Annotated in this window: 51 protein-coding genes, 1 tRNA gene and 1 pseudogene; 29 read left to right on the forward strand and 24 right to left on the reverse strand. The window is 50.6% G+C overall.

Annotation, left to right across the window (positions count from 1 at the left end):
- Positions 1 to 287 (reverse strand): annotated as a pseudogene (locus FTE26_RS16750) (IS1-like element transposase); the annotation flags it as partial.
- Between the two features lie 49 nt (positions 288 to 336).
- On the opposite strand from FTE26_RS16750, the gene FTE26_RS20335 reads away from it, so the two are divergent.
- A complete protein-coding gene (locus FTE26_RS20335) occupies positions 337 to 411 on the forward strand; it encodes a hypothetical protein (protein ID WP_085674848.1) in 75 nt (24 codons plus the stop codon).
- Between the two features lie 372 nt (positions 412 to 783).
- On the opposite strand, the gene dusC is transcribed toward FTE26_RS20335, so the two are convergent.
- Entirely contained in the window at positions 784 to 1,731 is a 948-nt protein-coding gene (dusC, locus tag FTE26_RS16755; protein WP_001264869.1) for a tRNA dihydrouridine(16) synthase DusC, read from the reverse strand.
- A 238-nt stretch (positions 1,732 to 1,969) separates the two neighbouring features.
- Here dusC and FTE26_RS16760 point away from each other — a divergent pair, with 238 nt between their 5' ends.
- From FTE26_RS16760 to preA, 7 genes are all read left to right on the forward strand, one after another.
- Positions 1,970 to 2,368, forward strand: a complete 399-nt coding sequence (locus tag FTE26_RS16760; RefSeq protein ID WP_001295452.1) for a CidA/LrgA family protein — start codon at positions 1,970 to 1,972, stop codon at positions 2,366 to 2,368.
- Positions 2,365 to 3,060 (forward strand): CidB/LrgB family autolysis modulator, encoded by a 696-nt coding sequence (locus tag FTE26_RS16765; RefSeq protein WP_000968208.1) that lies wholly within the window; start codon positions 2,365 to 2,367, stop codon positions 3,058 to 3,060. Before FTE26_RS16760 ends, FTE26_RS16765 begins: the two co-directional genes overlap by 4 nt.
- 129 nt (positions 3,061 to 3,189) lie before the next feature.
- A complete protein-coding gene (gene cdd / locus FTE26_RS16770) occupies positions 3,190 to 4,074 on the forward strand; it encodes a cytidine deaminase (protein WP_000553559.1) in 885 nt (294 codons plus the stop codon).
- A 149-nt stretch (positions 4,075 to 4,223) separates the two neighbouring features.
- Entirely contained in the window at positions 4,224 to 4,943 is a 720-nt protein-coding gene (sanA, locus tag FTE26_RS16775; RefSeq protein WP_000920064.1) for an outer membrane permeability protein SanA, read from the forward strand.
- 2 nt (positions 4,944 to 4,945) lie between these two features.
- Positions 4,946 to 5,185: a DUF2542 family protein gene (locus tag FTE26_RS16780; RefSeq protein WP_000383096.1), complete on the forward strand. Its 240-nt coding sequence runs from the start codon at positions 4,946 to 4,948 to the stop codon at positions 5,183 to 5,185.
- 318 nt (positions 5,186 to 5,503) lie between these two features.
- Positions 5,504 to 6,742, forward strand: coding sequence for an NAD-dependent dihydropyrimidine dehydrogenase subunit PreT (gene preT, locus FTE26_RS16785; protein ID WP_001136372.1), 1,239 nt, complete (start codon positions 5,504 to 5,506; stop codon positions 6,740 to 6,742).
- The gene (gene preA, locus FTE26_RS16790; protein ID WP_000956041.1) at positions 6,736 to 7,971 is read left to right on the forward strand and encodes an NAD-dependent dihydropyrimidine dehydrogenase subunit PreA; all 1,236 of its coding nucleotides are present in this window, start codon (positions 6,736 to 6,738) and stop codon (positions 7,969 to 7,971) included. Before preT ends, preA begins: the two co-directional genes overlap by 7 nt.
- A gap of 70 nt (positions 7,972 to 8,041) precedes the next feature.
- Here the strand turns inward: preA and mglC are convergent, their stop codons facing one another.
- From mglC to folE, 6 genes are all read right to left on the reverse strand, one after another.
- Positions 8,042 to 9,052, reverse strand: coding sequence for a galactose/methyl galactoside ABC transporter permease MglC (mglC, locus tag FTE26_RS16795; protein WP_001275118.1), 1,011 nt, complete (start codon positions 9,050 to 9,052; stop codon positions 8,042 to 8,044).
- A gap of 15 nt (positions 9,053 to 9,067) precedes the next feature.
- Entirely contained in the window at positions 9,068 to 10,588 is a 1,521-nt protein-coding gene (gene mglA, locus FTE26_RS16800) for a galactose/methyl galactoside ABC transporter ATP-binding protein MglA (protein ID WP_000255042.1), read from the reverse strand.
- 60 nt (positions 10,589 to 10,648) lie between these two features.
- Positions 10,649 to 11,647: a galactose/glucose ABC transporter substrate-binding protein MglB gene (gene mglB, locus FTE26_RS16805; protein ID WP_001036965.1), complete on the reverse strand. Its 999-nt coding sequence runs from the start codon at positions 11,645 to 11,647 to the stop codon at positions 10,649 to 10,651.
- Between the two features lie 279 nt (positions 11,648 to 11,926).
- A complete protein-coding gene (gene galS, locus FTE26_RS16810) occupies positions 11,927 to 12,967 on the reverse strand; it encodes an HTH-type transcriptional regulator GalS (protein WP_000628645.1) in 1,041 nt (346 codons plus the stop codon).
- A gap of 141 nt (positions 12,968 to 13,108) precedes the next feature.
- Entirely contained in the window at positions 13,109 to 14,266 is a 1,158-nt protein-coding gene (gene yeiB / locus FTE26_RS16815) for a DUF418 domain-containing protein YeiB (protein WP_000440879.1), read from the reverse strand.
- A 16-nt stretch (positions 14,267 to 14,282) separates the two neighbouring features.
- Positions 14,283 to 14,951, reverse strand: coding sequence for a GTP cyclohydrolase I FolE (gene folE, locus FTE26_RS16820; RefSeq protein WP_001139613.1), 669 nt, complete (start codon positions 14,949 to 14,951; stop codon positions 14,283 to 14,285).
- Positions 14,952 to 15,208: 257 nt separating this feature from the next.
- Here folE and yeiG point away from each other — a divergent pair, with 257 nt between their 5' ends.
- Entirely contained in the window at positions 15,209 to 16,045 is an 837-nt protein-coding gene (yeiG, locus tag FTE26_RS16825; protein WP_000425428.1) for an S-formylglutathione hydrolase, read from the forward strand.
- A 31-nt stretch (positions 16,046 to 16,076) separates the two neighbouring features.
- Here the strand turns inward: yeiG and cirA are convergent, their stop codons facing one another.
- The 3 genes from cirA to yieE all read right to left on the reverse strand — a co-directional run bounded on the left by cirA (position 16,077) and on the right by yieE (position 20,916).
- Positions 16,077 to 18,068: a catecholate siderophore receptor CirA gene (gene cirA, locus FTE26_RS16830; protein ID WP_000489233.1), complete on the reverse strand. Its 1,992-nt coding sequence runs from the start codon at positions 18,066 to 18,068 to the stop codon at positions 16,077 to 16,079.
- A gap of 292 nt (positions 18,069 to 18,360) precedes the next feature.
- Positions 18,361 to 19,830, reverse strand: a complete 1,470-nt coding sequence (gene lysP, locus FTE26_RS16835; RefSeq protein WP_000253273.1) for a lysine-specific permease — start codon at positions 19,828 to 19,830, stop codon at positions 18,361 to 18,363.
- Between the two features lie 204 nt (positions 19,831 to 20,034).
- Complete coding sequence (yieE, locus tag FTE26_RS16840; RefSeq protein ID WP_000548294.1) at positions 20,035 to 20,916, reverse strand: DNA-binding transcriptional regulator YeiE; 882 nt, start codon at positions 20,914 to 20,916, stop codon at positions 20,035 to 20,037.
- A 98-nt stretch (positions 20,917 to 21,014) separates the two neighbouring features.
- Between yieE and FTE26_RS16845 the strand changes: the two genes are divergently transcribed.
- The 3 genes from FTE26_RS16845 to FTE26_RS16855 all read left to right on the forward strand — a co-directional run bounded on the left by FTE26_RS16845 (position 21,015) and on the right by FTE26_RS16855 (position 24,087).
- Positions 21,015 to 22,064, forward strand: coding sequence for a YeiH family protein (locus FTE26_RS16845; protein ID WP_000182053.1), 1,050 nt, complete (start codon positions 21,015 to 21,017; stop codon positions 22,062 to 22,064).
- Between the two features lie 73 nt (positions 22,065 to 22,137).
- Positions 22,138 to 22,995, forward strand: a complete 858-nt coding sequence (gene nfo, locus FTE26_RS16850) for a deoxyribonuclease IV (RefSeq protein WP_000873890.1) — start codon at positions 22,138 to 22,140, stop codon at positions 22,993 to 22,995.
- Between the two features lie 3 nt (positions 22,996 to 22,998).
- Positions 22,999 to 24,087 (forward strand): sugar kinase, encoded by a 1,089-nt coding sequence (locus tag FTE26_RS16855; RefSeq protein ID WP_000999819.1) that lies wholly within the window; start codon positions 22,999 to 23,001, stop codon positions 24,085 to 24,087.
- Positions 24,088 to 24,142: 55 nt separating this feature from the next.
- Here FTE26_RS16855 and FTE26_RS16860 read toward each other — a convergent pair whose 3' ends face one another.
- Complete coding sequence (locus FTE26_RS16860; RefSeq protein WP_000382941.1) at positions 24,143 to 25,393, reverse strand: NupC/NupG family nucleoside CNT transporter; 1,251 nt, start codon at positions 25,391 to 25,393, stop codon at positions 24,143 to 24,145.
- A gap of 99 nt (positions 25,394 to 25,492) precedes the next feature.
- A complete protein-coding gene (gene rihB / locus FTE26_RS16865; protein WP_000415429.1) occupies positions 25,493 to 26,434 on the reverse strand; it encodes a ribosylpyrimidine nucleosidase in 942 nt (313 codons plus the stop codon).
- Between the two features lie 129 nt (positions 26,435 to 26,563).
- Here rihB and FTE26_RS16870 point away from each other — a divergent pair, with 129 nt between their 5' ends.
- Entirely contained in the window at positions 26,564 to 27,262 is a 699-nt protein-coding gene (locus tag FTE26_RS16870) for a transcriptional regulator YeiL (protein WP_000658580.1), read from the forward strand.
- 70 nt (positions 27,263 to 27,332) lie between these two features.
- Here FTE26_RS16870 and FTE26_RS16875 read toward each other — a convergent pair whose 3' ends face one another.
- The 6 genes from FTE26_RS16875 to fruB all read right to left on the reverse strand — a co-directional run bounded on the left by FTE26_RS16875 (position 27,333) and on the right by fruB (position 34,777).
- On the reverse strand, positions 27,333 to 28,583 hold the full coding sequence (locus FTE26_RS16875) for a NupC/NupG family nucleoside CNT transporter (protein WP_000353897.1): 1,251 nt from the start codon (positions 28,581 to 28,583) through the stop codon (positions 27,333 to 27,335).
- A 93-nt stretch (positions 28,584 to 28,676) separates the two neighbouring features.
- The gene (gene psuG, locus FTE26_RS16880; RefSeq protein WP_001293148.1) at positions 28,677 to 29,615 is read right to left on the reverse strand and encodes a pseudouridine-5'-phosphate glycosidase; all 939 of its coding nucleotides are present in this window, start codon (positions 29,613 to 29,615) and stop codon (positions 28,677 to 28,679) included.
- Positions 29,603 to 30,544, reverse strand: coding sequence for a pseudouridine kinase (locus FTE26_RS16885; protein ID WP_001368055.1), 942 nt, complete (start codon positions 30,542 to 30,544; stop codon positions 29,603 to 29,605). The genes psuG and FTE26_RS16885 overlap by 13 nt, the downstream gene beginning before the upstream one ends.
- 456 nt (positions 30,545 to 31,000) lie before the next feature.
- Entirely contained in the window at positions 31,001 to 32,692 is a 1,692-nt protein-coding gene (gene fruA, locus FTE26_RS16890; protein ID WP_000854479.1) for a PTS fructose transporter subunit IIBC, read from the reverse strand.
- A gap of 16 nt (positions 32,693 to 32,708) precedes the next feature.
- Entirely contained in the window at positions 32,709 to 33,647 is a 939-nt protein-coding gene (gene fruK / locus FTE26_RS16895; RefSeq protein ID WP_000091263.1) for a 1-phosphofructokinase, read from the reverse strand.
- Positions 33,647 to 34,777 (reverse strand): fused PTS fructose transporter subunit IIA/HPr protein, encoded by a 1,131-nt coding sequence (fruB, locus tag FTE26_RS16900; protein ID WP_000487246.1) that lies wholly within the window; start codon positions 34,775 to 34,777, stop codon positions 33,647 to 33,649. The genes fruK and fruB overlap by 1 nt, the downstream gene beginning before the upstream one ends.
- A 367-nt stretch (positions 34,778 to 35,144) precedes the next feature.
- On the opposite strand from fruB, the gene setB reads away from it, so the two are divergent.
- Positions 35,145 to 36,326 carry a sugar efflux transporter SetB gene (gene setB / locus FTE26_RS16905; RefSeq protein ID WP_000551977.1) on the forward strand — a complete coding sequence of 394 codons (1,182 nt, stop codon included), beginning with the start codon at positions 35,145 to 35,147 and terminating at the stop codon, positions 36,324 to 36,326.
- On the opposite strand, the gene FTE26_RS16910 is transcribed toward setB, so the two are convergent.
- Positions 36,323 to 36,577, reverse strand: coding sequence for a YkgJ family cysteine cluster protein (locus FTE26_RS16910; RefSeq protein ID WP_001349348.1), 255 nt, complete (start codon positions 36,575 to 36,577; stop codon positions 36,323 to 36,325). The genes setB and FTE26_RS16910 overlap by 4 nt on opposite strands.
- A 154-nt stretch (positions 36,578 to 36,731) precedes the next feature.
- Between FTE26_RS16910 and yeiP the strand changes: the two genes are divergently transcribed.
- The 10 genes from yeiP to yejF all read left to right on the forward strand — a co-directional run bounded on the left by yeiP (position 36,732) and on the right by yejF (position 49,171).
- Positions 36,732 to 37,304: an elongation factor P-like protein YeiP gene (gene yeiP / locus FTE26_RS16915; protein WP_001136827.1), complete on the forward strand. Its 573-nt coding sequence runs from the start codon at positions 36,732 to 36,734 to the stop codon at positions 37,302 to 37,304.
- 222 nt (positions 37,305 to 37,526) lie between these two features.
- A complete protein-coding gene (locus FTE26_RS16920; protein WP_000848222.1) occupies positions 37,527 to 38,993 on the forward strand; it encodes a mannitol dehydrogenase family protein in 1,467 nt (488 codons plus the stop codon).
- 117 nt (positions 38,994 to 39,110) lie between these two features.
- Entirely contained in the window at positions 39,111 to 40,097 is a 987-nt protein-coding gene (gene yeiR / locus FTE26_RS16925) for a zinc-binding GTPase YeiR (RefSeq protein ID WP_000198829.1), read from the forward strand.
- A 38-nt stretch (positions 40,098 to 40,135) separates the two neighbouring features.
- A complete protein-coding gene (gene lpxT, locus FTE26_RS16930) occupies positions 40,136 to 40,849 on the forward strand; it encodes a Kdo(2)-lipid A phosphotransferase (RefSeq protein ID WP_001296828.1) in 714 nt (237 codons plus the stop codon).
- Between the two features lie 411 nt (positions 40,850 to 41,260).
- Positions 41,261 to 41,827, forward strand: coding sequence for a bifunctional murein DD-endopeptidase/murein LD-carboxypeptidase (gene mepS / locus FTE26_RS16935; RefSeq protein ID WP_000241011.1), 567 nt, complete (start codon positions 41,261 to 41,263; stop codon positions 41,825 to 41,827).
- Between the two features lie 180 nt (positions 41,828 to 42,007).
- Positions 42,008 to 43,564 (forward strand): cyclic di-GMP phosphodiesterase, encoded by a 1,557-nt coding sequence (locus FTE26_RS16940; RefSeq protein WP_000470573.1) that lies wholly within the window; start codon positions 42,008 to 42,010, stop codon positions 43,562 to 43,564.
- A gap of 81 nt (positions 43,565 to 43,645) precedes the next feature.
- Positions 43,646 to 45,460, forward strand: coding sequence for an extracellular solute-binding protein (locus FTE26_RS16945; RefSeq protein WP_001296836.1), 1,815 nt, complete (start codon positions 43,646 to 43,648; stop codon positions 45,458 to 45,460).
- Complete coding sequence (locus FTE26_RS16950) at positions 45,461 to 46,555, forward strand: microcin C ABC transporter permease YejB (RefSeq protein WP_000501584.1); 1,095 nt, start codon at positions 45,461 to 45,463, stop codon at positions 46,553 to 46,555.
- The gene (locus FTE26_RS16955) at positions 46,555 to 47,580 is read left to right on the forward strand and encodes an ABC transporter permease (RefSeq protein WP_000088916.1); all 1,026 of its coding nucleotides are present in this window, start codon (positions 46,555 to 46,557) and stop codon (positions 47,578 to 47,580) included. Before FTE26_RS16950 ends, FTE26_RS16955 begins: the two co-directional genes overlap by 1 nt.
- A 1-nt stretch (position 47,581) precedes the next feature.
- Positions 47,582 to 49,171 carry a microcin C ABC transporter ATP-binding protein YejF gene (gene yejF, locus FTE26_RS16960; protein WP_000194940.1) on the forward strand — a complete coding sequence of 530 codons (1,590 nt, stop codon included), beginning with the start codon at positions 47,582 to 47,584 and terminating at the stop codon, positions 49,169 to 49,171.
- A 3-nt stretch (positions 49,172 to 49,174) separates the two neighbouring features.
- On the opposite strand, the gene FTE26_RS16965 is transcribed toward yejF, so the two are convergent.
- The 3 genes from FTE26_RS16965 to rsuA form a co-directional block, all read right to left on the reverse strand.
- Complete coding sequence (locus tag FTE26_RS16965) at positions 49,175 to 49,519, reverse strand: YejG family protein (RefSeq protein ID WP_000202798.1); 345 nt, start codon at positions 49,517 to 49,519, stop codon at positions 49,175 to 49,177.
- Positions 49,520 to 49,851: 332 nt separating this feature from the next.
- The gene (gene bcr / locus FTE26_RS16970) at positions 49,852 to 51,042 is read right to left on the reverse strand and encodes a multidrug efflux MFS transporter Bcr (RefSeq protein ID WP_000213392.1); all 1,191 of its coding nucleotides are present in this window, start codon (positions 51,040 to 51,042) and stop codon (positions 49,852 to 49,854) included.
- A 27-nt stretch (positions 51,043 to 51,069) separates the two neighbouring features.
- Entirely contained in the window at positions 51,070 to 51,765 is a 696-nt protein-coding gene (rsuA, locus tag FTE26_RS16975) for a 16S rRNA pseudouridine(516) synthase RsuA (protein WP_085674644.1), read from the reverse strand.
- A 148-nt stretch (positions 51,766 to 51,913) separates the two neighbouring features.
- On the opposite strand from rsuA, the gene FTE26_RS16980 reads away from it, so the two are divergent.
- Positions 51,914 to 53,674, forward strand: coding sequence for a DEAD/DEAH box helicase (locus FTE26_RS16980; RefSeq protein ID WP_001296832.1), 1,761 nt, complete (start codon positions 51,914 to 51,916; stop codon positions 53,672 to 53,674).
- Between the two features lie 124 nt (positions 53,675 to 53,798).
- A complete protein-coding gene (gene rplY, locus FTE26_RS16985) occupies positions 53,799 to 54,083 on the forward strand; it encodes a 50S ribosomal protein L25 (protein ID WP_000494183.1) in 285 nt (94 codons plus the stop codon).
- Between the two features lie 138 nt (positions 54,084 to 54,221).
- Here rplY and yejK read toward each other — a convergent pair whose 3' ends face one another.
- Positions 54,222 to 55,229, reverse strand: a complete 1,008-nt coding sequence (yejK, locus tag FTE26_RS16990) for a nucleoid-associated protein YejK (protein WP_000050789.1) — start codon at positions 55,227 to 55,229, stop codon at positions 54,222 to 54,224.
- Positions 55,230 to 55,410: 181 nt separating this feature from the next.
- Between yejK and FTE26_RS16995 the strand changes: the two genes are divergently transcribed.
- The 3 genes from FTE26_RS16995 to FTE26_RS17005 all read left to right on the forward strand — a co-directional run bounded on the left by FTE26_RS16995 (position 55,411) and on the right by FTE26_RS17005 (position 57,569).
- On the forward strand, positions 55,411 to 55,638 hold the full coding sequence (locus FTE26_RS16995) for a YejL family protein (RefSeq protein ID WP_001135667.1): 228 nt from the start codon (positions 55,411 to 55,413) through the stop codon (positions 55,636 to 55,638).
- Between the two features lie 19 nt (positions 55,639 to 55,657).
- On the forward strand, positions 55,658 to 57,418 hold the full coding sequence (yejM, locus tag FTE26_RS17000; protein WP_000256200.1) for an LPS biosynthesis-modulating metalloenzyme YejM: 1,761 nt from the start codon (positions 55,658 to 55,660) through the stop codon (positions 57,416 to 57,418).
- A gap of 74 nt (positions 57,419 to 57,492) precedes the next feature.
- A tRNA-Pro gene (locus FTE26_RS17005) sits at positions 57,493 to 57,569 on the forward strand.
- Positions 57,570 to 57,671 lie beyond the last annotated feature (102 nt).

The following is a 57,671-nucleotide window of genomic DNA, read 5'->3' on the forward strand; positions in this document are numbered from 1 at the left end:
TATGCGCGAGGTTACCGACTGCGGCCTGAGTTTTTTAAGTGACGTAAAATCGTGTTGAGGCCAACGCCCATAATGCGGGCAGTTACCCGGCATCCAACGCCATTCATGGCCATATCAATGATTTTCTGGTGCGTACCGGGTTGAGAAGCGGTGTAAGTGAACTGCAGTTGCCATGTTTTACGGCAGTGAGAGCAGAGATAGCGCTGATGTCCGGCGGTGCTTTTGCCGTTACGCACCACCCCGTCAGTAGCTGAACAGGAGGGACAGCTGATAGAAACAGAAGCCACTGGAGCACCTCAAAAACACCATCATACACTAAATCAGTAAGTTGGCAGCATCACCTGGGCTGTATTGTTTATTTTCCTGATTGGGCTACTGGTGGTGACTGGCGTATTTAAGATGATATTTTAAAATTAATTAATGTCATCAGGTCCGAAAATAACGAGAATATTTCAGTCTCTCATCCTGTTGCGCTCCTGTCATGTGCATTGCTTCATATAATCACTGGCGCAAGGAGCGCGCAGGGGGCGGCCAATCGCCGCCGCCCCCTGCACCCCCGGGCTCTGGCGAACAAAATCGCCGCTGCGCGGTGCCCTCGGCTTATCCCTTACGGCTACCGGGTCGGGCGCGAGGTAACATCCCTGTAAAACGCGCCCTCAGCCCACATCCATGTGGGCTGCCCCGGCCTTCAGGGAACGCCTCGGCAATTTTGACGCCACCAAACAACCGTGCGGCCTATTGATAAAGAGCTAACACATTGTCAAAAAACATCACTATGGTTTTTTAGAGTTTCTCGATATCAATTGCCTGAATAGCCCTTGCAATATCAGGGGAATTATTCAACACCCGAACATGCTGAAATAATCCCGTTGCTTCATCGTATTCTTTACGCAAATAACTCAACCACTGTTTAATCCGCGCAACGTGATATAACCCGGTATCGCCCTGCTTTTCCAGACGGGTATATTTTTGCAGCAAAGCAACCACCTCCGGCCACGGCATTCGCGGTTCGTTATATTTTACTACCCGGCTCAGGTTGGGAATATTGAGCGCCCCGCGACCAATCATCACTGCGTCGCAGCCGCTGATCGCAATGCATTGTTGCGCGCTCTGCCAGTCCCAGATTTCGCCGTTGGCAATCACCGGAATATTCAGCCGCTGGCGAATCTCGCCAATCGCCTGCCAGTCAATATGCTCCGCGCGGTAACCCTGCTCTTTTGTCCGTCCATGCACCACCAGCTCCGTAGCACCAGCCTGTTGAACCGCATCGGCGATTTCAAATTTCTTCTCACCGCTGTCCCAGCCCAGACGCACTTTCACGCTGACGGGCAAATGCGCCGGTACAGCTTCACGCATCGCTTTTGCACCCTGGTAGATGAGTTCAGGATCTTTGAGTAACGTCGCCCCACCACCGCTACCGTTGACCGTTTTCGACGGGCAGCCGCAATTGAGATCCACGCCCCAGGAACCTAATTCCACCGCACGGGCGGCGTTCTCTGCCAGCCATTGTGGGAACTGACCCAACAACTGCACGCGCACCAGCGTACCGGATGGTGTCCGGCTGGCGTTTTGTAGCTCAGGGCAAATGCGATGAAAAACTTTTACCGGCAGCAGTTGATCCACCACGCGGACAAACTCGGTGATGCACAGATCGTAGTCGTTAACTTCGGTCAGCAATTCACGCACCAGAGAGTCAAGCACTCCCTCCATCGGTGCCAGTAACACACGCATATCATCACCCGCAAAATAATGAGGCGCTATGTTAGCGCCTATGGTCAGCGGATTAAAGGTCTACAAAGAGGGATTGCTGCAAACTGCAATCCCTCTCTATGCTTGATGTATGCCTGAGTTCGTTGCGCATTGCGTAATGCCGGGGAGCGAAAAAATAAGCGCTGATTTCTTAATGTGATCGGTAGCACGTTTTACGAATTAATTGTATGATGAATCCATCTCATCTGGGGTGTTGATTATGAGTAAGACACTGAACATTATCTGGCAATATTTACGCGCTTTCGTCCTGATTTATGCCTGCCTGTATGCAGGCATTTTCATTGCTTCCCTGCTACCGGTAACCATTCCGGGCAGCATCATCGGGATGCTGATCCTGTTTGTCCTGCTGGCCTTGCAAATTCTTCCGGCGAAATGGGTCAATCCGGGGTGCTACGTACTGATTCGCTATATGGCGCTATTGTTTGTGCCGATTGGCGTAGGCGTCATGCAATATTTTGATTTGCTCCGCGCGCAGTTTGGCCCGGTAGTGGTTTCCTGTGCTGTCAGTACGCTGGTGGTTTTTCTGGTGGTGAGCTGGAGTTCACAACTGGTACACGGTGAACGTAAAGTCGTAGGTCAGAAAGGATCAGAAGAATGATGGCGAATATCTGGTGGTCATTACCGCTGACGTTGATTGTCTTTTTTGCCGCCCGCAAACTGGCGGCACGGTATAAGTTTCCCCTGCTTAACCCGTTGCTGGTAGCAATGGTGGTGATCATTCCTTTTTTAATGCTGACCGGCATCTCTTACGACAGCTACTTTAAAGGTAGCGAAGTGCTAAACGATCTGCTGCAACCGGCGGTCGTCGCGCTGGCCTATCCTTTATATGAGCAGCTACACCAGATCCGCGCGCGCTGGAAATCGATCATCACCATCTGTTTTATCGGCAGCGTGGTTGCGATGGTGACGGGGACTTCCGTGGCATTGTTGATGGGCGCTTCACCGGAAATCGCCGCGTCAATCCTGCCGAAATCAGTCACCACGCCTATTGCAATGGCGGTTGGCGGCAGTATTGGCGGTATTCCGGCAATCAGCGCAGTTTGCGTGATTTTCGTCGGCATCCTCGGCGCGGTATTTGGCCATACATTGCTTAATGCGATGCGTATTCGTACCAAAGCTGCGCGCGGTCTGGCAATGGGGACTGCCTCGCACGCCCTCGGTACGGCGCGCTGCGCCGAGCTGGATTATCAGGAAGGTGCATTTAGTTCGCTAGCGCTGGTGTTATGCGGGATAATTACTTCGCTGATCGCACCGTTCCTTTTCCCGATTATTCTGGCAGTAATGGGCTAAAATTTGCGATGCGTCGCGCATTTTTGATGTAAGTTTCACGCGTTGCATAATTAATGAGATTCAGATCACATATAAAGCCTTAACGGGTTCGTAAACTGTTATCCCATTACATGATTATGAGGCAACGCCATGCATCCACGTTTTCAAACCGCTTTTGCCCAACTTGCGGATAACTTGCAATCTGCACTGGAACCTATTCTGGCAGACAAGTACTTCCCCGCTTTGTTGACCGGGGAGCAAGTCTCATCGCTGAAGAGCGCAACGGGGCTGGACGAAGACGCGCTGGCATTCGCACTACTTCCGCTGGCGGCGGCCTGTGCGCGTACGCCATTGTCGAATTTTAATGTTGGCGCAATTGCGCGCGGTGTGAGCGGAACCTGGTATTTCGGTGCCAATATGGAATTTATTGGTGCGACAATGCAGCAAACCGTTCATGCCGAACAAAGCGCGATCAGCCACGCCTGGTTGAGTGGTGAAAAAGCGCTTGCAGCCATCACCGTTAACTACACGCCTTGTGGTCACTGCCGTCAGTTTATGAATGAACTGAACAGCGGTCTGGATCTGCGTATTCATCTGCCGGGCCGCGAGGCACACGCGCTGCGTGACTATCTGCCGGATGCCTTTGGGCCGAAAGATCTGGAGATTAAAACGCTGCTGATGGACGAGCAGGATCACGGCTATGCGCTGACTGGTGATGCGCTTTCTCAGGCGGCGATTGCAGCGGCAAACCGTTCGCACATGCCTTACAGTAAGTCGCCAAGCGGTGTCGCGCTGGAATGTAAAGACGGTCGTATTTTCAGCGGCAGCTACGCTGAAAACGCCGCATTCAACCCGACTCTGCCACCGTTGCAGGGAGCGTTAATTCTATTGAATCTCAAGGGTTATGATTACCCGGATATCCAGCGCGCGGTTCTGGCAGAAAACGCCGATGCGCCGTTGATTCAGTGGGATGCCACCTCCGCAACGCTGAAAGCTCTCGGCTGTCACAGTATCGACCGAGTGCTTCTCGCTTAAGCCTGGTGCCGGATGCGGCGTGAACGCCTTGTCCGGCTTGCCAGCCCTCTCCTGGTGTCGAAATTCCCGGCAAACAGTTTGCCGTTTCTTGCGCAAAACCAGCGGGTAAAGTAGCCTGATGGAAATTTTCCTTAGATCGAGTCTCCTGCATGTTAAAGCGCGTGTTCCTCAGCCTGTTAGTCCTGATCGGCTTGCTGCTGTTGACTGTGCTCGGCCTCGATCGCTGGATGAGCTGGAAAACCGCGCCTTATATCTACGACGAATTGCAGGATCTCCCCTACCGCCAGGTCGGTGTGGTGCTCGGAACAGCAAAATATTATCGTACTGGCGTAATTAATCAGTATTATCGCTACCGCATTCAAGGAGCGATTAATGCCTATAACAGCGGTAAGGTAAATTATCTATTACTGAGCGGCGATAACGCATTGCAAAGTTATAATGAGCCGATGACCATGCGCAAAGATTTAATCGCTGCTGGTGTCGACCCATCAGATATTGTTCTCGATTACGCAGGCTTTCGTACGCTGGATTCCATCGTGCGTACACGCAAAGTTTTCGATACTAATGATTTCATTATTATCACCCAACGTTTCCACTGTGAGCGGGCATTATTTATTGCGCTGCATATGGGGATTCAGGCTCAGTGTTATGCCGTACCGTCACCGAAAGATATGCTGTCAGTACGTATTCGCGAATTTGCCGCCCGTTTCGGTGCGCTGGCTGACCTTTATATTTTTAAACGTGAACCGCGTTTTTTAGGGCCGCTGGTCCCTATTCCGGCTATGCACCAGGTGCCGGAAGATGCGCAGGGGTATCCCGCCGTCACACCCGAACAGTTACTTGAATTACAAAAGAAACAAGGAAAGTAGTTATGGATGTACAGCAGTTTTTTGTCGTTGCCGTTTTTTTCCTTATTCCGATATTTTGTTTCCGCGAAGCATGGAAAGGCTGGCGCGCAGGCGCGATTGATAAACGGGTTAAAAATGCACCGGAACCGGTGTATGTCTGGCGAGCAAAAAATCCCGGACTCTTTTTCGCTTATATGGTGGCATATATCGGCTTCGGAATTTTATCTATCGGCATGATTGTTTATCTTATTTTCTATCGTTAATATTTTCTCTTTTCTGTTAATTATTGAGAATAATTATTACTTCACTCAATAAGCTGCGGATATAACATTCTGAACCGCAGCTATTTGTGAATCCTTTCACAGTATAAATTTCCCCACGCGCATAGCCTTAATATCAGCACGCAATATTTATACTCTAAATAATTCGAGTTGCAGGAAGGCGACAAGTGAGTGAGTCCCCAGGAGCTTACATAAGTAAGTGACTGGGGTGAGCGAACGCAGACGCAGCACATGCAACTTGAAGTATGACGAGTATATTTAGCGTTCGCCTTAATTACTCATAGCATTAAGGAAGATCACATGCCGCAACAAAATTATCTGGATGAACTCACTCCGGCTTTTACGCCTTTACTGGCGATTAAAGAAGCCTCTCGCTGTTTATTATGTCATGACGCTCCCTGTAGTCAGGCTTGCCCGGCACAGACCGATCCGGGGAAATTTATTCGCTCAATCTACTTTCGTAATTTTAAAGGCGCTGCCGAGACAATTCGCGAAAATAATGCCCTCGGTGCCGTTTGTGCCAGAGTGTGCCCGACGGAGAAATTATGTCAAAGCGGTTGTACCCGTGCCGGTGTTGATACTCCCATTGATATCGGTCGCTTACAGCGTTTTGTTACTGATTTTGAACAACAAACTGGGATGGAAATTTATCAGCCCGGTACTAAAACGCTCGGCAAAGTCGCGATTATTGGCGCAGGTCCTGCCGGATTGCAGGCCAGTGTAACACTGACAAACCAGGGTTATGACGTCACGATTTATGAGAAAGAAGCGCACCCCGGTAGCTGGTTGCGTAACGGTATTCCGCAATTCCGGTTACCGCAATCAGTGCTGGATGCAGAGATCGCCCGTATTGAAAAAATGGGCGTGACCATTAAGTGCAACAACGAAGTCGGTAACACACTCACCCTTGAGCAGCTGAAAGCAGAAAACCGCGCGGTACTGGTCACCGTGGGGTTATCAAGCGGTTCCGGGCTACCGCTGTTTGAGCATAGTGACGTTGAGATTGCCGTCGACTTCCTGCAACGTGTACGACAGGCGCAAGGCGATATCAGCATTCCACAAAGCGCATTAATTATCGGCGGCGGTGATGTCGCGATGGACGTAGCCAGCACGCTGAAAGTTCTCGGCTGTCAGGCGGTAACCTGCGTAGCGCGTGAAGAGTTAGATGAGTTTCCGGCAAGCGAAAAAGAGTTTGCCAGCGCCCGGGAGCTGGGCGTTTCGATCATCGATGGATTCACGCCAGTAGCCGTGGAAGGCAATAAAGTCACGTTTAAGCATGTACGGTTACCGGGCGAACTGACGATGGCGGCAGATAAAATTATTCTCGCCGTCGGTCAGCATGCCAGACTGGATGCCTTTGCGGAGTTAGAGCCGCAGCGTAACACCATCAAAACACAAAATTATCAGACCCGCGATCCGCAAGTCTTTGCTGCTGGCGATATTGTTGAGGGTGACAAAACCGTGGTCTATGCCGTGAAAACCGGGAAAGAAGCCGCCGAGGCGATTCATCACTATTTAGAGGGAGCTTGCTCATGTTAACGAAAGATCTTTCGATTACTTTTTGCGGCGTGAAGTTTCCCAACCCGTTCTGCCTCTCTTCTTCGCCTGTAGGCAACTGCTATGAGATGTGTGCCAAAGCCTACGACACAGGTTGGGGCGGCGTGGTGTTTAAAACGATCGGCTTTTTTATCGCCAACGAAGTCTCGCCGCGTTTTGATCATCTGGTGAAAGAAGATACCGGTTTTATCGGCTTCAAAAATATGGAGCAGATTGCTGAACATCCGTTGGAAGAGAATCTGGCCGCCCTGCGTCAGCTGAAGGAAGATTACCCGGACAAAGTATTGATCGCTTCGATCATGGGGGAAAATGAGCAGCAATGGGAGGAGCTGGCGCGCCTGGTGCAAGAAGCTGGCGCGGATATGATCGAGTGTAACTTCTCCTGTCCGCAAATGACTTCTCATGCGATGGGTAGCGATGTCGGGCAAAGCCCGGAGCTGGTAGAAAAATATTGTCGGGCAGTGAAACGGGGTTCCACGCTGCCAATGCTGGCGAAGATGACGCCGAATATCGGTGATATGTGCGAAGTGGCGCTGGCGGCGAAGCGCGGCGGCGCAGATGGCATTGCGGCGATTAACACCGTTAAATCCATCACCAATATCGATCTTAATCAGAAAATCGGTATGCCGATCGTTAACGGAAAATCGAGTATTTCCGGATATTCCGGTAAAGCGGTAAAACCGATCGCCCTGCGCTTCATTCAGCAGATGCGCACCCATCCAGAACTGTGCGATTTCCCAATCAGCGGTATCGGCGGCATTGAAACCTGGGAGGATGCGGCTGAGTTTTTATTGCTCGGCGCAGCAACGTTACAGGTGACCACCGGCATCATGCAGTACGGGTATCGGATAGTGGAAGATATGGCAAGCGGGTTGTCGCATTATCTCGCCGATCAGGGATTTGATTCGCTGCAGGAGATGGTAGGTCTGGCGAATAACAATATTGTCCCGGCGGAAGATTTAGACCGCAGTTATATTGTCTATCCCCGTATCAATCTTGATAAATGTGTTGGCTGTGGACGCTGTTATATTTCCTGTTACGACGGCGGTCACCAGGCGATGGAATGGAGCGAGAAAACCCGCACACCGCATTGTAATACCGAGAAATGTGTGGGTTGTCTGCTTTGTGGTCACGTCTGCCCGGTGGGTTGTATTGAGCTCGGGGAAGTGAAGTTTAAGAAAGGCGAGAAAGAACACCCGGTAACGTTGTAAAACCAGAGACGCATCCGGCATTTGGCACCGATTGCCGGATGCAGCGCATCCGGCAATATCCACAATCACATCACTTCTTACGCGCGTATTTCAGTGAATCCAGCGCTACGGCGAAGATAATAATCGCCCCTTTGATGATGTACTGCCAGTATGGGTTTACGCCGATATACGTCAGGCCATAGTTGATGACGGTAAAAATAATTACCCCGGTCACCACGCCAATCACCGTCCCCACACCGCCGCTGAACGATACACCGCCTACCACGCACGCCGCGATAGCATCCAGCTCATACATAAAGCCGAGGTTGTTGGTGGCAGAGCCGATACGTCCGGCTTCTAACATCCCGCCAAAGGCATAGAACACGCCAGACAACGCGTAGATCATCAGCAGGTTCAGGCCGACGTTGACACCAGATACTTTTGCCGCTTCCGGGTTACCGCCAATGGCAAAAATGTTCTTACCGAAGCGGGTTTTGTTCCACAACACCCAGACGAACGCCACCGCAATCAACGCGTAGAAGGTGATGTAAGAGAGACGGAAACTCCCCAGCGCGACAAAGCCCTGAGCAAAGGTAGAGAAGCCACTGTCAAAACCAGAAATTGGCGACGCCCCGACAAAGTCGTAATAGAGCGAGTTGATTCCATAGACGATGATCATCGTGCCGAGCGTGGTAATGAACGGCGTCACGTTGAGATAAGCGATAATCAGACCGTTGATCAAACCGATCACCGCACCAATGGCACAGACAATCAGAATAACCAGCGCAATCGGCATCGTCGCCATTTCCGGGAACACTTTGTTGGCGTTATCCATGGACTGCAATAATGTCGCAGCCACCACTGCCGCCAGCCCTACCTGACGACCAGCAGAAAGATCGGTCCCCTGGGTGACAATTAACCCTGCCACACCGAGCGCGATAATAATACGCACCGATGACTGGGTGAGAATATTACTTAAGTTCAACAGACTTAAAAATGTTGGGTCCTGGAAAATAATAATCGCCAGCAAAACTAAAAGAACGACGTAAATACCGCCCTCTTTCAGGTAAGTAAGAAAACTTTTCTTATTTAACGCACTCATGGGAAGCCCCTAATCTTAAAGGTGCAAAGACGCAAGACGCAGAATTTCGTTTTGCGTTGTTGTTTTTGTATCGACAATTCCGGAAACGAGACCATTGCTCATGACCAGAATACGGTCTGTTATCCCTAACAACTCAGGCATTTCAGAGGAGATAATAATAATCCCCTTGCCTTTCTTCGCCAGTTCGGCAATTAACTGATAAATTTCAAACTTCGCCCCGACATCAATACCGCGCGTCGGTTCATCGAGCATTAATATTTCTGGTTGCGTTAGTAGCCAGCGACCAATAATCACCTTTTGCTGATTACCACCGGAGAGCGAACCAATTTGCGTCCGATGACCCGGCGTTTTTACCCGCATCGAATCAATCACCCACTGGGTATCGCTTTTCATCCGCGAGTTATCCAGTAAACCAACTTTATTTTTGTAGTTGCGAATATTGGAAATTAACGAGTTAAAACTAATATCCAGATAGGCATAAATTCCCGTTGAGCGGCGCTCCTCAGTTACCAGTGCAAATCCGTGATTTATGGCTTCGTTGGCATTATGGTTATTGATCTGTTTGCCGTGCAACGTAATGGTGCCAGCCGATTTCTCGCGAATACCAAATAACGTCTCAACAATATCGGTACGTTTCGCCCCCACCAGACCGGCAATACCGAGGATCTCCCCTTTATGCAGATCAAACGAGACATCGCGAATCGACGGCTGGCGCAGTGACGTCAGGTTACGCACCTCGAGGATGACTTCGCCCGGCTTGTTTTCTTTGTCAGGGAAACGCTGGTTAAGAGAACGCCCAACCATCATGGCGATGATCTTGTCCATCGTCAGTCCTGCCAGCGGTTCGGTGGCGATCCACTGACCGTCGCGCAATACGGTAACTTCATCACATAACTGGAAGATTTCTTCCATTTTATGCGAGATATAAACAATACCGCAGCCGCGCTCTTTTAATTTACGAATAATAGTGAACAGATGATTGACCTCTTTTTCGGTTAACGAAGAAGTCGGTTCATCCATAATCACAATTTTCGCGTTATAGGAAAACGCTTTGGCGATTTCGATCATCTGCATTTGCGAAACGGATAATGTGCCGACGCGCGCACGCGGATCGATATCAATATCCAGTTCATCAAAAATCGCTTTGGTTTCGCGGTACATTTTGTCCTGATCGACAAACATGCCTTTGGTGGGATATCGCCCCAGCCACATGTTATCCATCACCGAACGTTGTAATACCAGGTTTAACTCCTGGTGTACCATCGAAATACCATTTTCCAGTGCTTCTTTGGCAGAATGGAAATCGATCTCTTTACCCTGGAATAAAATGGTGCCGGAGTCTTTTTGATAAATACCAAACAGGCATTTTAATAATGTTGATTTTCCTGCGCCGTTTTCCCCCATTAATGCATGGATAGAATGTGGCCGGACTTTTAAATTAACGTTATCAAGTGCCTTAACACCAGGAAAAGACTTGTTGATACCGCTCATTTCCAACAAGTATTCCCCGGAAGACGGAGTCGTTGAGCTGACCATATAATTTTACCTTGTTGGCCATACAATAAGGGCGCAGTAATAGACTGCGCCCAATCAGTCTTATTTCTTGCTGAATTCAGCCAGGTTGTCTTTATCTACGCCAACATAAGGTACGCGGACCACTTTGTTTTCGATTTTCCAGTTGGTGCCATCAGCCGCACCTTTGCCATCGGCCAGATTTTTCGCCAGATCAAAGGTCGCTTTCGCCTGGTTGTTAGCATCGTTCAGTACGGTGCCCGCCAGTGCACCGGATTTCACCAGCGCCAGAGCTTCTGGCAGCGCATCGACGCCAAACACCGGAATGCTGGACTTGTTGTGTGCTTTCAGCGCTTCAACCGCACCCATTGCCATCGCATCGTTGTTAGCAATAACCACTTCGATTTTGTTGGCGTTCGGGCCAGACAGCCAGGCGTCCATCTTATCTTTCGCCTGAGCGGTGTCCCACATAGCGGTATCTAACTGTAACTGTTCAGTTTTGATGCCTTTGTCGTTCAATTCTTTAATCACGTAAGTGGTACGTGCTTCTGCATCCGGATGGCCCGGTTCACCTTTCAGCAGTACGAACTGAATCTGACCATCTTTATTCAGATCCCAACCCTGATTCGCCGCCCAGTGTTTAGCAATCAAATCGCCCTGAATAATGCCGGACTCTTTGGAATCAGTGCCAACGTAGTAGGCTTTGTCGTAGCTATCCAGCGCCTTACGAGACGGTTCTTTGTTGAAGAAAACCACCGGCACGTTTTGCCCACGCGCTTTCTCAATCACCGTACCCGCAGCTGCCGGGTCAACCAGGTTGATTGCCAGTGCCTTCACCCCTTTCGCCAGCAATACGTCGATCTGATCGTTCTGCTTGGACTGGTCATTCTGAGAATCATTCATCAGCAGCTGAACATCTGGCGCGGCTTTCGCATCTTGCTCAATAGCCTTGCGCACTACAGACATAAAGTTATCGTCGTACTTATAGATTGTTACACCAATGCGAGTATCAGCAGCGTGTGCAGCGGCACCGAATAACATGCTGGCCATCACAGCAGACAGGGTTAACACCTTCTTATTCATGGTATCTCCGGTTTTTCTTATGCAGGGTAGTGCTTGAGATAAATGCTCGGCGGGGCAGTAGAGTTAATGAAGTGTTACTGAACGCCGAAGCTCACTTTTTAAAATTCGTTCTTCCATGCCCGGTAACGCTCCAGAAAACGGCTTTAATTGTTGTTATGACGCTATTACCTCGGTGAAAGTGATTATTCACTGTTACATACGGGTTACAACGTTAAAACGGTGCAATCATAGCTATCACATTGTTAAGATACTGTGAAATCACTCACAGATTGAAAGCGGTTACATCGCCTGATTTGTTGAGTTAGTGATCGTCGCCGCATTCTGGCGTGTTGCGACAGAATGGCGACGCACTAACGTCGGCATAAAACAGTGGCTGGCACGAGGATCAATATTGCCTGCTGCCCCCTGCAAGGCCAGTTCGGTGGCTAATTTCGCCATTGAAGCAATGGGATAACGCACGGTCGTTAATTGCGGGTCGGTGTAACGGGCGATGGGAATATCATCGAAACCGATGATTGAGAGATGTAACGGAATCGCAATGCCATTATCTTTTAATGCTGTCAGTGCGCCAGCGGCCATATTGTCGTTATAAGCAAATACAGCGGTAAGTTGTAGATTGCGCCCCAGCAGTTCAACCATCGCCGCCTCACCGCCCGGCATGTCCGGCGTACCAGTGCCAATCCAGCTTTCCGGCGGAATAATATCCTGCTCTTTCAACGCACTCATCCAGCCTGCTTTACGCATGGCGTCATCTTCAATGCCGTGGCTGGAAGAAAGATAACCAATACGTTGATGACAGTTATTCAGCAACATGCGCGTCGCCATTCGGGCACCGCTGAGATTATCCAGGCAAACGCAACGATGGGCGTACCCCGGCACAACGCGGTTGATTAACACCATACCGGGAATGTTATCCATAAATTGCGCCAGTTCATCGTCACTCAATGCTTTTGAGTGAACAATCAACGCATTACAACGCTGGCGAATTAACACCTCAATGGCGTGACGCTCTTTTTCCGCTTCATGATAGCTATTGCCGATTAGCACGTATTTCTGATGCTGCTGGGCGACCAGATCCACCGCTTTTACCAGCGCGCCGAAAAAAGCATCAGAAACGTCCATCACCACCACGCCAATGGTATCGCTAACCTGAGTTGCCAGCGCCTGGGCATTGGCATTTGGCCGATAATCCAGCTCACTCACGGCTTTCATTACTGCTTCACGCGTGTCGGCACTGACCAGCGTGCTGTTATTGAGCACCCGGGAAACCGTTGCCACAGAGACGCCAGCCTGACGCGCTACATCACGAATGGTGATCATATTCACTACCTGTTATGAGATTGCAGTAAATGACTGCTTGCTGGCGGCTATTTTGTCAGCACTGAATACAGGACTTCGTGAATCGAGTCACAGCAATGGAAACGGTTACAGCCGTTTTGTTAACGAATGTGATCCAGATCGTTATCTTGATGTTTTAGATATTGCCGTTCCGGCAGCACGCAAAGTTAACTGACGCCAGAGCCATTCCACCGGCCCCTGGCGGAAGTAACGCAGCCAGATAACAGAGAAGAGGATATTCGCCAGCCATACCGGAATAACAAACGCCAGCAGCTCCAGGCGATCAAAATGCATAAACAAACCGAGGTGGTAAAAAAGCGTGGTACAAATCAGCGTTTGCAATAGATAGTTGGTCAGCGCCATCCGTCCGACGCAGGCGATTGCCAGCACCAGCTTAAAGCGGCTTAATTGCGGCCAGAAGCCATAAAACAGCGACGCATAGCCAATCGCCTGAAACGGCGCACTCAGTTCCCGCGGCATTTGAAGTAAGAAGGCACACCAGCGATACGCCCAGTCCAGCTGCCATTGCAGGGCGATGGCAGGAAGGTTAATGGTCACCCCAATCGCCACCAGCACAAAACCAGTACGACGATAGTGACGTAAGCTGAACTGCCCTTTCAGCCAGCCGCTGCGCATCAGCGCCGCACCAATGAGCATCATCCCAGCCAGTTGCCAGCCATACTGTGCGCCCAGTGCCAGTAAACTGTTGCCAACACCATCGGCACGATTACTGATCGCATCAACGCCGCCGTGAAGCTTCCAGTATTTTTCATACAAAATAGCCGATGCATCCGGCGTCCAGGCGCGGCTGGTCTGGCTGTCGGAAATCAGCCCCAATAACAGCAAAACGCCAAGCCCCACCAGATAAAGCATGACGCCGGTATTAAACAGGCTTTTTACCGATGGCGCATCGCGCACCAGCCGCCAGCAGATTAAGCCCACCAGCCCGTAAGCCAGAAGAATATCGCCGTCCCAGAACAATAAACCGTGAATAAAGCCCAATAAGACTAACAGCGTTAACCGCGACTGGATCCAGCGTCTGCCACGGGGCAGCAACATTTGCAGTCCAGCACCAAACAGCAGCGCAAAAAGCGTGAGGAATTTCACCTGGGCGATGAGATCAAGAAATGCCCAGGTCCATGCATCCTGCGGCGTAATAGCACCGTACCAGGCGGGATTGAGATAAGCCGCCTTTGGTAGCCCAAAGGCGCTGATGTTTAATAGCAGGATCCCCAGAATGGCGACGCCGCGAACAAAATCGAGCGTGACGTTGCGCTCCATGGTTCCTGCCTTTTAATCAGTTGTGATGACGCACAGCGCGCAGAAACTCGTGGCGCGTATTCTGACTGGATTTGAACAATCCACCAAGAGAGGTCGTTGTTGTGGCACTGGTTGCATCGCGGATGCCACGCGCCTTCACGCAGTAATGCACCGCGTCGATCGAGACAGCCACGTTATTGGTGCCCAGCAGCGTTTGTAGCGCAATAAGAATTTGCTGCGTCAGACGTTCCTGCACCTGCGGACGCTGGGCAAAGAACTGCACGATACGGTTAATTTTTGACAGACCGATCACCGAATCTTTCGGGATATAAGCCACCGTCGCTTTGCCATCGATGGTAACAAAATGGTGTTCACAGGTACTGGTCAGAGTGATATCGCGCACGGTGACCATTTCATCGACCTTCATTTTGTTTTCAATGAGGGTGATTTTCGGGAAGTTGGCGTAATCCAGACCGGAGAAAATTTCATCGACATACATTTTAGCGATGCGATGCGGCGTTTCCATCAAACTGTCATCAGCCAGGTCGAGATTCAGCAGCTGCATGATTTCGGTCATATGACCAGCAATAAGGCTTTTGCGCGTTTCGTTATCCATTTCATGCACGGGCGGGCGCAGCGGTGTTTCCAGTCCTCGCGCAACTAACGCTTCATGAACCAGGGCCGCTTCTTTACTGAGTGATGGCATTTATGATTTCTCCTGCAGGTGTGACGCCTCCGCCCTGCGTGGGGGCAAAGTTATTAAGCTGATTTACAGCTTGATTATTGTGCGTGAGGCGGCGCACATAATCCAGTATTCACAGCGATAATTATTGTAATTGCCGCTGCCTTTCATCAGCAGATGTTAAAACATCGTTATGCAAATACGGAAGTGAAAGTTACTCACAGCACATTGAATAAACGGTATGATGAAGAAATTGCAAACAACACAACAAGGAGCCACGCATGGAAATGCTCGAAGAGCACCGCTGTTTTGAAGGCTGGCAGCAACGCTGGCGACACGACTCCAGTACCTTAAACTGTCCGATGACGTTCAGTATCTTTCTCCCACCACCTCGTGATCACACCCCGCCACCAGTGCTGTACTGGCTTTCCGGATTAACCTGCAATGACGAGAACTTCACCATCAAGGCGGGTGCCCAGCGCGTGGCGGCAGAACTGGGGATTGTACTGGTGATGCCAGACACCAGCCCGCGCGGCGAACAGGTTGCCAACGATGATGGCTACGATTTAGGCCAGGGCGCGGGGTTTTATCTTAACGCCACGCAACCGCCGTGGGCGACGCATTACCGGATGTATGATTATCTGCGCGATGAATTACCGGCGCTGGTTCAGTCGCAATTTAATGTCAGCGACCGCTGCGCCATTAGCGGTCATTCAATGGGTGGTCACGGTGCGCTGATTATGGCGCTGAAAAATCCGGGTAAATACACCAGCGTTTCGGCCTTTGCGCCAATTGTGAATCCGTGCAGCGTCCCGTGGGGAATCAAAGCGTTTAGCAGCTATTTAGGTGAGGACAAAAATGCATGGCTGGAATGGGACAGTTGCGCGCTGATGTATGCCAGTAACGCGCAGGATGCGATCCCGACGCTTATCGATCAGGGCGATAATGATCAGTTTCTTGCCGACCAGTTGCAACCTGCGGTACTGGCAGAAGCCGCGCGCCAGAAAGCGTGGCCGATGACGCTGCGTATTCAGCCGGGATATGATCACAGTTACTACTTCATCGCCTCTTTTATAGAGGATCACCTGCGCTTCCATGCGCAGTATTTACTGAAGTGAAAGTCCGCCCGGTTCGCCGGGCATCTTCTCATCAGAAGCGATAATCCACTGCCATAAAGTAACGACGTCCGTCTTCGTTATAGCTGTAGTCGTCACGACTGAGATCCTTGTCGCCAAGGTTCAGCACGCCTGCGCGCAGTTTGACGTCTTTAGTCACCTGCCAGGCCGCGCCGGTATTCCAGATGGTATAACCGCCCGGTGTTTTAGCCGTCGCGCTGTCGGCGCGTTTCTGCCCGGTATAGTGACCAGAAACATAGAATGACCAGTCTTCCAGCGCCAGCGGTTTCCAGTCCAGCGTACCGTTAGCAGTATGGAACGGCAGATCGGATAGCGGTTTGTTTTCGCCGTTGCTGACATCACGACCATCGTTGTAGGTGTAGTTGATCGACAGTTTCCATTCATCGTTGAACGGAATTTTCAGTTCGGTTTCCACGCCCTGAATACGAGCTTTGTTAACGTTGTAGTAGCTAAATACCGGTATGCGCCGTCCGTTAGCGCCCGTCTCAAAACCAACAAAGTTTTGGTAGCCCGGTGCAGCGTTGACGTCAGACGTACGGCTGATGCTGATACGATCTTTCACATCGTTACGGAAAACGGTAACGCTGGATTCAACCCCTTCCAGCCAGCCTTCTTCACCCATGTAGTAAAGCCCCAGCTCCCAACTTTCGCTGGTTTCTGGTTTCAGATCCGGGCTACCCACAATCTTACATGCGCCACGGCAGGAATTGCTCGTCCAGTCAGGGCTAAGTTGCAACAGAGAAGGTGCTTTAAATGCCGTCGCCCAGCCCCCTTTCACCGTTACGGTGTCGGTGGCGTTATAAACCAGGTAGGCACGCGGACTCCAGTGTTCACCGTAGGTTTCGTGATCGTCCATACGCACGCCGGTCGTCAGCGCCAGCGGCTCGAAGATCCGCCATTCATCTTCCACAAACAGCGCGTACTGGCTGGCAGACGTTTTGGAGCTGGTTCCCCCGGTCAGGTTCACCGCATCGCTAAGTTTGTCGTGACGCCATTCACCGCCAACCGTGAGAAACTGATTAATTGCCGTCAGCGGCAACGTGTATTTGCCGTCGACCGCATTGCTTTCGGAAGTTATCGGGCTGCTGTTGCCAGGGTTTTTGTTCTCGACTTTCTCACCGTAGTATTTCAGTTCGCTGGTGCCGTAATCCCAACGCCCATTATGGCTGACGGAGTAGTTCTGGCGTTCCAGGCGGTTTTTGTCCAGCGAGTCGGAATCACGATCCTGACGGTCGAAACCGTATCCGGCAGTAAAATCGTGATTTTGATTCGGTGTCCAGGCAAATTCGACATTGCCGTCGCGGCTGGAGAATCCTTCAATACGCGGCGTTTCTCCGGTATCGGTGGTCGTTGAGTTTTGCGGGTCATCCTTTTCACGTTTTGCCAGGCTGCCGTAAGCTTTCATTCCCAGCACACCATCAATTAATGGTCCACTGGTAAAGAACTGACCGTTATAGGTATCACCGCGATCGCGATGTTCCTGAATGGTGGTATCGACGGTAACGGTACCCGACCATTTCTGACCGATTTTTTTGGTGATGATATTCACTACACCGCCGAGCGCATCGGAGCCGTATAGCGACGACATCGGGCCACGAACCACTTCAATACGTTCGATGGAATCGACCGGGATCCAGTTCAGATCGAAATCATTGTGGCGGAAGACGGCATTGCGGGAGTTAACGCGTTTACCGTCGACGAGAATCAGGGTGTAGCTGCTGTCCAGACCACGAATACTAACGCCCTTACGGTTATCCCCTTCGTTCGTCAGTTGTACGCCAGGCACTTCTTTGAGGACATCCTTCAGATTCTGTACCGGTTTTCGCTGCAGGTCTTCCTGGGTAATGACGCTGATACTGGCGGGTGCATCTTTGAGGTTTTGTTCAACGGAAGATGCAGTGACAACCATCGTTTCGCCATCATCATCGACCGCTAACACAGGCCATGCACAAGAAATAGCGGACAAACACAGCCCGACCCGTACGAAAGGGTTCAACCTAAACATTCCATATCTCCATGAGGTAACTACGAAAATAAAATGGGTTATCGCTCACATCTTCTTCACGTCCCCTTGCGTACGGCAGCATCGCGGTGGACTTATTTGTATGCAGGTGATCATCCCAGAAAGCCGGAACAGCCTCTGATTTGTCAGCCTTTTTTGATTGCGGCGTAACGATAATGCAAACGATAACAATTATCAATCCAAATGTTAAATTTTATATCCGCATGATTTGTCAGGGAAATGGAATTGAAAAAGCCCTCTCGGTTGAGAGGGCTTAGCAAGGAAGGGAGGAAACTTATTTCTTATCGTTCTGCGGGAACTTCATTTCGCTGTAGCGTACGAAGTGAGTTCCTTTAATCAGCTTGTAGCCGAACCAAATAATCAGGAACAGCGGGATACCAATATACGTTGCCGCTACGCCGCCCCAGTCAATGGTATCTTTCAGGAACGCTTCGTAGTTCTGGCCCAAAGTGATAATCAGACACAGAATGAATGCGAAGATCGGCCCCAGTGGGAAGAAACCTGAACGGTACGGCAGATCGTTAATGTCGTGTCCCTGCAATACGTAACCGCGACGGAAGCGATAGTGGCTAATGGCAATCCCCAGCCAGGCGATAAAACCCGTCATCCCGGAGGTGTTCAGCAGCCACAGGTATACCGTCTGGTTGCCAAACATGGAGGTCAGGAAGCACAGACCGGCAATCACCGTCGTCGCATACAGCGCATTACGCGGCACGCCACCACGCGACAGTTTAGCGAAAATGCGCGGCGCTTTACCGTCACACGCCAGGGTGTACAGCATACGAGTAGACGCATACATACCGGAGTTACCCGCTGACAGCACCGCCGTCAGAATAACTGCGTTCATCACCGCCGCCGCAGAGAGCAGACCCGCGTGCTGGAACACCAGGGTGAACGGACTAACGCTGATGTCTTTAACATCGTTACGCAGCAGGCTCGGATCGGTGTACGGAATAATCAGGCTGATAATCAGGATCGCGAACACATAGAACAACAGGATTCGCCAGAACACCTGACGTACCGCGCGTGGAATGTTTTTCGCCGGATCTTCGGACTCGCCTGCAGCAATACCGATCAGCTCGGTTCCCTGGAAAGAGAAGCCGACAATCATAGCTACGCCGATCATCGCCGCAAAACCACCAGCAAACGGCGCTTCGCCGATTGTCCAGTTGCTCCAGCCCGCAGGCTGCGCGCCTTTGAAGATACCGATAATCATCAGCACGCCAACGATGATAAAGACAATAACTGTCGTGACTTTGATCAGTGAGAACCAGTATTCCGCTTCACCAAAGCCACGAACTGAGATGTAGTTCAGCAGGAAGATAACGCCGAGGAACAACGCACTCCAGATCCAGCCCGGTGTATCCGGGAACCACCAGCTCATGACCAGCTGAGCTGCAACCAGGTCAACGGCGATAGTCACCGCCCAGTTGTACCAGTAGTTCCAGCCCAGCGCGAAGCCAAAGCCTTCTTCAACATAGTTCTGACCGTAAGTGGCAAACGAACCGGAAACCGGCATATATGCAGCCAGTTCACCGAGACTGGTCATCAGGAAGTAAACCATCAGGCCAATCAGCATATACGAGAGCAATGCCCCGCCCGGACCTGCCTGAGAAATCGTTGCGCCAGAGGCAACAAAAAGACCTGTACCGATGGAACCGCCAATGGCAATCATCGTCAGGTGACGCGCCTTTAATTCACGGCGTAAGCCCGGCGCTTCTGTGGTTTTAGTTTCGGAAACCATACAAAAATGCTATCCATCTTAAAAATGAGGCGCGATTGTAGCAGACGATTGGCAATCCTTCCGGCAGAAATACACGGTTATAAGACACCTTCATGATCGCCCAGGGATTATAAGTAAAGCAGCCAATCTCTTTTCTGGCGAATGCATGCTGAGGGCGCTGCGTCACGAAATCGACACAGCACCAGCATGTTCTTGTACAGCAACTTAACGCGGTACATTCGCGGGATCGCAATAGTCCAGAAAGCGCCGTAGCGCGTTGGAAAGGTGTTTTTGCCGATGATGTATACGCCACAACGTACGCATCAGGCGCGGCAGAGGGACCGCAACTTCACTTAATGTGCCTGCCTGCAATTGATCTTCAATCACCCGTCGCGACAGGCAACTAATTCCCAACCCATGACGCACCGCATGTTTGATTGCCTCGGAGTTACCTAATTCCATCGCCATCTCAAACTTCGGTAAATGTGACAGCAATAGATAATCGACAATCTCCCGCGTGCCGGAACCGCGTTCACGCAGGATCCACGGCGCAGCGGCCAGCTGCTCTAAGGTGACCGGACCACGGGCCAACGGCGAAGTCGGCGCGGCGAAAACCACCAGCTCGTCTTCCAGCCACGGTTCAGAAATAATTTCAGTGCTGTGGCACGGTCCTTCAATAAAACCAATATCAACGCGGAAATCCAGCACCGCTTGCATCACGTCCTGGCTGTTCCCAACGCTAAGTTCAATCGGCAACTGCGGATAATCATGGCGATAACGGGCGATAACTGCAGGCAGAATGTAGTTACCGATGGTACTACTGGCATAGATACGAATCGCGCCGTTGTCTTCGCGAAACAGTTGTTCGATTTCAACCGCCTGTTCAAGCAATGCCAACGCACGCGGATAGAGCAGCCGCCCGTGTTCATTAACAACCAGTCTTTTCCCCACGCGATCAAACAGTTGCACGCCAAGCTGCCCTTCCAGGTCGGTCAAGGCTGCGCTCACTGCTGATTGCGACAACGCCAGCATCACCGACGCCTGGGTGGTTGATCCACTTTTCAATACTTCTGCAAAAACTTCCAACTGCCGGAGGGTGATGTGCATAGTCGCTTACCACTTATAAAGATTAATTATAAATATATAATCAATTTTATTTTTAAACCAGTTAGTCGTAACCTTATGCCCGGTTAAAGGAGAGGGTTATGACGAATATCACCTTACAGAAACAACATCGTACACTGTGGCATTTTATTCCGGGGTTAGCCCTGAGTGCAGTTATCACCGGGGTCGCCCTGTGGGGTGGTTCCATTCCCGCGGTTGCGGGTGCCGGGTTTAGTGCCCTCACCCTCGCAATCTTGTTGGGGATGGTTTTAGGCAACACCATCTATCCGCACATCTGGAAAAGCTGTGACGGTGGTGTGCTGTTTGCCAAGCAATATTTATTACGTCTGGGTATCATTCTTTATGGCTTCCGTCTGACGTTCTCGCAAATTGCCGATGTCGGTATCAGTGGGATCATCATTGACGTGCTGACGCTGTCCAGTACCTTCCTGCTGGCTTGCTTCCTGGGGCAGAAAGTGTTTGGTCTGGATAAGCACACCAGCTGGTTGATCGGTGCCGGTAGCAGTATCTGTGGTGCTGCCGCGGTACTGGCGACTGAGCCGGTAGTGAAAGCGGAAGCCAGTAAAGTAACCGTGGCTGTTGCAACCGTTGTTATCTTCGGGACCGTCGCGATTTTCCTCTACCCGGCGATATATCCGCTGATGTCTCAATGGTTTAGTCCGGAAACTTTCGGTATCTACATTGGTTCTACTGTGCACGAAGTGGCGCAGGTGGTGGCGGCAGGTCATGCCATCAGCCCGGATGCGGAAAACGCAGCAGTTATTTCCAAAATGCTGCGCGTGATGATGCTGGCTCCGTTCCTCATCCTGCTGGCGGCGCGTGTTAAACAGCTGTCTGGGGCGAACAGCGGCGAGAAAAGCAAAATCACTATTCCGTGGTTTGCCATATTGTTCATCGTCGTTGCCATCTTTAACTCGTTCCACCTGTTACCGCAGAGCGTGGTGAACATGCTGGTAACGCTGGATACCTTCCTGCTGGCAATGGCGATGGCGGCGCTGGGTCTGACCACTCACGTCAGCGCGCTGAAAAAAGCCGGGGCGAAACCTCTGCTGATGGCACTGGTACTGTTTGCCTGGCTGATTGTTGGTGGTGGTGCGATTAACTATGTGATTCAAAGCGTCATCGCATAAACCACTACATCTTGCTCCTGTTAACCCGCTATCATTACCGTTTTCCTCCAGCGGGTTTAACAGGAGTCCTCGCATGAAATACATTGGAGCGCACGTTAGTGCTGCTGGCGGTCTGGCAAATGCCGCAATTCGCGCCGCCGAAATCGACGCAACCGCGTTTGCCTTGTTCACCAAAAACCAACGTCAGTGGCGTGCCGCACCGCTCACGACGCAAACCATCGATGAATTCAAAGCGGCCTGTGAAAAATATCACTACACATCGGCGCAAATTCTTCCCCACGACAGCTATCTGATTAACCTCGGACATCCGGTCACTGAAGCTCTGGAAAAATCGCGCGATGCCTTTATAGATGAAATGCAGCGTTGCGAACAACTGGGGCTTTCTTTGCTCAACTTCCACCCTGGCAGCCATCTGATGCAGATTTCAGAAGAGGATTGCCTTGCGCGTATTGCCGAATCCATCAACATTGCGCTGGATAAAACTCAAGGTGTAACAGCGGTGATTGAAAACACCGCCGGTCAGGGCAGTAACTTAGGGTTTAAATTCGAACATCTCGCGGCGATTATCGACGGCGTGGAAGATAAATCCCGTGTCGGCGTCTGCATTGATACCTGCCATGCTTTCGCTGCCGGGTATGATTTGCGTACTCCAGCCGAATGCGAGAAAACGTTCGCGGATTTTGCCCGTATTGTTGGCTTTAAGTATCTGCGCGGGATGCACCTTAACGATGCGAAAAGCACCTTTGGCAGCCGCGTTGACCGCCATCATAGCCTCGGTGAAGGCAATATCGGTCATGATGCGTTCCGCTGGATCATGCAGGACGACCGTTTCGACGGCATTCCGCTGATCCTTGAAACCATCAACCCGGATATCTGGGCAGAAGAGATCGCCTGGCTGAAAGCGCAACAAACTGAAAAAGCGGTGGCCTGATCGATGAACGACAGGGAAAAGCAGATTCTTAAAATTTTACGGCGTAACCCGCTGATTCAACAGAATGAAATCGCCGATATTCTGCAAATCAGCCGCTCACGTGTTGCCGCTCATATTATGGATTTGATGCGCAAGGGTTTGATTAAAGGCAAAGGATATATCCTTACCGAGCAGGATTACTGTGTGGTTGTGGGTGCAATCAATATGGATATTCGCGGAATGGCGGATATCCGTTACCCGCAAGCAGCCTCTCATCCAGGTTCTGTTCACTGTTCCGCAGGCGGCGTCGGACGTAATATCGCGCATAACCTGGCTCTGCTTGGTCGGGATGTGCATTTAATATCAGCTATTGGCAACGATTTTTACGGCGAGACATTACTGGAAGAAACGCGCCGCGCGGGCGTGAACGTTTCAAACTGCATTCGTCTGCATGGACACAGCACTGCAACTTATCTCGCTATCGCTAATAAGCAGGAAGAAACTATCCTGGCAATCAATGACACACATATTCTGCAACAGCTAACGCCTCAACTGCTCAATACTTCACGGGACTTGATTCGCCATGCTGGTGTGGTGCTGGCTGATTGTAATCTCACACCTGAAGCCCTGGAGTGGGTCTTTACCATTGCTGATGAAATTCCGATGTTTGTCGATACCGTTTCCGAATTTAAAGCGAACAAAGTAAAAAACTGGTACAGCCGGATCCACACTCTGAAACCAACACAAAATGAACTGGAAATTTTGTGGGGGCAACCGATTAAAGACGACAACGATCGCATCAGAGCTGTAAATTCGCTGCATCAACAAGGTGTTAAACGCATTTTTGTTTATCTGAAAGATGAATCTGTATTTTGCAGCGATAAGGATGGAGAACAATTTTTGCTGACCGCGCCAGCGCATACGACAGTAGACAGTTTTGGTGCTGACGATGGTTTTATGGCGGGCCTGGTATATAGCTTTCTTGAAGGATACAGTTTCCGCGACAGCGCCCGTTTTGCGGTAGCCTGCGCGGCAATTTCGCGCGCCAGCGGCAGCTTAAACAACCCTACCCTGTCTGCCGATAACGCGCTTTCATTAGTGCCAATGGTGTAACAATGTTGCCGGATTCGACGCTTGACCGCATCTTATCCGGCTCATAAATTGCGCACTACGCTAAACCAATAAAGAATCCTGCAATAGTAGCACTCATCAGGTTAGAAAGTGTCGCCGCCGCCAGCGCGCGTAAACCAAGTTGGGCGATTTCCGGCGCACGGTGTGGCGCAACCGCAGAAAACGCCCCCACCACCACCCCGATAGAACCAAAGTTAGCGAAACCGCACAACGCGAAAGAAATAATCGCCACGGTTTTAGCATCCAGAGTGCCACCCGTTTGCAGATATGGCGAGAAATTGAGATAAGCGACAAATTCATTGATCGCCAGCTTCTGCCCAATCAAACTCCCGGCAAGATTTGCATCACTCCAGTCAACCCCCATCACCCACGCCAATGGGGCCAACAGGTAACCTAAAATGGACTCCAGCGAGGCATGTGCAAAACCAAACCAGCCGCCAACGCCGCCGATAATACCATTAATTAACGCAATGATGGCGACAAATGCCATAACAACTGTCGCTACACCGGCGGCGATTTTCAGCCCGGTCATTGCCCCTGTCGCAGCGGCTTCAATAATGCTTTTTGGCGGTGTTTCGGTGAAAGAGAGGTTATTAAAGGAAACCTGCGAAGATTCCGTAGCCGGGCTTAACAGGCGGGCAAACAAGATCCCGCCTGGGATCGCCATTAACGATGCCGCCAGCAAATATTCCACAGGTACGCCCAGGGCGGCGTAACCAATCATTGTCGAACCAGCAATCGAGGCCATGCCACTACAAATCGCTGTAAATAATTCATTGCGATTCAGACGATCGATAAAGGGTTTGACGATTGCCGGAATTTCGTTTTGCCCGAGGAAAATGGTAGTGACCGCGACGAATGACTCGATCTTGCTGATATTTAACGCTTTCTGGAAGATACCGCCGAGAATGCGAATTAAAATCCCCATCACACCGATGTAGTAGAGAATACTCACCAGTGCTGTAACGAAGATAATTGCCGGTAATACTCTGAAACCAAAGATAAATCCTGCGCCATCAAACAGCGTGTCCATTTTCGGCCCGACCAGCGAACCGAAGATAAATGCGCTACCCGCGTCGCTGTACGCCATCACTTTATGCACGCCAAAAGCGACTTTTTCAGCGACCCAACGCCCTGGCGGTAACCAAAGCATAATGCCGCCAATCACAACCTGTAACACTAACGCCGCGCCAACGGTACGCAGGCTGATCTTCTTCTTGTTTACTGACAGCAAAAATGCAATTGCCAGCAATACCACCATTCCCAGAACACTTCTCATGACATCCATAGTGATTATCTCTTCATGTCATATTGGGCGACGGCTTTCTGCCCATCAGAAATAGTCGGGCCTGCATCTTGCGCTATCGGCCCGGCTTGTTATCAACGCTTAATGGGTTTTGATGTAGCCGCGCACGCACTCTTCGACTAAGCCCCAGAACCAGTCGGTATCAATAGTGATGCCGACTTTGGTATTGGCGGGCTTGCCAAGAACGCCCAGCTCGTCGCAGACGGTGCGCCCATAGCAAGGGCCACTGTTGACGTCCACTTCGACGTACATCTCCTGGGTTTTAATGCCATCAGGGTTAATCAGATAACCGATGCAGGTGGCGTCGTGCACCGGGCCGCCAGCCAGGCCGTAGTTTTCGAACTGCGTTTTGAGAGTGAAGTTCATGATGTCGCTGAACAGCTCTCCGGCAGGGCCGCCTGCCCTTTCCATCCGAGCAATCACGTCCGGGGTGCAAACGGTCTGGTTGGTGAGATCGAGGCCCATCATCACTAATGGAACGCCAGAGGTGAACACCACGCGGGCTGCTTCCGGGTCAGCAAAGATGTTGAACTCGGCAGATGGCGTGAAGTTGCCTGTACCGTAAGCGCCGCCCATTAGCACAATTTCACGGATTTTGGGCAGGATCGCGGGTTGCATACGCATTGCCACCGCGATATTTGAAAGCGGACCAACCGGCACCAGAGTGATATCGCCATCGCTTGCCATCAGGGTATCAATGATGTATTTCACCGCGTGGGTACTTTCTGCCTGGCGGGTCAGCGGCTCGAATACCGGGCCATCCAGTCCGGTTTCACCGTGAATATTATCGGCAACGATTTGTTGACGCATAATGGGTTGCGGCATCCCCGCATAAACCGGAACATTAATCTCCAGTTTCTGGCAAACATTCAGGCCATTAATTAATGTTTTATCAAGCGTCTGATTACCCGCTACAATAGTGATGCCTAATAAATCTATTGCCGGATGTTTCGCCGCCATCATTATAGCAATAGCATCATCATGACCCGGATCACAATCCAGAATAATTTTTCTCTTTTCCATTGTTTATTTCCTCTGTTTCCAGTTGCGTTATTTTTTCTACAGCAAAGAAAATTCGACCGGGCCGATGATTGAATCTTACCAACCGCGTACGTATGCTAAATATGAGAAATCTCATAGCGGATAAACATCGTGAAAGAAATCCACAATAATGATCTTAAGCAGCAATTGATGAGTGAATCCGCGTTTAAGGATTGCTTTTTAACGGATGTTTCAGCCGATACGCGGCTGTTTCATTTTTTAGCGCGTGACTACATTGTGCAGGAAGGGCAACAGCCGTCCTGGCTGTTTTACCTGACGCGAGGCCGCGCCAGGCTTTACGCCACGCTAGCTAATGGTCGCGTGTCGCTGATCGATTTCTTTGCCGCCCCCTGTTTTATTGGCGAGATTGAGTTAATCGACAAAGACCATGAACCGCGTGCGGTGCAGGCTATTGAAGAGTGTTGGTGCCTTGCGCTCCCTATGAAACATTACCGCCCGCGGTTATTAAACGACACGCTATTTTTACGAAAACTCTGCGTCACCTTAAGTCATAAAAATTATCGTAATATTGTTTCTTTAACTCAGAATCAATCATTTCCGTTAGTTAATCGCCTGGCAGCTTTTATATTACTCTCGCAGGAAGGTGATCTTTATCACGAAAAGCATACGCAAGCGGCAGAGTATTTAGGCGTTTCTTATCGACATCTTTTATATGTTCTCGCGCAATTCATTCACGACGGTTTATTAACTAAAAGCAAGAAAGGGTATCTCATTAAAAACAGAAAGCAGTTGTCAGGACTGGCGCTGGAGATGGACCCGGAGAATAAATTCTCCGGGATGATGCAGTAAAAATTATTTGCAATAGCGCGATTGCCGGATGCAACGCTTAATACGTTTTATCCGGTCTACAAATCGAGCATTACGCCAGACCAATAAAGAACCCGGCAATAGTCGCACTCATCAGGTTGGAAAGCGTTGCTGCTGCCAGCGCCCGTAAACCAAGCTGGGCGATTTCTGGAGCACGTTTTGGCGAAATAGCCGAAAATGCGCCAACGACAACACCGATAGAACCAAAGTTTGCAAACCCACAGAGGGCGAACGAGATAATGGCAATGGTCTTGACATCCAGCGTGCCGCTCGTTTGCAGATAGGGCGAGAAATTGAGATAAGCAACAAACTCATTAATCGCCAGTTTCTGCCCAATCAAACTTCCGGCAAGATTTGCATCACTCCAGTCCACCCCCATAATCCATGCCAACGGGGCCAGCACATAGCCGAAAATGCTTTCCAGAGAGACATTGGCAAAACCAAACCAGCCGCCAACTCCACCAATAATGCCATTGATCAGCGCAATAATTGCCACAAATGCCATTACCACCGTCGCCACACCGGCGGCGATTTTCAGCCCGGTCATTGCACCGTTCGCCGCAGCTTCAATAATGCTTTTTGGCGGTGTTTCGCTAAACGACAGATTTTCAAACGTAACTTGCGAAGGTTCCGTCGCCGGACTAAGAATACGTGCAAACAGGATACCGCCAGGAATAGCCATCAGCGAAGCGGCTAACAAATAGTCAATCGGCACGCCCATTCCGGCATAGCCAATCATCATCGAACCCGCAATAGACGCCATGCCGCTACAAATAGCCGTAAATAGCTCGTTGCGATTCATGCGATCAATAAAAGGTTTAACGATCGCCGGGATCTCATTTTGCCCGAGGAAAATAGTGGTGACTGCGACAAAAGATTCGATTTTGCTGATGTTGAGGGCTTTCTGAAAAATACTGCCAAGAATACGAATCAGCAGCCCCATTACGCCAATGTAGTACAGCAAGCTGATAAGCGCGGTAACGAAAATAATCGCCGGGAGTACGCGAAAGGCGAAGATAAAGCCCGCACCGTCAAACAGAACATCCATTTTGGGACCGACCAGCGAACCAAAAATAAAGGCACTTCCTGCGTCACTGTAGGACATCACTTTATGGACGCCTAATGCCGCCTGCTCTACTGCCCATTTTCCCGGGGGAAAATAGAGCATGATGCCACCAATGGCAATTTGCAGCAGCAGCGCAGCGCCAACCGTGCGCAAGCTGATGCTCTTTTTATTTACCGACAACACAAAGGCAATTGCCAGCAATACCACCATCCCCACAACACTTCTCATTATATCCATAATGATTTTCCCTTCATGCCAGTAAACCCGGCGTCAGCGCCAGGTTTTGGTATGTTTGATGAGTACGGGCGACGGCTTTCTGCCCGCCAGAAATTAACCCACGAGACGCTGATATTCTTTGGCAATTTCGCTCGCCAGAATGGCGTTATTAAAGACCAGTTGAATATTGGATTTCAGGCTATCACCGCCTGTTAGCTCCGCAACACGCGCCAGCAGGAACGGTGTACTCTCTTTCCCAATAACACCCTGTTCTTCGGCTTCAGCAACGGCTTGATCAATTGCTGCATTGATGGTTTCTTCTGGCATCGCAAACTGTTCCGGGATCGGATTCGCCACTACCAGGCCGCCGTTCAAACCGGTTTGCCACTTCACTGCCATCGCGCGAGCAATTTCGCGGGCACTGTCAAGACGAATGCTGACTTCAAATGGGCTGGTTCGGCAGAAAAACGCAGGCAGCGCTTTTGTCTGATAACCAATTAACGGTACACCGAAGGTTTCTAAATATTCTGTTGTTAATCCTAAATCGAGAATAGATTTTGCCCCCGCACAAACAACAGTGACATTGGTATTTGCCAGTTCCTGTAAATCGGCAGAAATATCGAAGGTATGTTCCGCCCCGCGATGCACACCACCAATTCCCCCGGTGGCAAATACTTTAATTCCGGCAAGCGCCGCAATAATCATCGTTGAAGCCACAGTGGTTGCGCCATTTTTTCCGGCGGCAACAACAAAAGGTAAATCGCGACGACTAACTTTGGTCACGTTATGTCCTTCACGGCCCAGCAATTCGATTTCTTCTTTACTTAAGCCCACTTTCATCACACCGCCAATAATGGCGATAGTGGCTGGTACTGCGCCCTGTTTACGAATAGTTTCTTCTACTTCAATTGCGGTTTGGGCATTTTGTGGGAATGGCATTCCGTGAGAAATTATGGTCGATTCCAGCGCAACAACCGGTTTTTTATTTTTTAAAGCATCCTGTACTTCAGCGGATATTTGTAATAATTCAGGGGACAGAGTTAATTCAGACATTCTGTGTTCTCCACTAACGATCTAACATTGGCAATTGATAATTCAGGGTTGTTGGTATATTCACAGGCAAGTGCCATTGACGAACATCCCTGCGCAAATCGAACAGAATCGATAAACGGCATACCGTCTACCCAACAGGAGGCCAGCCCCGCCATCATGGCGTCGCCTGCCCCAGTAACATTGATGACATTCGTTTTAATAGGGGCCGACCACCCACTTTCACCGTTGATATCACTGTAGTAAACGCCATCCCCTCCCATGCTCAGCACCAGGCGGTTCAGGCCGTGTTGATGAAACCAGGCGGCGACCTTTGCGACATCTTCACGTCCGGAAAGTGCAATTCCGCTCAACGTTTCGGCTTCAAGACGGTTAGGTTTTAACGTATGGATTTTGCTCAGATGATCGCGGATTTTGACGCATTTCCATGCCGATACCGGATCAATAAATACAGGCGTTTCCCCGCTATTTTCCAGAACCCAGACCAGCGCCTCTTCACTAAGGTTGCAATCCGCGACAATAACCTTTGCACCGCGAATAAACTCCTGATGCTGGGCAAGAAATTCTGCAGAAATACAGTCACTAATACTCATATCATTTATCGCGACAAGCATTTCTCCTGTATTATCGAGCAGTGATAAATAGCTGGATGTATTCTCACCCGGAACAATTAAGCATTTATCGACATAAACACCGGATTGATTAGTTTGCGCCAGTAATGATTGCCCATAAAAATCACCACCTACTGCACTTAAAAGCCAGGCATTTTTCCCCAGTAACGCCAGATTATGAGCGATATTCCTTCCCACGCCACCTGGGGTAAATTTAATTTTTCCGGGATTCGAATCCGCATAATTCAATGGATGATGTGAATACCCAGCCACATCAATATTCGCCGAACCAATAATTACTATGTAGTCCTTTTCGCGCATAGCACGCCCCCTGGCAATAAATTGCCAACGAAGAAATTGGGTAAAATAGTCATTACAGTCAATAAGACTATTAGAGCACGTGTTCATATTTAAACACATGTTCATAATAAGCATATTTAACGTAATGTAAATCGATCAGAAAAAACGAAATCGGCCAGATATGAAGGCGGTCACAAAGTTTGTCTATTTATGCAGCAACAAAAGAGAAAATTGTGATGTGTAACACACAATATGGCAGGCAAGAAAAAGGGCAGAGATGTTTCTGCCCTCCAGATTGTTGACAACGCGCGCTTTGTTCATCCTGGATGTGGCGTAAACGCCTTATCCGACCTACAAAAGCGCAAAAATTCAATATATTGCAGGGTTCATGTAGGTCTGATAAGCATAGAGCATCAGGCAATTTTGCGTTTGTCATCATCGGGGCAGAGATGTCTCATCCCCGATAATGAAGATAAATTATGCGTTTTTTTCTACTATTTGTGTTTCCGGGCGTTTCAGGAAGGCATAGGCCAGACCCGCCACCAGCGTACCGGCAATAATGGCTACCAGGTAACCCAGTACCGGCGTAATCGCGCCAGGGATCAGCAGAACAAACAGACCACCGTGCGGTGCCATCAGTTTCGCACCAATCGCCATTGAGATTGCGCCAGTCAGCGCCCCACCCACGATACAGCACGGCAGCACACGCATCGGATCACGAGCAGCAAACGGAATTGCACCTTCCGAAATGAAGCACAGTCCCAATACCAGAGCGGCTTTGCCACCTTCCTGCTGCGCTTTGTCGAATTTGCGACGCGCCACCATTGTTGCCAGACCCATTGCCAGCGGTGGCACCATACCTGCCGCCATAATCGCCGCCATCGGGCCATAGGTTTGAGTACTCAGCAGACCCACACCGAACGCGTACGCTGCTTTATTTACCGGACCGCCCATGTCAGTACACATCATGCCACCGAGGATCGCCCCCAGCAGAACCGCATTCGCAGTCCCCATGGTCTGCAGCCAGTGAGTCAGCCCTTCGAGAATGCCAGCAACTGGTTTACCGATCAGGTAGATCATCGCCAGACCGACCACCAGACTGGAAATTAGCGGAATGATCAGGATTGGTTTCAGCGCCTCCATACTCTGTGGCAGTTTCAGTTGCGTACTGATTAACTTCGCAATGTAACCAGCCAGGAAGCCCGCAATAATACCGCCAATGAAGCCAGAACCGGTGCTGACAGCCAGCATACCGCCAATCAGACCCGGCGTGAGGCCCGGACGATCGGCAATGGAGAAGGCAATATAACCTGCCAGTACCGGCACCATCAGCGCAAAGGCTGAACCACCGCCAATCTGCATCAGCGCCGCTGCCAACGTACCCGGCTCTTTAAACGCTTCGATACCAAAAGCAAAAGAAAGCGCGATACACAGACCACCAGCAACGACCATCGGCAGCATGTAAGAAACGCCCGTCAGCAAGTGACGGTAAGCGCCCGCACTCTCTTTCTTACCTTCAGTGGTCGCCGTTTGAGCTTTGCCCGCCGGTTCATACGGCGTTGCTTCAGCAACCGCTTTATCCAGTTCCTGCGCGGTTTTCTTCAGCGCCAGACCGGTAGAGGTGCGATACATCGGTTTACCAGCAAATTTCGCCAGATCCACTTCGATATCTGCCGCCACAATCACCAGATCCGCTGCGGCTACTTCTTCGGGAGTGATTGCATTACCCGCGCCAACAGAACCACGGGTTTCAACTTTCACCCACCAGCCACGTTTTTTCGCTTCGGTTTCAATGGCTTCAGCAGCCATAAAGGTGTGTGCTACGCCAGTCGGGCAAGCAGTCACCGCAACTACGCGTTTCGGGCCGCTGGCGTCAACCGGTGCTGTCGCAGCGACCGGCGCAGTGTAAGGTTTCGCATGGCCTTTGGCTTCACTCAGGAACAGCTCAGGGTGCGCAACTGCCCGGGAAATATCGCCCTGCCAGACATTTTTACCGTTCAGCGCGCTGTCGTTCGGGATGGAATCACCGAGAACAATCGCCATTTCAGCGTCGTTCGGATTGTCGATGATTTCCAGTTTTGCTTTTCGCGCCGCCGCGCCCAGCAGGGTCTTCGCCATATAGGCGCGTGCCTGACCGAGATTAGCGTCAATAATCAGCAGCGTTTTCATTATGCCTCTCCTGCTGTCAGTTAAAAGGTTGTAAGTCGACGCGCGCCATCATTGCGGCCAACTGCGGACGATCGGTAATACCCACATTGCTTTGACTTACCGCCAGGGCTGCAACAGCAGTCGCCAGACGCAGTGTGTGTTCACTGGATTCACGCATCAGCAAGCCATAAATCAGGCCACCAACCATAGAATCCCCTGCGCCAACGGTGCTTACGACATCGACTGACGGTGGTTTGGCGATCCATTCGCCGGAGGCATTAACCCAAAGCGCGCCTTCGGCACCCAGTGAAATAACAACATGCGCAATACCTTGTTCACGTAGCGCATGTGCAGCTTCAATCACATCTTTCATTTCAGGCAGTTTACGGCCTGCCCAGATTTCCAACTCGCGGCGGTTAGGTTTCACCAGCCACGGTGCCGCTTTCAAACCTGCTACTAACGCTTCACGGCTACTATCAAAGATAATGCAAGGACACTGACTACGCAGGCGAGTCATCCAGTCGGTGAACGCTTCCGGGCTGACGCCTGACGGTAAGCTTCCGCTGACACAGACCATATCGAACTGACCGAGCCAGCTCAGAGAATCAGTCACAAAGCGTTCCCAGTCGGCGGGGGTGACTTCAAAACCCGAGAAGTTGAAGTCGGTCACTTCGCCGTCTTTTTCCGTCAGCTTAACGTTAATTCGGGTGCGCCCCTGTACAACCTGGAAACGGTTGGCAATGCCCAGCTCGCTGAACAGTTGCTGAAAACCATCCTGATTGTCTTTACCCAGGAAGCCGCCAACGGTGACATCAATTCCCAGGTCTTTTAATACTTTGGCCACGTTGATGCCTTTACCCGCCGCATGCAGACCGGTGGTTTTCACCAGGTTCACTTCGCCGCGTTCAATTTCCGGGCAGAAACCAACAAGGTCATAAGCCGGATTAAGGGTGATAGTAGCAACACGTCTGCTCATTATGCGCCCTCCCCAAGACCAGCAGCGATAGCGTCGCCGATTGCTTTCAGCGCCTGTTCAGCATCTGCACCCTGGGCGGTAAAGCGTAGGCGATGACCTTTCTTAACGCCAAGTGCCACAACTTTCATCAGACTACGTCCGTTTGCCGGTTTGCCGGTACCATCAAGGTTTGTCACGGTAATATCACTGTTAAATTGTTTAATGGTATTGACCAGCATGGTACCTGGACGAGCATGCAGGCCGTGTTCATTGCGCACCACAAACTCCGCGCTTAACACGTCGTCGGTCGGCGCATCATCGCTGGTCAGCAGCGCCAGCAACGTTGCCGCATCCGCTTTCAGCAAGCGGTCAGCTTTATTGTCGAGCAATAAATCAGCGAGACGCTTAAGAACCGCGATGGGCTGATCGTCATTCATCGCCACACTCACCAGCATGGCTGCCGTTTCGCCGTCCACATCAAAAGCATTTGCCGCACGGCTTACCGCAATCGCGCTACGCAGATTGCCTTCGGCGCTATCGCTCAGCCAGATACCCTGTCCGAGATTCAGCGGTTGTTCATTGATGGCTTTGGTGACGAAAGTGGCGTCAACTGCCCCCGCCTCTTTCAGACGCGCAGCGTTCAGCGCCTGAAGAGTCAGCAGATCGCTGGCGACGATATCCAGCGTCAGCATTTCGTTGTCGAGCTTCAGCTGCTCACTCTGCTTTTCGCCCATCAGTAATGCGCGAAGTTCTTCTGCTGTTGTTGCTGACTTCAGTTGTTCAGCAACGGAATCATCGCTCAGTACGTGGGTCAGCTGGCGTAGCAGGCCCAGATGTTCATCCGAGCTGGCAGCAATACCGATTGCCACGTACGCTACCTGACCGTCACCCCAGGTGACGCCTTCCGGGAACTGAAATACCTGAACGCCGGTTTTCAGCACCTGATCGCGGGTGTCGGTAGTGCCGTGTGGAATAGCAATACCATTGCCGAGGAACGTTGAGGTTTGCTGTTCGCGCGCCAGCATGCCATTGACGTAGCCTTCTGCTACATTACCGGCCTGCACCAGCGCCGCAGCGACCTGGCGAATCGCCTCTTCTTTGTCTCCGGCCTTTTCGCCCGGATGGATGTCCTGTACGGATAACTGGAACATAGTTCTCCTCTCTTGCTGAATTGAAACGATTCAGCCTCTATGAGAAAAAAAGCGCCAACCTGTCTTAGGGTTAAAGACAAGATCGCGCTGAAACGTTTCAAGAAAGCATAATACTTCTGTTTCAGCACGCAAGGAAAGCCGTAAAGTTATGAGCAAAAGTTTGATGTGCTGCACAATTTTTTGCCATTTTTCCTAATTGCTGATGGGAAAATCCGTTATCAGCAATTTCATTTCAGCAGCGTCAGCAGCCAATCAGCAACAGTGAAATGGCATTTTGATTATTCGTGGCGCTTTTGATTTCGCTGTCTGTTTATTTTCTGACAAGCAGCGTAAACTCCGCGTCTTCCTCTTCCAGTGATCGACCAGCATGCATAACTCCCCCGCAGTCTCCAGCGCGAAATCGTTTGACCTGACCTCGACGGCGTTTTTAATCGTTGCCTTTCTCACCGGTATTGCGGGCGCTCTGCAAACCCCGACACTCAGTATTTTTCTTACCGATGAAGTACATGCCCGTCCGGCGATGGTGGGATTCTTCTTTACCGGCAGCGCTGTCATTGGGATTCTGGTAAGTCAGTTTCTCGCCGGGCGCTCTGATAAGCGCGGCGATCGCAAATCGCTGATTGTCTTTTGCTGCCTGTTAGGCGTGCTGGCCTGCACCCTTTTTGCCTGGAATCGCAACTACTTTGTTTTGCTATTCGTTGGCGTCTTTCTTAGCAGCTTTGGCTCGACCGCTAACCCGCAAATGTTTGCCCTTGCCCGTGAACATGCCGACAAAACCGGACGTGAGGCGGTGATGTTCAGCTCTTTTTTACGCGCTCAGGTTTCACTGGCATGGGTCATTGGCCCACCGCTGGCTTATGCGTTAGCGATGGGTTTCAGCTTTACGGTAATGTATCTGAGCGCAGCGGTAGCGTTTATTGTTTGCGGCGTGATGGTGTGGCTGTTTTTACCGTCGATGCAAAAAGAGCTTCCGCTGGCGACCGGCACGGTTGAAGCGCCGCGCCGTAACCGTCGCGATACGCTACTGCTGTTTGTCATTTGTACATTGATGTGGGGCTCGAACAGCCTGTACATCATCAACATGCCGCTATTTATTATCAACGAACTGCATCTTCCCGAGAAACTGGCCGGTGTGATGATGGGGACCGCCGCCGGGCTGGAAATCCCGACGATGTTGATTGCCGGATATTTCGCCAAACGTCTGGGTAAGCGTTTCTTAATGCGCGTTGCTGCCGTGGGTGGCGTCTGTTTTTACGCAGGAATGCTGATGGCGCATTCACCTGTCATTCTGTTGGGCTTGCAGCTGCTAAATGCTATTTTTATTGGCATTCTGGGCGGCATCGGGATGCTCTATTTTCAGGATCTGATGCCCGGTCAGGCGGGTTCAGCCACCACGCTCTATACCAACACGTCGCGCGTGGGCTGGATCATCGCAGGATCAGTGGCGGGCATCGTCGCCGAGATCTGGAATTATCACGCTGTGTTCTGGTTTGCGATGGTGATGATTATCGCCACTCTGTTTTGCTTACTGCGGATTAAAGATGTTTAAGGCGCGGTCAGCATTTCCAGATCGATAAGCCAGGTCATGGCCTGCTGACGCGAGTTACCGCACATTTCAGCGCTGGCTTGTAAGCCTGCACAGACTTTCGGTCGCAGTGGCGAGGTGAAAATTTTACAGCGTTGCTGTTCATCAAGCTGAATGCAGGGCGTATTGGCGGGCTTGCCATCTGGCATACCGGGAATAGGGCTGGAAATTGAAGGGGCAGTGCAACACGCCCCGCAACCCGGACGGCATTTCATACGTTGTTCTCTTAAGGTTAACCACCGGATTGATGAGCGCGCACAGTACCACCTTTTTTGCACCAGCAAAAGTGCGAATACCACTTGCCCGAAAGGCCCGTCGCGAGTACTTTGTCGCGATATTTTTGACATTTTCGACTACAGGAATTTTTCGATGCCAAGAGCGAACGAAATTAAAAAAGGTATGGTACTGAATTACAACGGCAAACTGCTGCTGGTTAAGGATATTGATATTCAGTCACCCACTGCCCGCGGTGCCGCTACGCTGTACAAAATGCGTTTTTCTGATGTCCGTACCGGGCTGAAAGTAGAAGAGCGTTTCAAAGGTGATGATATCGTTGACACCGTGACGCTGACCCGCCGTTACGTTGACTTCTCCTATGTCGATGGCAACGAATATGTCTTTATGGATAAAGAAGACTATACCCCGTATACCTTCACCAAAGATCAGATTGAAGAAGAGTTGCTGTTTATGCCAGAGGGCGGCATGCCGGACATGCAGGTGCTGACCTGGGACGGTCAACTGCTGGCGCTTGAGCTGCCGCAGACCGTTGATCTGGAAATCGTTGAAACCGCACCAGGCATCAAAGGGGCATCTGCCAGCGCCCGTAACAAACCGGCGACATTGAGCACTGGTCTGGTGATTCAGGTACCAGAATACTTAAGCCCGGGCGAAAAAATTCGTATCCATATCGAAGAACGCCGTTATATGGGGCGTGCTGACTAACTTCAGCCGCATGCAGAAAAGGGATAGCTCAGGCTGTCCCTTTTTTAATTTATTATACCAATCTTCTATTTTGCGCTTCCTGAACACCTTACGCCCTCAATTTTCACTCGTTGATTGATCGCCCTCACACTTCATCGCATTAACAATCCAGACCAATTTCAATTGCTGTCATATAACTTTACACTGTCATTGTTAATTTATCGTTACTAAGACGTGACTCCTATGAAGACAATTGCCTCCGTTACGCTCCCGCATCATGTACACGCTCCACGCTACGATCGCCAGCAGTTGCAATCACGTATCGTTCATTTTGGCTTTGGCGCCTTTCACCGCGCTCATCAGGCGTTACTGACCGATCGTGTGCTGAATGCCCAGGGCGGCGACTGGGGGATCTGTGAAATCAGCTTGTTCAGCGGTGATCAACTGATGAGCCAGCTCCGCGCACAGAACCATTTATATACCGTGCTGGAAAAAGGTGCGGACGGCAATCAGGTGATAATTGTCGGTGCCGTTCACGAATGCCTTAATGCAAAACTGGATTCCTTAGCGGCAATTATTGAGAAATTTTGCGAGCCACAGGTGGCAATTGTTTCCCTGACGATTACCGAAAAAGGCTATTGTATTGACCCGGCCACCGGTGCACTCGACACCAGTAATCCGCGGATTATTCACGATCTACAAACCCCTGAAGAACCTCACTCCGCACCGGGTATTCTCGTCGAAGCACTGAAACGCCGCCGTGAGCGCGGCCTTACACCGTTTACCGTGCTCTCCTGCGACAATATTCCCGACAATGGCCATGTGGTGAAAAACGCGGTGCTGGGAATGGCAGAAAAACGTTCGCCAGAACTCGCCGGGTGGATAAAAGAACACGTCAGTTTTCCGGGAACCATGGTCGACCGCATTGTTCCGGCTGCAACCGACGAATCACTGGTGGAAATCAGCCAGCATCTGGGGGTGAATGATCCCTGCGCGATTAGCTGCGAACCGTTTATCCAGTGGGTGGTGGAAGATAACTTCGTCGCTGGGCGTCCTGCCTGGGAAGTCGCAGGTGTACAAATGGTGAATGATGTCCTGCCATGGGAAGAGATGAAACTGCGGATGCTTAATGGCAGCCACTCTTTTCTCGCTTATCTGGGTTACCTCTCAGGATTCGCCCATATCAGTGATTGCATGCAGGATCGCGCATTTCGCCATGCCGCCAGAACATTAATGCTGGATGAGCAAGCGCCGACACTGCAAATTAAAGATGTCGATTTAACACAATATGCGGACAAGTTAATTGCACGTTTTGCTAATCCGGCGCTGAAACATAAGACCTGGCAAATCGCAATGGATGGTAGCCAGAAATTACCGCAACGTATGCTGGCAGGTATTCGCATACATCTGGGGCGCGAAACGGACTGGTCGTTGCTGGCATTAGGCGTTGCTGGCTGGATGCGTTACGTCAGCGGCGTTGATGATGCCGGAAATGCCATTGATGTTCGCGATCCGCTTAGCGATAAAATTCGCGAACTTGTTGCGGGCAGCAGCAGTGAACAACGCGTAACCGCCCTGCTTTCCCTGCGTGAAGTTTTCGGTGATGATCTGCCAGATAACCCGCATTTTGTGCAGGCCATCGAACAAGCCTGGCAACAAATCGTACAATTCGGCGCACATCAGGCGCTATTAAACACCCTCAAAATTTAACGATTTCTGCGGTTAAAGCGGATGAAGCTCACCTTCGTCCGCTCTCCCCTTCTCTTTTCTGCCTTTTTTAGCCAGGATTAACGCTCAGTTAACTTACCAGAGTATTGCGGAGCCGTTGTGACCAGGACCAACCTCATCACCGGTTTTCTCGGCAGCGGGAAAACCACGTCGATTCTTCATCTGTTAGCCCATAAAGATCCCAACGAAAAATGGGCGGTACTGGTTAATGAATTTGGGGAAGTCGGAATTGATGGTGCTTTGCTCGCCGATAGCGGCGCATTGCTGAAAGAGATCCCCGGCGGCTGCATGTGCTGCGTTAATGGTTTACCCATGCAGGTAGGGTTGAATACCTTACTGCGTCAGGGAAAACCAGACCGCTTGTTGATAGAGCCGACCGGGCTGGGCCATCCGAAACAGATCCTCGATCTGTTAACCGCACCAGTCTATGAACCGTGGATAGATCTGCGCGCCACCTTGTGCATTCTCGATCCACGCCTGCTGCTGGACGAAAAAAGCGCCAGCAATGGAAACTTCCGTGACCAGCTGGCTGCCGCAGACATCATTGTCGCCAATAAATCCGACCGTGCGACGCCCGAAAGTGAGCAAGCGCTACAGCGTTGGTGGCAGCAAAATGGTGGCGATCGACAATTAATTCACAGTGAGCATGGGAAAGTTGACGGTCATCTTCTGGATTTGCCGCGTCGCAATTTAGCCGAGTTGCCCGCCAGCGCCGCGCATTCTCATCAGCATGTCGTGAAAAAAGGGTTAGCAGCGTTAAGCCTGCCAGAGCATCAACGCTGGCGTCGCAGTCTGAACAGCGGGCAAGGATATCAGGCCTGCGGCTGGATATTCGACGCTGATACGGTATTCGACACCATTGGCATTCTGGAATGGGCGCGACTTGCACCGGTGGAACGCGTCAAAGGCGTGCTGCGTATTCCCGAAGGGCTGGTACGAATCAACCGTCAGGGCGATGACCTGCACATTGAAACGCAAAACGTTGCGCCACCGGACAGCCGTATTGAGCTGATTTCCAGCAGCGAAGCTGACTGGAATGCTTTGCAGAGCGCGCTGTTGAAGCTTCGTTTAGCGACTACCGCGTAAGGTTGCCTGCGTTTTTCAGTAAGATAATTAGAGAAAATATGATTAAAAATTTGCCGCAAATAGTGTTGTTGAATATTGTCGGCCTCGCGCTGTTTCTTTCCTGGTATATTCCCGTTAATCATGGATTCTGGTTGCCAATTGATGCGGATATTTTTTATTTCTTTAATCAGAAACTGGTCGAAAGTAAGGCCTTTTTGTGGCTGGTTGCATTGACCAACAATCGCGCTTTCGACGGTTGTTCTCTGCTGGCGATGGGAATGTTGATGCTGAGTTTCTGGCTGAAAGAAAACGCCCCTGGCAGACGACGTATCGTGATTATGGGTCTGGTCATGCTATTAACTGCAGTGGTATTAAACCAGCTGGGTCAGGCATTAATTCCTGTAAAACGGGCCAGCCCAACATTGACTTTTACCGATATTAACCGCGTCAGCGAACTGCTCTCTGTTCCCACGAAAGATGCCTCACGAGATAGCTTTCCCGGCGATCACGGCATGATGCTGCTTATTTTTTCGGCATTCATGTGGCGTTATTTCGGCAAAGTTGCAGGCCTTATCGCCCTTATTATTTTTGTGGTTTTTGCATTTCCCAGAGTAATGATTGGCGCACACTGGTTTACTGACATCATTGTCGGTTCGATGACCGTGATATTGATCGGTTTGCCCTGGGTGTTGCTGACGCCATTAAGTGATCGATTAATCACCTTTTTTGACAAATCACTACCGGGAAAAAACAAACATTTCCAAAACAAATAACTCACAGTAATTAACATCATCAGGCTTATTTTTATAGTGAGGATAATCCTGATGATGCGCACCGTGCTTTCATCCATCGCGCGCAAAAATCATTCTCTAAGTAAATGAATGGATTGCATGCGTTTCACTCAATCGTACTTTAATTGACCAATCCCGCTTATTAACTTTCTGTATCACTTTTTCTTATAAAAAATCATGTAAAACCGCTCGCCAAGACCGCACCAATCGGGTAATCTCGAACTCGTTTTGCCTCGGCGGTAGATTATCCTCACAGCATATAATTTTGTGCGTTAGTCCACAGATTTGGCCTTAAGGAATTGTTTCAACATGCCCAGGTAATTAGTCTCGTGTCGCTTGGCATTTTTTTATAACGATATTTGTCGTTAAGGACTTCAAGGGAAAACAAACAACATGGTCAAATCTCAACCGATTTTGAGATATATCTTGCGCGGGATTCCCGCGATTGCAGTAGCGGTTCTGCTTTCTGCATGTAGTGCAAATAACACCGCAAAGAATATGCATCCTGAGACACGTGCAGTGGGTAGTGAAACATCATCACTGCAAGCTTCTCAGGATGAATTTGAAAACCTGGTTCGTAATGTCGACGTAAAATCGCGAATTATGGATCAGTATGCTGACTGGAAAGGCGTACGTTATCGTCTGGGCGGCAGCACTAAAAAAGGTATCGATTGTTCTGGTTTCGTACAGCGTACATTCCGTGAGCAATTTGGCTTAGAACTTCCGCGTTCGACTTACGAACAGCAGGAAATGGGTAAATCTGTTTCCCGCAGTAATTTGCGTACGGGTGATTTAGTTCTGTTCCGTGCCGGTTCAACGGGACGCCATGTCGGTATTTATATCGGCAACAATCAGTTTGTCCATGCTTCCACCAGCAGTGGTGTTATTATTTCCAGCATGAATGAACCGTACTGGAAGAAGCGTTACAACGAAGCACGCCGGGTTCTCAGCCGCAGCTAATAAACCGTTTGGATGCAATCCCTTGGCTATCCTGACGAGTTAACTGAAAGCACTGCTTAGGCAGTGCTTTTTTGTTTTCATTCATCAGAGAAAATGATGTTTCCGCGTCTTGATCCAGGCTATAGTCCGGTCATTGTTATCTTTTAAATGTTGTCGTAATTTCAGGAAATTAACGGAATCATGTTCATACGCGCTCCCAATTCTGGACGTAAGCTCCTGCTTACCTGCATTGTTGCAGGCGTGATGATTGCGATACTGGTGAGTTGCCTTCAATTTTTAGTGGCCTGGCATAAGCACGAAGTCAAATACGACACACTGATTATCGACGTACAAAAGTATCTCGATACCTATTTTGCCGACCTGAAATCCACTACTGACCGGCTTCAGCCGCTGACCTTAGATACCTGCCAGCAGGCTAACCCCGAACTGACCGCTCGCGCGGCGTTTAGCATGAATGTCCGTACGTTTGTGCTGGTGAAAGATAAAAAAACATTCTGTTCATCTGCGACTGGTGAGATGGACATTCCACTCAATGAATTGATTCCGGCGCTCGACATTAATAAAAACGTCGATATGGCGATCTTACCCGGCACGCCGATGGTGCCGAACAAACCCGCAATCGTCATCTGGTATCGCAACCCTTTGCTGAAAAATAGCGGTGTGTTTGCCGCTCTGAATCTCAACCTGACGCCTTCTCTCTTTTATAGTTCACGGCAGGAAGATTACGATGGCGTCGCCCTCATTATTGGCAATACTGCGCTATCTACCTTTTCTTCACGTTTGATGAACGTTAATGAATTAACCGACATGCCGGTCCGTGAAACTAAAATTGCGGGCATTCCTCTGACCGTTCGGCTTTATGCGGATGACTGGACATGGAACGATGTGTGGTACGCATTTTTACTGGGCGGCATGAGTGGAACTGTCGTTGGCCTGCTCTGCTATTACCTGATGAGCGTACGTATGCGCCCCGGCAGAGAAATCATGACCGCCATCAAGCGCGAACAATTTTACGTGGCGTATCAACCGGTGGTGGATACACAAGCTTTGCGAGTAACGGGCCTGGAAGTACTGCTACGCTGGCGGCATCCTGTCGCGGGAGAAATTCCCCCGGATGCCTTCATTAACTTTGCCGAATCGCAAAAGATGATTGTGCCGCTGACTCAGCACCTGTTTGAGTTAATTGCCCGCGATGCCGCAGAATTAGAAAAAGTGCTGCCGGTAGGCGTCAAATTTGGCATTAACATTGCGCCGGACCATCTGCACAGCGAAAGCTTTAAAGCAGATATCCAGAAACTGCTCACTTCCCTACCCGCACACCATTTCCAGATTGTGCTGGAAATTACCGAGCGCGATATGCTGAAAGAGCAAGAAGCCACACAACTCTTCGCCTGGCTGCACTCGGTCGGCGTAGAAATTGCTATTGATGACTTCGGCACCGGGCACAGCGCGCTTATCTATCTTGAGCGTTTTACGCTCGATTATCTGAAAATTGACCGTGGATTTATCAACGCCATCGGTACGGAAACGATCACTTCACCCGTACTTGACGCGGTGCTGACGCTGGCGAAACGCCTCAATATGCTGACGGTTGCTGAAGGGGTCGAAACGCCGGAACAGGCGCGATGGCTAAGCGAACGCGGCGTTAATTTCATGCAAGGCTACTGGATTAGTCGCCCGTTACCGCTGGACGATTTTGTTCGCTGGCTAAAGAAACCGTATACGCCGCAGTGGTAAGGTGTGCTTACGTCCCTTATTATTCATAGTGAAAGCATGCCGGATTGCGGCTAATGATGAGTAAAAGGAAATCCGTTGCAGATGATTGTGCGCATACTGCTGCTGTTTATCGCTCTGTTCACCTTTGGTGCGCAGGCGCAGGCTATCAAGGAAAGCTATGCCTTTGCCGTGCTGGGCGAACCCCGGTACGCGTTTAATTTCAACCATTTTGATTATGTGAACCCCGCCGCGCCAAAAGGTGGGCAGATAACGTTGTCAGCCCTCGGTACCTTCGATAATTTCAACCGCTATGCACTGCGCGGCAACCCGGGCGCACGCACCGAGCAGCTGTACGACACGCTATTTACGACTTCCGATGACGAACCAGGCAGTTATTACCCGCTGATTGCTGAAAGCGCACGCTATGCTGACGATTATTCCTGGGTGGAGGTCGCTATTAATCCGCGCGCCCGTTTTCATGATGGTTCGCCCATTACTGCCCGCGATGTAGAGTTTACTTTTCAAAAATTTATGACCGAAGGCGTGCCGCAATTTCGTCTGGTCTACAAAGGCACCACCGTCAAAGCCATTGCGCCGTTAACCGTGCGCATTGAGTTAGCTAAACCCGGCAAAGAAGATATGTTGAGTCTGTTTTCGCTGCCGGTATTTCCAGAAAAGTACTGGAAGGATCACAAACTTAGCGATCCGCTCGCCACGCCTCCGCTTGCCAGTGGTCCGTACCGAATTACGTCCTGGAAAATGGGGCAAAATATTGTCTATTCCCGCGTGAAAGATTACTGGGCAGCAAACTTACCGGTAAACCGTGGACGCTGGAATTTCGACACCATTCGCTACGATTATTACCTCGATGATAATGTCGCCTTTGAAGCGTTTAAAGCAGGTGCCTTTGATTTGCGTATGGAAAACGACGCTAAAAACTGGGCCACGCGTTATACCGGTAAAAATTTCGATAAAAAATACATCATCAAAGATGAGCAAAAGAACGAATCAGCCCAGGATACGCGCTGGCTGGCGTTTAATATCCAACGTCCGGTATTCAGCGATCGCCGGGTCCGGGAAGCAATCACCCTCGCCTTTGACTTTGAATGGATGAACAAGGCGTTGTTTTACAATGCCTGGAGTCGCACGAACAGTTATTTTCAGAATACCGAATACGCGGCCAGAAATTACCCCGAAGCCGCGGAGCTGGTGCTTCTGGCACCAATGAAAAAAGATCTACCGTCAGAAGTCTTCACACAAATCTACCAGCCGCCGGTATCTAAAGGCGATGGCTACGATCGTGACAACCTGTTAAAAGCCGACAAACTTCTCAACGAAGCGGGCTGGGTGCTGAAGGGTCAGCAACGCGTTAATGCCACAACGGGTCAGCCACTCAGCTTTGAATTATTGCTTCCCGCAAGCAGCAATAGTCAGTGGGTATTGCCGTTCCAGCACAGCCTGCAACGGCTGGGTATCAACATGGACATTCGCAAGGTGGATAACTCGCAAATCACCAACCGCATGCGCAGTCGCGACTATGACATGATGCCGCGCGTATGGCGGGCGATGCCGTGGCCCAGTTCCGATTTACAGATTTCCTGGTCATCGGAATATATCAATTCCACTTATAATGCCCCCGGCGTGCAAAGTCCGGTTATCGACTCGCTGATCAATCAAATTATTGCCGCGCAGGGAAATAAAGAAAAATTACTGCCGTTAGGGCGAGCACTGGATCGCGTATTAACGTGGAATTATTACATGCTGCCAATGTGGTACATGGCGGAAGACCGTCTCGCCTGGTGGGATAAATTCTCCCAACCCGCTGTACGCCCTGTTTACAGCCTGGGTATCGATACCTGGTGGTATGACGTTAATAAAGCGGCCAAACTGCCGTCAGCCAGACAACAGGGAGAGTAGATGGGCGCTTATCTGATTCGCCGTCTGTTGCTGGTGATCCCAACGTTATGGGCGATTATCACTATCAACTTTTTCATCGTGCAAATTGCGCCTGGCGGTCCGGTCGACCAGGCCATCGCCGCCATTGAGTTTGGTAATGCCGGAGTATTACCCGGCGCAGGCGGTGAAGGTATTCGCGCCAGCCATGCGCAAACGGGCGTCGGCAATATCAGCGACAGTAATTACCGTGGCGGACGCGGATTAGATCCAGAAGTGATCGCCGAGATCACTCATCGCTACGGTTTCGATAAGCCGATCCACGAACGTTACTTCAAAATGCTCTGGGACTACATCCGCTTTGATTTTGGTGATAGCCTTTTTCGCAGCGCCTCGGTGCTGACGCTGATTAAAGACAGTCTGCCGGTTTCCATCACCCTCGGATTGTGGAGCACGCTGATTATCTATCTGGTGTCGATTCCGTTAGGCATTCGCAAAGCTGTTTATAATGGGAGCCGCTTTGACGTCTGGAGTAGCGCATTTATCATCATCGGCTACGCCATTCCGGCCTTTTTGTTTGCCATCCTGCTGATTGTCTTCTTCGCGGGCGGCAGCTATTTTGACCTGTTCCCTCTACGCGGCCTGGTTTCCGCTAACTTTGATTCGCTGCCGTGGTATCAGCAAATCACCGATTATCTGTGGCATATCACGCTACCGGTGCTGGCGACAGTGATTGGTGGCTTTGCGGCGCTGACCATGCTGACCAAAAACTCATTCCTTGATGAAGTGCGCAAGCAATACGTGGTGACCGCGCGTGCGAAAGGGGTAAGTGAGAAAAACATTCTCTGGAAACATGTGTTCCGCAACGCCATGCTGCTGGTGATTGCCGGTTTTCCGGCGACGTTTATCAGCATGTTTTTTACCGGCTCGCTGCTGATTGAGGTGATGTTTTCACTCAATGGTCTTGGCTTACTGGGCTACGAAGCGACCGTCTCGCGCGATTATCCTGTAATGTTTGGTACCTTGTATATTTTCACCCTGATTGGCCTGCTGCTGAATATTGTCAGTGATATCAGCTATACGCTGGTCGATCCGCGTATAGATTTTGAGGGACGTTAATGTCGCGACTCAGCCCCGTCAATCAGGCCCGTTGGGCGCGTTTTCGCCATAACCGTCGCGGATACTGGTCGTTATGGATTTTCCTCGTCTTGTTTGGTTTGAGTTTGTGTTCTGAACTTATCGCTAACGATAAACCGTTGCTGGTGCGTTATGACGGCAGTTGGTATTTCCCGTTGTTGAAAAACTACAGCGAAAGCGATTTTGGCGGCCCGCTGGCAAGTCAGGCTGATTATCAGGACCCGTGGCTGAAACAACGGCTGGAAAATAACGGCTGGGTACTGTGGGCACCGATTCGCTTTGGTGCTACCAGTATCAACTTTGCTACCGATAAGCCCTTCCCTTCTCCACCCTCCCGGCAAAACTGGCTGGGAACGGATGCCAACGGCGGCGATGTGCTGGCACGCATTCTCTATGGCACGCGGATCTCGGTTCTGTTTGGCCTGATGCTGACTCTCTGTTCCAGCGTGATGGGCGTGCTGGCGGGGGCGCTACAAGGCTATTACGGCGGTAAAGTCGATCTCTGGGGACAACGCTTTATTGAAGTATGGTCGGGGATGCCGACGCTGTTTTTGATTATTTTACTTTCCAGCGTCGTACAGCCTAACTTCTGGTGGCTGCTGGCAATTACTGTCTTGTTTGGCTGGATGAGTCTGGTCGGCGTGGTGCGGGCGGAGTTTTTACGTACTCGTAATTTCGACTACATTCGTGCGGCACAGGCGCTTGGCGTCAGCGATCGCAGTATCATCCTGCGTCATATGTTGCCTAATGCCATGGTCGCGACCCTCACCTTTTTACCGTTTATTTTATGTAGTTCGATAACCACCCTGACCTCGCTCGATTTCCTCGGCTTCGGTCTACCGCTCGGTTCACCGTCACTCGGTGAACTGCTGTTACAAGGGAAAAATAACCTTCAGGCCCCGTGGCTTGGGATCACCGCCTTCTTGTCGGTGGCGATATTATTGTCTTTGCTGATCTTTATTGGTGAAGCCGTCCGCGACGCATTTGATCCTAATAAGGCGGTGTAGCATGACGCAAACTCTGTTAGCGATTGAAAATTTGTCGGTGGGTTTTCGCCATCAGCAAACCGTACGTACAGTAGTCAATGATGTTTCACTACAGATTGAGGCTGGCGAAACGCTGGCGCTGGTGGGTGAGTCAGGTTCAGGCAAAAGCGTTACCGCGCTGTCAATTTTACGCCTGCTCCCTTCCCCGCCGGTTGAATATCTCTCCGGCGATATTCGTTTTCATGGCGAATCGCTGCTTCATGTCAGCGATCAAACGTTGCGCGGTGTACGCGGTAATAAGATCGCCATGATTTTTCAGGAACCGATGGTGTCGTTAAATCCATTGCATACCCTGGAAAAACAGCTTTATGAAGTGCTTTCACTCCACCGCGGGATGCGTCGGGAAGCGGCTCGTGGCGAAATTCTTAACTGCCTTGATCGCGTTGGTATCCGCCAGGCGGCAAAACGGCTGACAGATTATCCGCATCAGCTCTCCGGCGGCGAACGCCAGCGGGTGATGATTGCGATGGCGCTGTTAACGCGACCGGAATTATTAATTGCCGATGAACCGACCACCGCACTGGACGTCTCTGTCCAGGCGCAGATTTTACAGCTGTTGCGCGAACTGCAAGGCGAGCTGAATATGGGCATGCTGTTTATTACTCATAACCTCAGCATTGTCAGAAAACTGGCCCACCGCGTGGCGGTAATGCAAAACGGTCGCTGTGTCGAGCAAAATTACGCCGCTACGCTATTTGCATCACCCACTCATCCTTACACACAAAAGCTACTCAACAGTGAACCGTCAGGCGATCCAGTGCCGTTGCCAGAACCTGCCTCAACGTTGCTGGATGTTGAACAGCTTCAGGTTGCCTTCCCCATTCGCAAAGGGATTTTGAAGCGCATTGTGGATCATAATGTGGTGGTGAAAAACATCAGTTTTACGCTACGAGCGGGTGAAACACTGGGTTTAGTGGGCGAGTCCGGTTCCGGGAAAAGTACGACGGGACTGGCGCTGCTGCGACTGATTAATTCTCAGGGCAGCATCATCTTTGACGGTCAGCCACTGCAAAATTTAAATCGCCGCCAGCTGTTACCTATTCGTCATCGCATTCAGGTGGTATTTCAGGATCCAAACTCCTCGCTCAACCCACGACTCAACGTTTTGCAGATTATTGAGGAAGGCTTACGGGTTCACCAGCCGACGCTTTCTGCCGCACAACGCGAACAACAAGTGATAGCCGTGATGCATGAAGTGGGATTAGATCCTGAAACACGCCACCGTTATCCGGCGGAGTTCTCTGGTGGTCAGCGACAACGTATTGCGATTGCCAGGGCATTAATTCTTAAGCCCTCGCTGATCATACTTGATGAACCGACATCATCACTCGACAAAACGGTACAGGCGCAAATATTGACGCTATTGAAATCATTGCAACAAAAGCATCAACTGGCCTATTTGTTTATCAGCCACGATTTGCACGTTGTCCGCGCGTTATGTCATCAGGTTATCGTACTGCGACAAGGGGAAGTAGTGGAACAAGGACCGTGCGCGCGCGTGTTTGCCACACCGCAGCAGGAGTATACGCGTCAGCTACTGGCGTTGAGCTGACGCTTAAAAAGGATTGTAGTTTGAAAAGGGTTCGGCAATTGCCACACCAAAATTTTTCAATCGGCATGTTGCAGCAAACTCGTCCTGGCGATTTACAAACAGGCACGGCTCACCTTCACACTCCAGCACCGAACATGGAACTTCGATGTCGCTTAACGCCTGGCTTAGTTTATACATCACCGACCATGCATTATCACCATCCGGGCTAAGCAATTTAAGCGCCACCAGGCTGTTGTCACCGCACGGTCCATTTTGCGGAATCGGTTCAACCTTCGAACCTGCGAAACCAGCAGACCAGCGATAGTTCTGCGGTAGACGATGGACGATTGAGAGTTGTAATGAAGTCACTTATTTTCCCCGGAAGTACATTTACTTCACAATTTGTTTACATCAATTTTAACACATCATCAACAATCCGTCTTTATACAGATCGTAAAGATTGATGCCTCGCCTGAGTGGCCTCTATGGCTCTGATTTAAGTAATATCTGCGGGCGTGGTCACGTTTGCGGGGCTATATGTACCCGTTTCTGCGATCTAACTCAACCTTTTTAACTACAATGATGTGACTTTTTACATAAATTGATTTTACATAAAATAAACATATATCGGGGGAATGATAGATTTGTGGTTGACATGCATCAACAAAGGAAGCCTTTTAGCTTCCTCGTTGTGCAATAGATCACCGTTTTTTCGGCCGACTGGCGTACAGACAGAAGAGAATGGAGCTGGTTGCGCAGAATGCAATTGACCAAATCATCGGCCATGCAGAGTTAAAGGTCGCAAGAGAAAGCAATGCGCCAACAATTGCCCCTATGCCAAAACGGAAGGTTCCTGCCAGCGAAGATGCCGTTCCCGCCATATGGGGAAACTCATCAAGAATGACCGCCATCGCATTGGATGACACCATCGACACGCAGCCCACAAACGCCGCAACGCCAACCACCAGCGACCAGAATCCCAGCCCCAGCAGCGCACTGATGACCATCCACGCCGCCATAATAAACTGTATCCACAACCCCGAGCGGAACATATTTAACGCGCCAATGCGGCGGACGAAGCGGCTGTTAAAAATGGTCATCACGAACAGGAAAACAATGTTTAGTGCAAAGTAATAACCAAAGTTTTCCGGCGCGACGTGGTTAATTTCAATGTAGACAAACGGTCCGGCGCTTAAGAACGAGAACATCCCGGCAAAGCTGAAACCACTGGCAAGCATATAACTCAGGACACGCTTATGACGGAACAGCGCCGCAAAGTTACCAATAGTGGTACGAATGTGAAAAGGCTGGCGACGCTCCGGTGGTAAGGTTTCTTTAATCAGGAAGAAAATCATTGCCGAAGCCAGAATCGCCGCTAATGCCAGGATCCAGAAGATGTAATGCCAGCTCAGCCACACCAGCACCCAACCGCCGACAATCGGTGCCATCAGCGGTGCAATAGTGGTCACCAGCATGACAAACGACATCATCCGCGAGAACTCTTCTTTCGGGTAAATATCGCGCATCAGGGCGTTAATGACCACGCTGGCCGCAGCCGCAGCCAGCCCGTGGAAGAAACGCATCACAATCAGCTGATCGATGGTGTTTGCCAACGCACACGCCACCGTGGCGGCGGCAAACACCAGCGTACCGCCGAGCACCACCGGCTTACGCCCGAAGCTGTCTGCCATCGGCCCGTAGATTAACTGCCCCAACGCAAAGCCCAGAATATAAGTACTGAGGGTCATCTGCGTACTGCCCGCAGGTACGCCAAACTGCGCTGAAATTACCGGTAGCGCGGGCAGATACATATCAATCGACAGCGGCATCAACATGGCCAGCAGGCCAAGGATAAAAACAATAGCAAACGACGAATGCTGTCGGGTGGTCACAACGGGCTCCTGAAAGTCATGGAAAAGTTAGACGACGCTGGCAATTTCTTCTTCAGTTAACGGACGATATTCACCGGGGGCTAAATCAGCATCCAGCGTAATACCGCCAATACGTTCACGATGCAGCTCAACCACATGGTTACCCACAGCGGCGAACATGCGTTTCACCTGATGATAACGCCCTTCGCTGATGGTCAGACGAACCTGCGTTGGGGTAATCACTTCCAGCACCGCAGGCTTAGTGAGATCTTTTTCGTTATGCAGCTGTACGCCTTTGGCAAATTGCTCTGCCGTATCGTCAGCTACAGGTGATTCCAGTGTCACCAGATAGGTCTTCTCGCAATGATGGCGCGGAGAAGTAATGCGGTGCGACCACTGACCATCATCAGTCATCAGCACCAGACCGGTGGTATCGATATCCAGACGTCCTGCGGCGTGCAGTTTCCAGGCTACCGGTTCATCCAGAAAATAGAGCACCGTTGGGTGATCAGGGTCGTCCGTGGAGCAAACATAGCCCTGAGGCTTATTGAGCATGAAGTAATGTGGACCATGTTGCTGCGCCAGCGGGTTGCCATCGTAAGCGACATCATGTTCAGGAAGCAGTTTGAACGCTGCATTACGGACGATTTCGCCATCGACGGTGACACGATTGCCGCGGATTTCACGCCCGGCAATAGCACGGCTAACGCCGAGTTGCTGTGCGATAAATTTATCAAGTCGCATGTGTGTGATTTTGCCTGTAAAAACGGAGGTCGGGCATTGACCCGAAAATCTGAACTGTTGTCTGCCCAGTATAGCGGTCTAATAACTTCCCTCAAGGGAAAAAGAACCGTGGCATACTATTAGCAGAATAATCTACCTACGCGAGACCATGATTTTTACACTTCGCCCATATCAGCAAGAAGCCGTGGATGCCACGCTCAACCATTTTCGTCGTCATAAAACCCCTGCCGTTATCGTGCTGCCCACCGGCGCAGGTAAAAGCCTGGTGATAGCGGAACTGGCACGGCTGGCTCGTGGTCGCGTACTGGTGCTGGCACACGTTAAAGAACTGGTGGCGCAAAACCATGCAAAGTATCAGGCGCTGGGGCTGGAAGCCGATATTTTTGCCGCCGGGCTAAAGCGTAAAGAGAGCCACGGTAAAGTGGTATTTGGCAGTGTGCAGTCGGTCGCCCGTAATCTTGATGCCTTTCAGGGTGAATTTTCGCTGTTGATTGTCGATGAATGTCACCGTATTGGTGACGATGAAGAGAGCCAGTATCAGCAAATCCTCACTCACCTGACAAAAGTGAATCCCCACTTACGCCTGCTGGGGCTGACTGCCACGCCTTTTCGACTGGGCAAAGGCTGGATCTACCAGTTCCATTATCACGGCATGGTACGCGGCGATGAGAAAGCCCTTTTCCGTGACTGCATTTATGAACTGCCGCTGCGTTATATGATTAAACACAGCTATCTGACGCCGCCAGAACGACTGGATATGCCAGTAGTGCAATACGATTTCAGCCGCTTGCAGGCACAGAGTAACGGGCTGTTCAGCGAAGCTGATCTCAACCGCGAGCTAAAAAAACAACAACGTATTACCCCGCACATCATCAGCCAGATTATGGAGTTTGCTGCAACGCGCAAAGGGGTGATGATTTTCGCCGCCACCGTTGAACACGCAAAAGAGATTGTGGGATTACTACCCGCCGAAGATGCTGCACTGATTACTGGCGACACCCCCGGCGCTGAGCGCGATGTGTTAATTGAAGATTTTAAAGCCCAGCGTTTTCGCTATCTGGTCAACGTCGCAGTACTGACCACCGGATTTGACGCCCCGCACGTCGATCTTATCGCCATTCTGCGCCCTACCGAATCAGTGAGTCTTTACCAACAAATTGTCGGGCGCGGTCTGCGTCTCGCTCCGGGCAAGACTGATTGTTTAATTCTTGATTATGCGGGTAATCCTCACGATCTCTACGCGCCGGAAGTTGGTACACCGAAAGGCAAAAGTGACAACGTTCCGGTACAGGTTTTCTGCCCTGCCTGCGGTTTTGCCAACACCTTTTGGGGGAAAACGACCGCCGACGGGACATTGATTGAACACTTTGGTCGCCGCTGTCAGGGATGGTTTGAAGATGACGACGGTCATCGCGAACAGTGTGACTTCCGTTTCCGTTTTAAAAATTGCCCGCAATGTAACGCAGAAAATGATATTGCCGCTCGCCGCTGCCGCGAATGTGACACGGTACTGGTTGATCCGGATGATATGTTAAAAGCGGCGCTACGACTGAAAGATGCGCTGGTATTACGCTGTAGCGGCATGTCTTTGCAGCATGAGCACGACGAGAAAGGCGAATGGTTGAAAATCACCTATTACGATGAAGACGGCGCGGATGTGAGTGAGCGTTTCCGTCTGCAAACGCCCGCCCAGCGAACTGCCTTCGAGCAGCTTTTTATCCGCCCGCATACGCGCACACCGGGCATCCCTCTGCGCTGGATCACCGCCGCCGATATCCTCGCCCAGCAAGCCTTATTGCGACACCCGGATTTTGTCGTTGCCCGCATGAAAGGTCAGTACTGGCAAGTGCGTGAAAAAGTGTTCGATTACGAAGGTCGTTTTCGTCGGGCGCACGAATTACGCGGTTAATGGTAGTTTTGATTGATGTATAAAGCGATTGAGTATAGAATCTCGCCCGCTTTTGCATACGCAAAGCAGATCACTTACCTGTTGCTGGGTCGCCTGTAGCAGGATTAATTTAAGAGAGAAAGAAATGTTTACTATCAACGCAGAAGTACGTAAAGAGCAGGGTAAGGGTGCGAGCCGCCGCCTGCGTGCCGCTAACAAGTTCCCGGCAATCATCTACGGTGGCAAAGAAGCGCCGCTGGCTATCGAGCTGGATCACGACAAAGTCATGAACATGCAAGCTAAAGCTGAATTCTACAGCGAAGTTCTGACCATCGTTGTTGACGGTAAAGAAATCAAAGTTAAAGCTCAGGACGTACAGCGTCACCCGTACAAACCGAAGCTGCAGCACATCGACTTCGTTCGCGCTTAATTGCTGAATAAGTTGTAAAAAACCCCGCTCCGGCGGGGTTTTTTGTATCTGCAGATTATGCCTGATTACGGTATTGCTATTTTTTGCAGGCCAGATAAGGCGTTCACGCCGCATCTGGCATTCAGAACACAAAACCGATTAATTGCCGCCAGACGTCCGGCGCTGCAATTGGTCACGCAAATTCGGCGGCGTGCCTTTAATGGTCAGGGTATCGGTTGCCGGATCCCAGAAGATGCGTTCACCTAACAGCATCGCATCAAAGTTAATAGTCAAGCCACCGCCGCTACCGGCAAACTTCGTCAACTGACGCAGTGTGCTACGGTCTGCCGGGAAGCTCTCTTCCAGTTCGTAGCCTTTTTCAGCCGCAAACTCCGTGAAACTCACTTCGCTGACGCCTGCCAGCTCTTTCGACAGCGACTCCAGTTCGATCTCTTCGCCTGCCTGCAGCTGCTCATTACAGTAGCTATAAACCTGCTGGCGCACGTTCTGTCGCTCTGCTTTATCCAGTTGTGCTTCGGCAGTGAAATCATCAACCGCTTGCAACAGCCCACGGTTTTGCGCTTTCGCGTTTAACCCTTCGCTGGCCCCGAGGAAATCCATAAAGAAATCCGCCACTTTGCGCCCTACTCGCCCTTTCAGGAAAGTGAGATAGCGGGTGGACTCTGGATTGGTTTCCCATTCGGTTAAATCGATACGCGCAACAATATCCGCATGATTGATATCAAGATAATGGGTTGGATTGATGTCGAGATTTTCGTTAACGCGCATACTGCTCAGGTTGCTCAGAACTGCCACCAGCAGATACTCCACCGCCAGATAACGGTAGTGGCAAAACAGCACGAATCCACCGTCAGCAAAAGGATATTTCGCTAATTCGTCACGCAGGCGCCCGGTTGCCGCGCGGCTAAATGCCAGAAAGTCCTCTTCGCCCTGACGCTGTAAGCGCAGCGTCTGCGCCAGTTCACTCTCTTCGCTAAACAAGCCGTAAGCTTTATTTTTGGCGCTATAGACCCGATGCAGTTCTGCCACCATCTCAACGACGGTTTCTGTCGGTTCCAGCAATGAATCGCGCAACACCAGCTCAAGGTTCTGCTCATCACGCTTGATAAGCTGGTGCAGAGCAATCTGGTTGATATCCAGACTCATGATAAACTCTCCTTTAAGACCGGGCGGTATTCAACCACCGCCGGTTAAGCGACGCAATAAAAGATGGCGGTCATTTTACAGAAGGCAGCGTAACGAGAATGATTTAACGCATAAAAAAGCAGAAAAAAAACCGTTGCTACGGTAATATGTTGCCCTTTCATCAACTAACTGATTTCGATTTATGCCACAAATTTCCCGCTACAGTGATGAACAGGTTGAACAATTGCTCGCAGAGCTGCTCAACGTACTGGAAAAACATAAGGCTCCGACCGACCTTTCCCTGATGGTGTTAGGCAACATGGTCACTAACCTTATCAATACCAGCATTGCCCCGGCCCAACGCCAGGCAATTGCCAACTCTTTTGCCCGCGCCTTACAGTCCTCTATCAACGAAGACAAAGCGCACTAAGGGAAACAGATAACAGGTTATGGTAACTCATCGTCAGCGCTACCGTGAAAAAGTCTCCCAGATGGTCAGTTGGGGGCACTGGTTTGCACTGTTCAATATTCTGCTTTCGCTCGTCATTGGCAGCCGTTACCTGTTTATCGCCGACTGGCCGACAACGCTTGCTGGTCGCATTTATTCCTACGTAAGCATTATCGGCCATTTCAGCTTCCTGGTGTTCGCCACCTACTTGCTGATCCTCTTCCCGCTGACCTTTATCGTCGGCTCCCAGAGGCTGATGAGGTTTTTGTCCGTCATTCTGGCAACGGCGGGAATGACGCTATTACTGATCGATAGCGAAGTCTTTACTCGTTTCCATCTCCATCTTAATCCCATCGTCTGGCAACTGGTTATCAACCCAGACGAAAATGAGATGGCGCGCGACTGGCAGCTGATGTTCATCAGCGTGCCGGTTATTTTATTGCTTGAACTGGTGTTTGCGACGTGGAGCTGGCAAAAGCTGCGCAGCCTGACGCGTCGTCGGCGCTTCGCGCGCCCGCTGGCCGCATTCTTATTTATCGCCTTTATCGCCTCGCATGTGGTGTATATCTGGGCCGATGCCAACTTCTATCGCCCGATCACCATGCAGCGCGCTAACCTGCCGCTTTCGTACCCGATGACGGCGCGACGTTTTCTTGAGAAGCATGGTCTGCTTGATGCGCAGGAGTATCAACGCCGTCTTATTGAGCAAGGTAATCCAGACGCCGTTTCCGTTCAGTATCCGTTAAGCGAACTGCGCTATCGCGATATGGGCACCGGGCAGAATGTGCTGTTGATTACTGTCGATGGCCTGAACTACTCACGCTTCGAGAAGCAGATGCCTGCGCTGGCAGGTTTTGCTGAGCAAAATATTTCGTTCACGCGCCATATGAGCTCCGGCAACACTACAGACAACGGCATCTTTGGCCTGTTCTATGGCATCTCGCCGAGCTATATGGACGGCATTCTGTCGACCCGTACCCCTGCGGCGTTAATTACTGCGCTTAATCAGCAAGGCTATCAGCTGGGATTATTCTCATCAGATGGCTTTACCAGCCCGCTGTATCGCCAGGCATTGTTGTCAGATTTCTCGATGCCGAGCGTACGCACCCAATCCGACGAGCAGACCGCCACGCAGTGGATCAACTGGCTGGGCCGCTACGCACAAGAAGATAACCGCTGGTTCTCGTGGGTCTCTTTCAATGGCACTAACATTGACGACAGCAATCAGCAGGCATTTGCACGGAAATATAGCCGGGCGGCAGGCAATGTCGATGACCAGATCAACCGCGTGCTCAATGCACTGCGTGATTCTGGCAAACTGGACAATACGGTGGTGATTATCACTGCCGGTCGGGGTATTCCGCTGAGCGAAGACGAAGAAACCTTTGACTGGTCCCACGGTCATCTGCAGGTGCCATTAGTGATTCACTGGCCAGGCACGCCGGCGCAGCGTATTAATGCTCTGACTGATCATACCGATCTGATGACGACGCTGATGCAACGCCTGCTACATGTCAGCACACCTGCCAGCGAATATTCGCAAGGTCAGGATTTGTTCAACCCTCAACGCCGTCATTACTGGGTTACTGCAGCGGATAACGATACGCTGGCAATTACCACCCCGAAAAAGACGCTGGTGCTGAACAATAACGGTAAATACCGCACTTACAACTTACGTGGTGAAAGAGTGAAAGATGAAAAACCACAGTTAAGTTTGTTATTGCAAGTGCTGACAGACGAGAAGCGTTTTATCGCTAACTGATTAATTATAAATCAGTTAGCAAAATATCTTACTTGCAATCGGTGTGGAAAACGGTAGTATTAGCAGCCACGAGTCGGCACGTAGCGCAGCCTGGTAGCGCACCGTCATGGGGTGTCGGGGGTCGGAGGTTCAAATCCTCTCGTGCCGACCAAATCGCCCATTATTAATTATCGTTTTTATGAAATAAGCCCGCTAATTCATTGAATAGCGGGTTTTTTTATTGTTTTTAGTCATCGTTATTCGACGGTAACAG

Origin of the sequence: Escherichia sp. S10b, from assembly GCF_028421345.1 — a bacterium.
Taxonomy (GTDB): Bacteria; Pseudomonadota; Gammaproteobacteria; order Enterobacterales; family Enterobacteriaceae; genus ECMA0423.

Excerpts from the sequence above, each read along its gene's own strand:
- yeiB (WP_000440879.1), bottom strand. The coding sequence starts at position 14,266 with ATGGAGCGCAACGTCACGCTCGATTTTGTTCGCGGCGTCGCCATTCTG.
- FTE26_RS16995 (WP_001135667.1), top strand. The coding sequence starts at position 55,411 with ATGCCACAAATTTCCCGCTACAGTGATGAACAGGTTGAACAATTGCTC.
- mglB (WP_001036965.1), bottom strand. The coding sequence starts at position 11,647 with ATGAATAAGAAGGTGTTAACCCTGTCTGCTGTGATGGCCAGCATGTTA.
- FTE26_RS16860 (WP_000382941.1), bottom strand. The coding sequence starts at position 25,393 with ATGGATGTCATGAGAAGTGTTCTGGGAATGGTGGTATTGCTGGCAATT.
- FTE26_RS16765 (WP_000968208.1), top strand. The coding sequence starts at position 2,365 with ATGATGGCGAATATCTGGTGGTCATTACCGCTGACGTTGATTGTCTTT.
- FTE26_RS16940 (WP_000470573.1), top strand. The coding sequence starts at position 42,008 with ATGTTCATACGCGCTCCCAATTCTGGACGTAAGCTCCTGCTTACCTGC.
- FTE26_RS16885 (WP_001368055.1), bottom strand. The coding sequence starts at position 30,544 with ATGCGCGAAAAGGACTACATAGTAATTATTGGTTCGGCGAATATTGAT.
- yeiP (WP_001136827.1), top strand. The coding sequence starts at position 36,732 with ATGCCAAGAGCGAACGAAATTAAAAAAGGTATGGTACTGAATTACAAC.
- yejF (WP_000194940.1), top strand. The coding sequence starts at position 47,582 with ATGACGCAAACTCTGTTAGCGATTGAAAATTTGTCGGTGGGTTTTCGC.
- setB (WP_000551977.1), top strand. The coding sequence starts at position 35,145 with ATGCATAACTCCCCCGCAGTCTCCAGCGCGAAATCGTTTGACCTGACC.
- lpxT (WP_001296828.1), top strand. The coding sequence starts at position 40,136 with ATGATTAAAAATTTGCCGCAAATAGTGTTGTTGAATATTGTCGGCCTC.
- FTE26_RS16845 (WP_000182053.1), top strand. The coding sequence starts at position 21,015 with ATGACGAATATCACCTTACAGAAACAACATCGTACACTGTGGCATTTT.
- cdd (WP_000553559.1), top strand. The coding sequence starts at position 3,190 with ATGCATCCACGTTTTCAAACCGCTTTTGCCCAACTTGCGGATAACTTG.
- folE (WP_001139613.1), bottom strand. The coding sequence starts at position 14,951 with ATGCCATCACTCAGTAAAGAAGCGGCCCTGGTTCATGAAGCGTTAGTT.
- galS (WP_000628645.1), bottom strand. The coding sequence starts at position 12,967 with ATGATCACCATTCGTGATGTAGCGCGTCAGGCTGGCGTCTCTGTGGCA.
- fruA (WP_000854479.1), bottom strand. The coding sequence starts at position 32,692 with ATGAAAACGCTGCTGATTATTGACGCTAATCTCGGTCAGGCACGCGCC.
- fruB (WP_000487246.1), bottom strand. The coding sequence starts at position 34,777 with ATGTTCCAGTTATCCGTACAGGACATCCATCCGGGCGAAAAGGCCGGA.
- FTE26_RS16955 (WP_000088916.1), top strand. The coding sequence starts at position 46,555 with ATGTCGCGACTCAGCCCCGTCAATCAGGCCCGTTGGGCGCGTTTTCGC.
- FTE26_RS16980 (WP_001296832.1), top strand. The coding sequence starts at position 51,914 with ATGATTTTTACACTTCGCCCATATCAGCAAGAAGCCGTGGATGCCACG.
- mepS (WP_000241011.1), top strand. The coding sequence starts at position 41,261 with ATGGTCAAATCTCAACCGATTTTGAGATATATCTTGCGCGGGATTCCC.
- dusC (WP_001264869.1), bottom strand. The coding sequence starts at position 1,731 with ATGCGTGTGTTACTGGCACCGATGGAGGGAGTGCTTGACTCTCTGGTG.
- FTE26_RS16920 (WP_000848222.1), top strand. The coding sequence starts at position 37,527 with ATGAAGACAATTGCCTCCGTTACGCTCCCGCATCATGTACACGCTCCA.
- FTE26_RS16945 (WP_001296836.1), top strand. The coding sequence starts at position 43,646 with ATGATTGTGCGCATACTGCTGCTGTTTATCGCTCTGTTCACCTTTGGT.
- FTE26_RS16950 (WP_000501584.1), top strand. The coding sequence starts at position 45,461 with ATGGGCGCTTATCTGATTCGCCGTCTGTTGCTGGTGATCCCAACGTTA.
- sanA (WP_000920064.1), top strand. The coding sequence starts at position 4,224 with ATGTTAAAGCGCGTGTTCCTCAGCCTGTTAGTCCTGATCGGCTTGCTG.
- FTE26_RS16910 (WP_001349348.1), bottom strand. The coding sequence starts at position 36,577 with ATGAAATGCCGTCCGGGTTGCGGGGCGTGTTGCACTGCCCCTTCAATT.
- nfo (WP_000873890.1), top strand. The coding sequence starts at position 22,138 with ATGAAATACATTGGAGCGCACGTTAGTGCTGCTGGCGGTCTGGCAAAT.
- FTE26_RS16780 (WP_000383096.1), top strand. The coding sequence starts at position 4,946 with ATGGATGTACAGCAGTTTTTTGTCGTTGCCGTTTTTTTCCTTATTCCG.
- yeiG (WP_000425428.1), top strand. The coding sequence starts at position 15,209 with ATGGAAATGCTCGAAGAGCACCGCTGTTTTGAAGGCTGGCAGCAACGC.
- mglA (WP_000255042.1), bottom strand. The coding sequence starts at position 10,588 with ATGGTCAGCTCAACGACTCCGTCTTCCGGGGAATACTTGTTGGAAATG.
- yieE (WP_000548294.1), bottom strand. The coding sequence starts at position 20,916 with ATGCACATCACCCTCCGGCAGTTGGAAGTTTTTGCAGAAGTATTGAAA.
- yejM (WP_000256200.1), top strand. The coding sequence starts at position 55,658 with ATGGTAACTCATCGTCAGCGCTACCGTGAAAAAGTCTCCCAGATGGTC.
- mglC (WP_001275118.1), bottom strand. The coding sequence starts at position 9,052 with ATGAGTGCGTTAAATAAGAAAAGTTTTCTTACTTACCTGAAAGAGGGC.
- FTE26_RS16855 (WP_000999819.1), top strand. The coding sequence starts at position 22,999 with ATGAACGACAGGGAAAAGCAGATTCTTAAAATTTTACGGCGTAACCCG.
- FTE26_RS16875 (WP_000353897.1), bottom strand. The coding sequence starts at position 28,583 with ATGGATATAATGAGAAGTGTTGTGGGGATGGTGGTATTGCTGGCAATT.
- rplY (WP_000494183.1), top strand. The coding sequence starts at position 53,799 with ATGTTTACTATCAACGCAGAAGTACGTAAAGAGCAGGGTAAGGGTGCG.
- psuG (WP_001293148.1), bottom strand. The coding sequence starts at position 29,615 with ATGTCTGAATTAACTCTGTCCCCTGAATTATTACAAATATCCGCTGAA.
- preT (WP_001136372.1), top strand. The coding sequence starts at position 5,504 with ATGCCGCAACAAAATTATCTGGATGAACTCACTCCGGCTTTTACGCCT.
- rsuA (WP_085674644.1), bottom strand. The coding sequence starts at position 51,765 with ATGCGACTTGATAAATTTATCGCACAGCAACTCGGCGTTAGCCGTGCT.
- FTE26_RS16760 (WP_001295452.1), top strand. The coding sequence starts at position 1,970 with ATGAGTAAGACACTGAACATTATCTGGCAATATTTACGCGCTTTCGTC.
- preA (WP_000956041.1), top strand. The coding sequence starts at position 6,736 with ATGTTAACGAAAGATCTTTCGATTACTTTTTGCGGCGTGAAGTTTCCC.
- lysP (WP_000253273.1), bottom strand. The coding sequence starts at position 19,830 with ATGGTTTCCGAAACTAAAACCACAGAAGCGCCGGGCTTACGCCGTGAA.
- yejK (WP_000050789.1), bottom strand. The coding sequence starts at position 55,229 with ATGAGTCTGGATATCAACCAGATTGCTCTGCACCAGCTTATCAAGCGT.
- rihB (WP_000415429.1), bottom strand. The coding sequence starts at position 26,434 with ATGGAAAAGAGAAAAATTATTCTGGATTGTGATCCGGGTCATGATGAT.
- fruK (WP_000091263.1), bottom strand. The coding sequence starts at position 33,647 with ATGAGCAGACGTGTTGCTACTATCACCCTTAATCCGGCTTATGACCTT.
- cirA (WP_000489233.1), bottom strand. The coding sequence starts at position 18,068 with ATGTTTAGGTTGAACCCTTTCGTACGGGTCGGGCTGTGTTTGTCCGCT.